Here is a 45,088-nt window from a genome sequence, read left to right on the forward strand (position 1 = left end):
TATCTGATTGCCGTAGCAGAACAAAAAGAAATTGCTTTCCAGCGTCAGGCGGTTAGCCGCTCGACCGGCACGGATACCGACGCTTTTGCCTACGCGACTGAAGGCATTGCTTCCGCGCTGATTTCGCTCCCGCTGAAGTACATGCACACGACCGTCGAAACCGTTCATATGGACGACGTACAGAACGTAATCAAGCTGATGTACGAAACGTTGTTGTCTTTAAAAGGTGACGAAGATTTCCGGTATATTAAATAGACAGAGTAGCCCAGCACCATTTGCTGTTACTACCCATTCATAAGCCCGTTCCAGAACGGGCTTATTTTTTTGTCCAATCAATTCAATACACCGTTTACTCAATTGAGACAATATAAAGTATACGCCCATCCTGGTTTATCTAATTTTGAGTCTCATCAGAATCCGACCTGATAGTCAGTTCGATTCGCATATACGTATCAAATTCTCCACTCATTCAATCTCCTGCTTTTATGAAGATGTCCTTTATGAAATCGTTGCTGGCGGTCATGCTGTCGGCGTTGGCCTGGGCCTGCACAGATCACCAAATTCCATCGGCCCCTACGTTAGCCGAATCCTGGATTAACGGCTGGGATTCGCAGAAAGTCCTGGCTATTCCAAAAGGTCAACGGCCTGATCCGTCAGTGTATCTGCAAGCGCCTTACATTACGTATCAACTGTCGCTGTTTAAAAATGGGGCGTCGTATCTGGTTACGAAAAAGTCGCTGGACGATTACGGCCGGGATTTGCTGGGTTATCCAGATAACACCCAATTTGTGATGGCAAAGCAGGAAATGGACGCCATGCTGCAAAAAACCGCGAAGAACGTATCGGCCATTGAGGTCGAATTAGGGATTCCGGCGGGTAGCTGGCAAGGAAAACCGTTAGCCCGAATCGATATTCCCAATCCCGTAGAATTACATGTTCGCTTACCTTCGGGCAATGAAATGGGGGCCAATTCGCTTTGGTTGCCCGGAGGTAAACTGCCAACGGGCTATTCAGAAGCCGTAGTCGACCGTATACCGAAAGGTAAATACGTTGAATCGGATTTGTAAGCAATGGATTTTATGAAAGAATTAGCCAAAGAAAGCTGGAATTATACATTAGCGGAAAACGAGTCAGGCGATCTGGTTTTTACGGTAGTCGCTGGCTCGGTCGGTTTGTACGAGATAAAAATTTACCTGACGCAAACCGAGATTGATCAGTATCAAAAAGAAGGAAAAGCGTATCTGGCCAATCTGGCGAATGCGATACGTACCAATGAGCAGCAATTCAACTCCCGAAAGATTTCTGACTGAATACGTTCCTGTTTCAAGCTTGATGGATAAAGTCACTACGTTCTCATTCGACGAAGCCCGGTGAGAACGTAGTGACGTTGTCGTTGATACGTTATGAGGTTTTCGGTATTGGTGCGTATTCGAGAACGGACGCTTTCAGTACGTCGATTAGCCGGGTTTTGACTTGCTCACGATTAACGGCCAGACAAACTTCACGAGTTGGTTCGGGATACTGGAAGCTACGTACGTATTTCCGGCGATCTTCCGGAAGTTCGAGCACCGCCAGTTCGGGCAAAATAGTGATACCACCATTACGATCAACCATCCGCATGAGTGTCTCGATACTTCCAGAACGGTAGTTAAAGCTATAACCAAATGTACTGTTTCGACTTAATTCACAGAGTTGCTGAATCTGGGTTCGGAAGCAGTGTCCCTCTTCCAGAAGCCAGAGTTCGTTGGGTTCGATATCGCCGGGCAGAATGTACTGTTTGTTATAAAGACCGGTTTTCTCTGAGACGTACGCAAAAAACCGCTCTTTATAAAGCGGAATCTCCTGCAAGGTCGGATCATCAGACAGCGACGCAACAATGCCTACGTCCAGATTACCTGTCTTTAGCTCCGTAACGATACGTTCGGTTATCATCTCCGAAATGTGCAGCCGAATATCGGGGTATTGCCCAATAAAAGCCTGCACAAAATGAGGCAGCAAATACGGCGCAATGGTTGGAATCACCCCTATTTTCAGCTCACCCGATAAGTCGCCGTTATATTGCCGGGCCATTTCACTGAGCCGCCCGGCTTCGCGCAAGATCACTCTCCCCTGATCAATGATCTGACGACCGATGGCCGTCGGTATAATCGGTTGTTTGGTACGGTCGAAAATCTTTACCCCCAATTCATCTTCCAGCTTTCGGATCATCATGGACAGCGTGGGCTGCGTTACGTTGCAATGATCAGCGGCCTGTAAAAAATGACGAAAATTATCGACGGCGGCAATGTATTCTAACTGTTGAATATTCATCAAACGATTCGTTAATCTGCTGCAAAGTATATCAGCAAATGGGTAGTACGGTCTGTCTTAAGATTATACTTACGCAGCTACTTTAACTGATTTAGCGATTGTGCGTTTCAAAAAGCTGTTGAATCCGACCAATCCAATCTCTTCAGCCTATAGTTTTCTTGCGGGTGCCGAAATAAAGCGCGTTTTCAATCACTTTTTTCTCTTCCCATACTAGTTTTACCAATCCGCGTTCCAGTTCACTTCGGCATAAAAAATCAGGAATAGCTGAGAACCCTTCCCCACCACTCAGCCAGCGTATAATGGAACAGATATTGGGTACAATATAATTCGGTTTAAAATCGGGTGCCGATTGAAATTCAGATACTCCATACCGGCGGCCGCACTGTACCAGATTTGCTGTTTCAACCGGGCTTCTACCGTACCGATGCACTCACGGGCATTTTCTCTGGAAAGTAACTCTTTCACGACGTAGAAAAAAACGCAGATATCGACCGCAACAAGCTTCTTTATCTGACTCATTTGAAAAAGTACTGCTGAATCATCCAGAGCAAGTAGCAATCGCTCATTAGTAGCGGATCGAACACGCAGGTGATTGGAATAGTACCAGAACAGAAAAAGCGATCCCGGCGCAGGCCGGGATCGCTTTTTCTATCAGTTCAATCGGAACGATTACGCTACTCATTCTGACGGAAGCCATTACGTCCCTGGCCTCTGTTACCGCCATTGTTCTGTTGGAACGATCGGTCAAATGAGTTTCTTGGCGCTGTAGCCCCTACCCCGAACCGACGCAGGTTATACACGAAACTGATCATGAAATAACGGTTCAATACCCGGCTCTGTACTTCTTCGGTGTACGTATCCGTTACGTTCCGTACAATGCTCTGATTCTGATTCAGCAGATCAAACGCCTGGAACCGGATTTCGGCCTGATTCTGCTTAAACAACTGCCGGGACAACGTAGCATTCCAGAGCGTATACGACTGATTATAGCTAGCCGAACTACCCCCATAATGGTTGTAATACACATTGGTCGCGAACGTGAACCGGAGCGGAAGCTGGTAGAATACATCCAACGTAACAGTCTGATTCAGAAAGCTTGTGTTCTGCTTCGGCTGTAGCGAGTAACGGGCAGACTGCCAGTTGATATTTCCCGACAGATTCAGGTCTAACTTTTCCGTAAAATTTGAACTCAGGCTGATGCCTTGCCCAATCAGAAAGTTTTTCGCCAGATTAGACTGCTCGTTAATGAAGCTCGTTCCCCGGTTGTACGTTACGTTCGTCGATAGATTCAGATTCGTTTTCTGTGCTCCCAGTTTGAGAGGCTGGCCCCACACAAACGATCCGTTAAGGCTGTAATACCCATCTGTGTTGATCGGTCGGGTAGTTTGTGCGCCCGCTTCCGAAAACACGGTTGAGTTAACAATTTTGTTGTCAGTTCGGCTCGCGTTCAGAAAGACAAACATATTGCGGAACGTAGCCGAATTGAACTTGTTATAATTCAGCGATACGGTATGGCCGTATTCGGGCTGTAGATCAAGATTACCTAACTGAATGTTCAGTGGGTTTGTGTTGTTAGCCACCGGCTGTAACTGGTTCACAGAAGGGGCATTAATGCGCGTGCGGTAATTGATACGTAGCCGTTGCCCCTTACCGAAATTGTACGTAAACAGAGCATTGGGGAGCAGGTTCCTGAAGGTTCGGTTGAGATTTGTATCGCGGCTCAGGTTATCGGAATTCAAACTCGCCTGCTGCGCATCCACCCCAAAGGCGTAGCTGTATTTCAGCCGTCTTGTTTGCCAGGTCAGCCCCGCCCGATTCGTCATATAATCATTTATAAAGCGGTTTGTCAGGGCCTGGTTCAGCAAATCGTACTGGCTCGTTGCTTCGTTGAAGTCATTTACAAACCGATTGGACGTATTGTGATTGTTCGAAAGATTGTAGTGAAACTCAAGCGTTTGGCGAAGCGAGAGCGGTTCGGTATAACTCACATTCACGCTGTTAGTCATTGAGCGCGTCTGCTGATTGTTACGTTGGTTGATTGTCTGCGTAACCAATCCTGTGGAATCTCTGATGATGGTTCCGGTCGCTAACGTAGTCGACAACCCATTGAACGTATTAATCGACTTATTGACCCCTTCATTATCCTGGTCATTCATCGCTACGTTCCAGTTCACCGAAAAGGTACGCCCCTTTTTCTGAAACTTACGTAACAATAAAATCGAATTGTTGCCCGTGAAGCCAGAGCCTGCCGAGTTGTAGTTCGTTTGGCTGGTGTTGGTCAATACGCCTTCTGCGTTGGTTGTCTGCGACTGGCTAAAATTGTTATAGTTTGAGTTCAGCCACGACAAATTCGGAATGACCCGAATGGTGGTCAACGTATCGAGTCGGTAATCAAGGCGCAGATTGATTCGGTGATTCGTGTTCGTATTGTCAGAGCCATTGGCCTGGTTTCGAACAAAAGCAGAGGCTGAATCAGACGGGTTTGTTCCGCCCGACGTAACGCCCGTCGGTATTACGTTGGTCCGAACGCTACGTTGATCGGTCAGCGTGTTGGTATTGCTGACGTTGTAACTGCTGACAACGTCAATCTTTTTACCCCAACCGTCGCGGTAATTAATCCCACCCGCCCACGATTGTGTAATGGCGTTGCTACCAACCTGGCCACCTCCGTTTCCTCCCCCACCGTTTTGTCCACCTCGTATTACGTTCCCTCCGCCACCGGCGCTTCCGCCCTGTCCTTGGCCAGCCCCTCCGAAGTTGCTGCCAAGGCCGAGGTCCTGCGCCGTAAAGCCCTGCTGATTAATGTTATTGGCCATCCCCAGCACCGAAATCTGTCGACCGTCATTAAAGTGGCTCAGACTGACCCGGCCCGAATAACGTGCATTATCATCAGGTTTGGGTCCGGCGGCAATCGACTGCTGGCCAAACGTACCTTTCCGTTTATCCTTCTTGGTAGTAATGTTGATGGTTTTTTCGCGGTCGCCATCATCTACGCCCGAAAAAGTCGACTGCTCCGATGACTGGTCAAACAGCTGTACCTTATCAATGATATCGGCTGGAAGGTTCCGGGTAGCCATTTTCGGATCGTTGCCGAAAAAAGGCTTCCCATCGACAAGCACTTTCGTAACGGACTGTCCCTGAGCCTTTACCGTGCCATCCCGATCGACTTCGACGCCTGGAAGTTTCTTGAGTAAGTCTTCGACCTGTGCATTCGGACGGGTTTTGAACGAACCGGCATTGAATTCCAGCGTATCCCCTTTGACGGCAATCGGCGCTTTTTCGCCCTGCACCGACACTTCCATCAGCGTCTGCGACTGAGCCACTATGTCAATTGTGCCGACATCGGCGACCGGATCGTTTTTTGTCACAGAAACTCGCTGAACCCGGCTACGATAGCCAACATACGTAACTAAAACCCGGTATTGGCCTTCCGCAATTTTCGGAAACACAAACTTTCCGTCTCCATCCGTAATCCCAAACGAAACAAGCGACGAATCGCGGGCCAGCATCAGCGATACAGACGCTTCCAGCAGGGGTTTACGTGTCAGCGAATCGACGACGGTGCCCTGTATGGTCGATTGCGCAAACGCGGCATTTATGAAAAAGGAAGAATGAAGAATAAAGAATACTCCGTACAGGAATCGTTTCAACTTACTTTGATACTTGCTCATTTCATATCAGGCATTATATACGCTTCATTTCTCCGCGCTAGTTCCGTGGCATTGGCATATTCTGCATCATTTTCTGCCGAAAATCGGCCATGCCTCTCCGACGTATTTGTTCCATTTCTTCAGTAGAGACGACTTTGGCTTCTTTCGGTGGCTGTACCGTGGCCTCAGCAACGGCTTCTACCAATACGTTCGTTGCTTTGTACGACTCGTTATCCGATTCAATCTGCATAACAACGCCTTTGGGTGGAGTCAGATCCGCAACGGGCGAGTACGTAAAAGGTAGATCCGTTGTGTACCAAACCGTATAGGTGGCTTTACGATGCGTAGCCGTGGCTTTGTGGCACAGGTAACCTGCAATTTTTTTGGTTTTGTCGGTCTCTTTCCAATCCGTTGCGGCTGGCATTGGTCGCTCGGTACGGTACGTCTGGCTGGTCGCCGAGTCTTTTTTTACGGTCAATACGTCGATGCGTTGCCGATTCGCCAGATCCAGAAAGGTTGTCTGTTCAAAGGGAGGAGTCATACGCTGTCCATTACCACCCCGCCAGGGACGATTTCCGTCACCCGAACTGCCGGGTCCATTCTGCCCTGGGCCACCGTCGCTCCTATTTCGACGCATCATCATACCTTGCGGACGGTCGCGTTCTTCTTTCGCCATTGTACCCGCAAAAACGAGCTTCTGCGTGAAGTTTACTACCTCAGGTGCCCCTTCCGAAGGTTCGGTTGCGTTGGCTTCTCCGCCCGGACCAAATCTGCGCATCTGCGAAAAATCGATCTGGCGTAGCCCTTCATACGTAATCTTACCAGATGCCGGAGCTGCTGTCTGCGCATACATCAGGGGAGCAAACAAAGCCGTAATAAGAATGGTGAATAAGGATCGTTTCATGGCCGAATGAGTTATTCTGAAAGTAAACGTTGCACATTTTTTCCGACTTTTAGACAGAATCTTTTTGAAAGCGTTTAAACGAATGCTGAGTCGGTTTTTTTAGTCGGCGAATGCCTGGTGCCTCTAGCTCTTCTGGTATGATGAATTCACTACGTATCATTTCTGTCGTTCCCTCACAAACCGAATTACTAATTGACCTGGGCCTGGATGACGAACTCGTAGGCATCACAAAGTTTTGTGTTCATCCGGCCGATAAAGTCAAAGGCAAGGCTATCGTCGGCGGCACGAAAACGTTGGATATTGAAAAGATTCACCACTTAAAACCAACGCTTATTCTGGCGAATGAGGAAGAGAATACACGTGATCAAATTGAAGAACTCCAGCAACGATATGCTGTTCATGTAACTGATGTAAACACGTTTCCCGATGCCCTCAGCATGATTCGGGAGGTAGGTACCCTGGTTGGCAAAAAGCCGGAAGCCGAAGCTCTGGCTTGTCAGATTGAATCATCTTTTCAGCCAGTCCTGACGGCTTATCGTCCAACCGTTGCTTACCTGATCTGGCGAAAACCCTACATGGTTGCGGCCAATGATACGTTTATTCATACGATGCTGGAAATAGCGGGTTTTCGTAACGCATTTGCCCACCTGACTCGCTATCCAGACGTAACGTCTGCAGCTCTTCAGGCCGCTCACCCCGAGTTAATTTTCCTATCGTCAGAGCCTTACCCATTTACTCACAAACACGTCACGGAGTTTCAGGCCATCTATCCGTCGGCGAAAATCCAACTGGTAGATGGCGAGATGTTTTCGTGGTATGGTAGCCGATTATTGCGGGCCTCAAACTATTTTAAGAACTTGCGTATCGAAACTTCTCCTCAATGATTCGAGACCAGGCAGGCGATACGCTCTCCATTGCTTCTATTAACCTGATTTTGTTCGCGGCCCGGCAGCAGGGTGTAGATACGGATACACTGGCGCGCAGGGTAGGCATTACTCCCGAACAGCTACGCGATCCGGATGGCCGGGTTCTGATCCGGCAGGTACAGGCGCTCTGGCGGGAAATTGTAATGACTACCGGCGACTCTACCATTGCGCTCAAATTGGGCGAAATTGTGAATCCTGTGGCGATTGGTGTGCTGGCTTATGTCATGATGCACAGCCCTACCCTGGGCCGCGCGTTCGATAAACTCTGTCAGTACCAGGATATTGTTTGCGAGGGTGTTGTTACAAGCGGCCAATTAACGCCATCGGGCAATCAGTTTGTTCTATCGTTACGTATCGTCAGCCACGATATCATTTATCCAGAACATACACTTAACTCCGAGCTGTCAATTTATTTGTCGGCCATGCGAGCGTTGAGCGGACTTCAGATTACAGCCGATGAAATCCGCTTCGCTTATCCACGCCCAGCCGACATTCGAGAGCACGAGCGTGTATTTGCTCCCGCTAAACTGACGTTCGATGCCGACGTAACCGCTATGGTATTTGACGCAGCGCTGCTCGATTTACCCGTACTGAACGCCAGCCCTGCCTTATCCATACTGTTTGAAAAACACGCAACCGAAATTCTTGCCAGGCTTAAAGCGCCGTCGTTGAGTAGCCGGGTCAGGTCGGAGATCGTTGCGATTATGAAAGGCGAAGAACCCACATTAGCTATCGTTGCCGATCGAATGGCCATGGGCATACGCACACTTCAATTGCATTTGAAAGAAGCCGGTACGTCGTATCAGCAATTGCTTGACGAAACCCGTAAAGAACTGGCACTCAGCCATCTTCGCGAACCCAACCTCAGTACAACCGATATTGCTTATTTGCTCGGCTTTGCCGAGCCGAGCGTATTCTTCCGATCGTTCAAGAAATGGACAGGTCAAACGCCGGGCGCCTTTCGGCTTGCACATGCGCAGGCATAAAAGATGAAATCGCACTATTTTTTATAGGAACCAAACACAACCTGATTGATGAAAAAACACTTTATTACCATTACGCTCACCGCTCTATTTCCTCTTATAGTATTCGCTCAGCAACATTCCGAACAGAAACACGATAAATACGTCTGGCCAAAAGATGAACAGGTTAAAAAGAAGCTTCAGAATTGGCAGGACATAAAATTTGGCTTGCTGATGCACTGGGGTACCTATAGCGAATGGGGCGTTGTTGAATCCTGGTCGCTCTGTCCGGAAGACGAAGGCTGGTGCGAACGGAAAGGTCCGCACGCCGGAAATTGGTACGAGTACAAAAAAGCGTATGAAAACCTCCAGACGACGTTTAATCCTGTCAAATTCAATCCGGAACGATGGGCTGACGCGGCTCAGAAAGCAGGAATGAAATACATGATTTTCACGACCAAGCACCACGACGGATTCTGCATGTTTGATACCAAACAGACCGATTATAAAATCACGGATAAAAAAACACCGTTCTCCTCGAACCCGCGTAGCAACGTAACAAAAGAAATTCTCGAAGCTTTTCGCAAACAGAATTTCATGGTCGGCACGTACTTTTCCAAACCGGATTGGCATACCGAACACTATTGGTGGCCTTACTTTCCGCCTAAGGATCGTAACGTCAGCTACGATCCTAAAAAGTATCCAGAACTTTGGAAGAAATTCTCTGACTTTACCTACAATCAGATTCAGGAGCTGATGACCGACTATGGGAAAGTGGATATCCTTTGGCTCGACGGGGGCTGGGTACGTCCGTTCAGCACCATCGATTCGACCATTAGCTGGCAACGTACTATTCCATATAATCAGGATATCGACATGGCCCGTATTGCTGGAATGGCCCGTCAGAACCAGCCCGGCCTACTGGTCGTGGATCGGACCGTATCAGGTGAGTTTGAAAACTACGTAACGCCTGAGCAATCGATTCCGGACCATTATATGCCCATCCCTTGGGAAAGTTGTATGACTATGGGCAATAGCTGGTCGTACATTCCGAAAGAGACGTATAAATCAGCCCGAAAATGGGTGCAAACGCTGGTCGATATTGTGGCCAAAAACGGAAATCTTCTGCTCAACGTTGCTCCCGGACCAGATGGTGAGTGGCATGAGGAAGCCTATCAGCGATTGCAGGAAATAGGCAAATGGATGGCTGTTAACGGCGAGTCAATCTACAATACGAAACCGGTAGCGCCGTATCGACAGGGGCAGTGGGCTTTCACGTCGAATGGAAAATCTGTATATGCTTCGTACTTACCTACCGATTCGGAAACGCAGATTCCGGCCAGTTTATCGCTGCCATCCATCACTACGTCCTCAACGGCTAAAGTAACAATTCTGGGTACAAGCCAGTCGCTTAAGGCAACGAAAACAGCAGCGGGCTGGAACGTAGCAATTCCCGAGAAAGTCCGTAAGCAGGTCGCCGGACAACCTGTATGGGTATTAAAGATCGGATAGACTTTTCAGCTCAATACCCCCTACATTCGATTCCAGCCTTGTAGGGGGTATTAAGCTATCCTTACTGTCTGGCGCCATCAGCCGGATTTCAGTTATATGCTGAGGGTAAAGGTTATTTGCTTATGCCCACCATCGATCGATCGATCCTGAACGACGAAACCTGATTCTTCATTAAAGAGTCGGTCACCAATATGAGGCAGTAAACCGAACGTATTGTAGAACTGCTGGATACTATTAAAGCAAATTTCCATCTTGGCTATCCAGGTGTCGGTTACAATTGGATCTTCGTACCAATCGTCGGCTCTCGACAGCAGTCTCACCTGGTGAAGCAACCTATCCGAAAGCAGGAATTTGATTTTCCAACCCCGAATTATCCAGTCGGAGTGATCAATAACATCGACGATTACTTTCATACTGACGGTGTAGGTATAGGGTTCACAGTGAATTCTATACCTACAGCGCCAATAAGTTGTTTAGTCCCAGTAAGGAAATGGGCCGTAATGACTATAGAAGCAAAAGATATGGCAGCTCTTTACTACGTAGATCAGGCTGCATTCAGCAGCATTCCAGCAGACTTAGCCTTTCCAATGCCTGTTTCTGGCCAGCCTGAGCCAGAGTTCTGTAGTGACCATACTGGGCCAATAGCGAGCTATAGCGGTTTATTAAATTTGTTCGCAACCGCTCATTAAACATATAATCCTCGGTGTGCTGATACAATACTTCCAACTGATTGATGGTCTTTGTCAGCTGATCCAATCTATCTTCATAGAGCTTTACCCGCTGCCGTGTTAGCTCAACGTACCACGTATCGTTCTCCTCGGTCGTTCTTGTTGATTCACTTAAAACGGTTTGCCATTGCTTTTCCAGCTGTTTAATCGAATCGGAAAACTGCTGCCCATCAAAAGCCTCAACCGGAAGTTCAAGACGGCTTTTTTCATCAATAATGCAGGCATTCAGTAAGGTATCGCCCTGAGACGCAATGGCGCTCAAAATGTCCAGAGCATTTTCCAGTTCCTCCTGCTGATAGAAAAAATTCCGCAGTTGTGCGCTTGCATCAATAGCGGTAAATGAAAGGATCATAGAGATATCATTTGATCAGACTTACACTCTTTATTTCTTTTGTAGACAACCCCTGTAAGCCTGCTTTTCAACATTTGCAGGAATCAACTACGCAATATCTGTAAAGTTTTTAATTTCCTGGAAAGATTTACTTAGTGGGTGATTAAGCACAAAAAAGCCAGACATAAGCGCTTATGTCTGGCTTTAATCATCATATGACTACCAAAGCAAAACGTATCTATTACGTCATTTGCTCTTCGGCCACCGACTTTGCTTTGTTGTAGGCATCCTTAATCGAATTGCCAGTGGAGGCCAGCGCCTTTTTAGCCGATGTACCTGCTTTATGCGCTTTATATCGGTATTTCATTTTGTCGTAAGGGCTTGCCTGACGATACGTAAAATAAAGTCCGGCAATGACACCCGCTACGACGCCTACACCTATGGCTAACTGAGTCAGTTGCTCTTTCTGTTTGGTATCAGCTTCATTTTTCGGCATCATGTCACTCCTTGTGTTAGCCGCTATCAAGGGATCAGGCAATACATGGGCTGCGGCCACGCGCACTTTGTTCATCCAGCCCGCTACGACGTGGTCTTTGCCTTGCATCAAAGCGTCATAACCTTCTTTGGCAACGTCGGCTGGATTAGCCGTTTTGGCCGGATCAGCTCCTTTGACATGAGACGCCCCTGCTGCATTGAAAAAGTTGGTATTCGTAGCGCCGGGCATCAGTACCGTAACTGTTACGTTGGTTCCCTGCAATTCATTACGTATGGCCTCCGAAAAGGATTTGATAAACGCTTTCGTCGCGCCGTACACTGCCATCATTGGGTTCGGGACCACCGACACTTCGGATCCCAGCATCAGTATTTTACCCGAATTACGGCTCACCATATCCTTGACATAAAGCTTAGTGAGGTGCATTAAGGCAACGGCATTCACCTGCACTACGTCCAGTTCTTTTTGCAGATCGGTTTCAGTAGCAAACTGACCATATTCGCCAAAGCCCGCGTCATTGACCAGTACGTCAACATGAATGCCTTTACCGTGGGTTTCGGCATAAATTTCTTCAGGGGCTTTAGTATCGGCCAGATCTTTCTGAATGATTGTTGTTTCGGTACCGTACTGATTCCGGTGGGTTGCGGCTAACTGTTCCAGCATCTCAGCGTTACGTCCTACAACCACCAGTTTATAGCCGTCCTTGGCAAAGAGTCGGGCCAGTTCCCGTCCAATTCCACTGCTGGCACCGGTAATAAGAACAGTTTTCCCCGTTTGATTTTCCATAGTTGAGTTTGTTAAAATATCAATTTTCAGGTTCTCCTTTAAACACGTTAATAATCAAGGTTTCAGCACAACTTTTGTACAATCGTCCTGCTTGTTCTTAAACATATCGTAGGCGCGTGAAACCTCCGACAGCGGCAAAATATGCGAGATAACATCGTCGAGTACAACTTTACCCTGCACCACAAGGTCGAGTAAGTAGTCGATATTTTTGTGTACGAACGACTGGCCGCTACGTATGGTAATACCCTTATCGAATACGCGTCCCATCGGGAAGTTGTCGGATGGGCTACCATACACGCCAACGACTGAAACAATGCCGCCCCGCCGTACGGCCTGAAAGCACAGTTCCAGCACTTTCGTTGTTCCTTTCTCCAGATTTACGACGGCTTTGGCCTTTTCCAGAAACGACCGGTTCGCTTCCATACCCACTGCATCGACACAGAGATCGGCACCCCGCCCTTCGGTCATTTGCCGGATCGCATCGACAGGATCTACCTGGTCGGGGTTGATGGTTTCGACTTTGTTCACACGCCTTGCCCGTTCCAGTCGGTATTCAAGCGGGTCAATAGCTATCACACGCCCTGCCCCCTGAATCCAGGCCGCTTTCTGTGCCATAAGCCCCACCGGTCCCGAACCAAAAATGGCTACGGTTTCGCCACCTTTCAACTCGCCCCATTCGATGGAGCTCCAGCCCGTAGGAAAAATATCGGTCAGGAAAAGCACCTGCTCATCCTTGAGCGATTCGGGTACGTGGCGCAGCCCATAATCGGCGTAGGGTACACGCACATATTCAGCCTGCCCACCGTTATAACCACCGTAAAGGTCGGTATAGCCAAATAGCCCCCCTCCTTTTTGTGACAGCAGCCCACCATCAGGCCCGTAATGCTCAGGGTTTGAGTTTTCACACTGCATTTGCAGATTATGCTGACAGAAAAAGCATTGCCCACAGGCAACGGTAAAAGGGACCACAACACGATCACCTTTTTTCAGATTTGTTACGCCCGAGCCTACCTCTTCAACGATGCCCATAAACTCATGGCCGAGTACTTCGTTCTGAAGCTGGGGAATAAAGCCATCGTAGATATGCAGATCGGAGCCGCAAATGGCCGTTGACGTAACGCGGATGAGTGCATCCCTGGATTCTTCAATACGTGGGTCATCGGTATTCTCCAGGCGGATGTCACCGACTTTGTGAAAAACTGCTGCCTTCATAAGAGCTGTTCAAAAAACGTTGAGATTCTGTTTTCTCTAACTAACTCTTATGGACATGGTTTCGACAAATCTAGTTAGTGGACTGATTAACAAGGAAAAAGGAGACAAAACGATTGATAGTCAGCGATTCGATTATCAATTTTACTACGTATCAGTCATTGCCGAAAAGGCAAAAGCCCGCTATCGGTTTCGATGAGCGGGCTTTTCTCTGTCAGAGAAAGTGATATTAATATTTATTGATAATAGAATCAGGCAAAACCTTCACGTCAATACCGGTGGCTTTAAACAAATTATTTCGATTATTCTGACCGTCAACGTAAGCCGGATTCACGACCATCGATCGATTGTAGTAGTAGGAAGCCAGTTCCAGTTTCTGACGGTTATTCTGCATAATTCCTTCGTTCTGGTAAATCACACCCAAATTGTTGTAGGCAGGTGCATAGGCATTTGCCGCCCGCATGGTCTGCTTATAGTAATACTTGGCAGAATCCACGTTTGGGGTAATTTTCTGGAACACATACGCCATTGAGAAGTATGCTTCGCCGAAGCTCGGGTAGATTCGGGTTGATTCCTGCAGATGATCGAGCGCCCAGCGCCCATGCGTATTGGCCCGGGCAATGTTGCTATCAATTAAAGTTTGAGCCTTTTTGATTTGTTCGGGCGACGGCTTCGGTTTCAAGGCATTGGTGGCATTAGCAATAGAATCGGCCTTTGCGCGGTCCTTCAATCCTTTTTCAATCCACTCGTTTGCTACGTGCCGCTGCACCTGGCAACTGTTGGGCGCATAGGGCAAAGCCGAGTTGAAAAGCACGAAGTTATTCTCCCAGTCGGGGTTCCGTTCGATGGTTTTAAATGAATATAATCCGGCCACTACAGCGACGATGGCTATCATCGGTACGTAGCGCGCCAGGGCAGGCTGAGTCGTTATCTCAGGCTCGGTCGGTTGTGCGGATTCATTACGTATCAGAAACTTCTGCAAGGTCCAGACCAATACAAAAGCGAAGCCCATTACAGCCGCATATGTAAAGCGTTCGGCAAAAATCCCGCCCCGGAACCAGATAAAACCCAATCCGGGCGCCATGGTAACGAAGAACCAGAAGATACCAAATCCCCAGAGTGTTCGCTTAATGAATCCCTTCCAGGCTAACCAGATTAACCCAATGAACGTAACGAATCCCGCCCAGGTCAGCATATCTCCTTTACCACCCGACGGAATTACGTTATAGGAATAATCGTACACCAGAGGATGCGGGAAAATAATCAGCCGGATGTAGTACATCAGAAACTTGAACATGGTCGACTTCTGCGTCTTTTCAATGGCATACGGATAATTGGCCCAATCGACGGGTGGTGTACCGCTCAACGTACCGATCATCTGCTTTTTCTGGTAGAAAAAGATAGCCGTTACGATCAGAAAAGGCCATAAACTTACCAGCGACTGCGCAATGGTGCGACGGGCAAACCAGTATTGCATGGCAGGAATCAGTGCCAGACTTACAATGGAAGACTCTTTCGATAGGAAAGCCAGATAAAGCGATATGCAAGCGCCAGAAATCCAGCCCATTTCCTTTGTTTCCAGATAGCGCCAGTAGGAAAGCAGCATCAGCGAAATGAACAGGAAGCTCAGAATTTCGTCGCGGCCTTTGATGTTGGCAACAATTTCCGTGTGAATGGGATGGGCAATGAACAGCAAACCAATTAAAAATGCCGTAATAGTTTGAGCCGACAGCCATTTCTGAAGCAGCACGCCGATCACCACCCCTGTTAATCCATACAAACCAGCATTAATCATGTGGCTGATATGAGGATTGTCTTTAAAATATTCCTGTTCCAGCGCAAACGTAATGAGCGACAACGGGCGGTAATACCCAAGCGAAATATTGCTGAAATGCCAGAATTCGGTACGTAGCAAATCCGGAATACCGGCGATACCTTTCTTAACGAACAGATTCTGACCAATGGCAGCAATATCGTCGAGCGCATACTGATGGCCGAATGTATTGACGTAGAGCAGAAATCCAATGACTCCCAGAACAATGGATGGCCACCAAACCACAGGACGCGATTCAATAGGCAGGTCAGGAGCCGTCGATGCAGACTCGGTCGATTTCGTTATTGGTCGTAGAGGAGTGCGAGCCGTAGTGTCGCCGGAACGCCCTGTAGCTGGTCGTACAGGATTCGTTATCGGCGTTAGAGCGGGTTTGGGCGTTGCCGCTCTTTCATTAGCCGGACGTGTATTACCAGCGCTCGGCGTTTGCTTTTTTTTGGCCATAATAGCAATTAACTTGTCTATTTCAGGGTAATTTAGTGCTTTATAAAGTGTAGCAGAAAATTAGTAGGTATATAGAAATGTAAAGTTCGTAAGAATGTCAGCAAAATCAATTCAGATAACGTATCAACTGAAAACAATCCTTCTGGCCGTTACGCTGGGGCTACTGCTGAACGGATGTCGAACGGTACGTCCAGCGCTACCCGTCAAGGGGCTTCTTAATCGCACCGACAACCTGGCATTAGGCAATCCAAGTGGCGCGTCAGCGAACGATCCGGAAAATTATCTGATCACTCGTCCACAATACATGCTTTCTTACAGCCGCAGTCGAGGTATTGCCAATTGGGTAAGCTGGCGTCTAAGCACCTCCTGGAAAGGGGACAGTAAGCGTACGAATGACTTTCGACCAGATCCGCTAATTCCAAAGGGCTGGTATGCTGTTCGTACGTCCGATTATACAAACACGGGCTTCGACCGGGGCCACCTCTGTCCGTCCGACGACCGTGATGCTACGCCTGAAGACAATGCCGCTACGTTCTTTCTGACCAACATTGTTCCTCAGGCGCCACGCCACAACCGGGAAGTCTGGAAGAGTCTGGAAGATTACGAACGACAGTTGATGAACAACGGGAATGACGTGTATATTATGGCCGGAACAAGCGGTACAGGAGGCACCGGTCAAAATGGTTCTGCTACGTCATTAGCCGGTGGAAAACTTACCGTTCCTGCCACATTATGGAAGATTCTGATTGTAGTTCCGACCGGCACTGACGATACGTTTCAGCTTACGCCCAGCACGCGCGTCATTGCCGTCAATATTCCGAATACGCAGTCGGCGGCTGATAAACCCTGGCAAGCTTATTTAACGAGCATTGATGCGCTGGAAATTCTGACGGGATACGATTTTCTATCCAACATCGATGTGGATACGCAACGGCATATCGAAATGCGCGTTGATGGCGGAATCAACTAAATGTCAGGGCCACTGACAGCGCCGTAAACACAGCTATCGGTGGCCCCGGGTAATCGATTTAGGCAGCAATAGCAGTAGCCACTTCGGGCTGCGCCAAAACAGTCGATTGAAGCGGAATTCTCTTTGTCCGACGACGTAGCAGAGCAATAGCTTCTTCATCGCTGGCAAATGCACCATTTACATTAACCATGTTCTTGGCCAGCAAATCGTATCGCTTTCGCATCAGCAGGGAAAAAATTTGCAGGAAGTCCAGCCCATCAAAAATAATCGCTTGGTTCTGTGCGTATTTATCAATTGTTTTCTGAAAAAACGTCGGGTGCTCCGTCCAATGCATAGCGGGCCGAACGTGGTGACTGATGTGGTAGCCATCGTTCCAGCACTTTTTATTGTATTTCACATTAATGCACGTAATGCTGTTTTTATAAGCATTGCCTGGGTCGTCGAAATCGACAAATGAGTGCTGCGTCCAGTTTCCCACCATTGCAATCATGCGGTAGATGACAAGGGGAACTAAGAAAACTAATAACGTAGCTGGCCAATTTATGAAACAGAGCACTACGCAGCCTATAGCAAATATAATTTCACCTGTTAGTGCACGCGTTGCCAGCTTTGAACGATTTTTCCGGCGCAGATAATTCAGCAAATTCCGGACACCCACAACAAAAAATCGGCCAAAATAAGCCAGGAAACTTCGAAAGCTATCACGCTGGAACGTCATTGTACTGCTGTCGTCATCTTCGAGATTATTTTCGGGATGATGCATGCCGATGTGGTGGCTATAGTAGGTTTCAGGCGTATGACCAAAAAACGGTGCCAATACCCACGGCAGATAATTGTTCATCCAGCCATGCTCTGATTTAAAAAATTGCCGATGACTCGTGCAGTGTAACATCAGCCCGAAAGGGCCCTTAAACACAAAATTGCTTACGTAAAAATGGGCTGCAGCTACCGTCCACCACAACCAGCCCGTCACAAATGGCATGAATAGCAGAACACTCAGGGGAATCAGGATAAACGTAATACGAAGGGTCAGATAAATAAAGGGCAGATCGCGTTCGTCTTTGATGAGTTGGACAAAAAAGCGGTCGAGCCGGGTATAATCTTTTTTGGTGAACGTAGGGTCCTGAATCGTGCTAAGTAACTTCATGAATGTTTACGGCGATTAGCAAAGGTTATAAAAAAGGTTCGGGCGGTTTCGATAGCGTGATGACAATCGAAACTGTCCGAACCTTACTACAATGCTAACGAAAAAAAGGGAATAAGATTGACCAAAATTCCGCTATAACGGAATTTTATTTTTTCTCGACGGCATGCCCGCCGAATTCATTTCGCAAGGCAGCCACTACTTTACCCGTAAACGTATCGTCTTGGAGCGATCGATAGCGCATTATCAGCGAGAGCGCAATCACCGGCGTAGGTACTCCCAGATCGAGCGCTGTTTCGAGTGTCCACTTGCCTTCGCCTGATGAGAACATCCGACCTCGTATTGCATCCAGCTTTGGATCTTTACTGAACGCATTTTCGGTCAGTTCCATCAACCAGCTGCGAATAACAGAACCGTGATTCCACATTTTGGCAACAGCCTCAAAGTCGAGGTTAAACTGACTTTTCTGTAATACTTCAAACCCTTCGGCTATGGATTGCATCATGCCATATTCAATGCCATTGTGCACCATTTTGGTAAAATGTCCACTTCCTGAGGGGCCAGTATACAAATAGCCATCTTCAACGGAGATGTCCCTGAAAACGCCATGCAGTGGTTCTATTACGTCAGGGTCACCGCCAACCATTGTACAAGCGCCGTTCAACGCTCCACTGATGCCTCCACTGGTGCCGCAGTCCAGAAAACCAATACCTTTTTCTTTCAGGTAATCATGCCGCCGAATCGAGTCTTTATAGTGCGAGTTTCCACCGTCAATTACAACGTCGCCGGGTTGCATAAACGCCAGTAACTGCTCAATTACATTATCGATCAATGGCCCTGCTGGAATCATCAGCCACAAAACACGCTTTTCGGGCAAGGCTTTGTAAAGATCCTGCAGCGAATTAACACCCTGTGCACCTTCGGTTTTGATTTCTTCAACTAAGGCCTCGTTAATATCATAGCCAACAACCTGGTGGCCATGTCTTATCAAATTGCCGACGAGGTTGAACCCCATTTTTCCTAAGCCAATAAATCCAATGTTCATAACGATCCATGATTTAAGAGGGTCAAATTGGCATTTTTTTCCCAGACGCCCTCTCGCGAAGTCAATAGAATTGTATTAAAAATTACGATTCGGAAATAAGCGATGCCAGGCCAGCGCCAGTCCCGCTCCTACTACCGTTCCGATACAGTCGGCAAATAAGTCAATCCAGTCAGCACTACGGTTAATGGGTAGTACGTACTGAAGAAATTCAATCAATGCTCCAAATAGAAACCCGGCAATCAGCACAGTGTTTACTCGAAAACCTGCTATTATCCACAACAGAGAGAACGGAGCGAAGATGACAACGTGCATTAGTTTGTCATTTATATCTACGATCGGGCCAGGTATTTCAGCGTGAGGAGTCAGGCAACCCAGCAACATAATGACTGTCCAGATAATGGCCAACCAGCGCATTATAGTTGTAAAATTCATTCGTGGAAGTAGTTCTTAGTTCGTAGCTTTTAGCCTTTGAACCGTAAGGAAGAGAAAAAAGATCAGTAAACTAAGCAGATAGATAACGCTGCGCGAGTCAATAACGCCCCGGCCAAGCGATCGATACTGCTCATCGAGCGCCAACGATGATACGTAATACGCTACGTTACCCAGGATCGATAGCCCGGCCAGGGCACTCAATCCTACGTATAACAAAAAGCAGAAGAACACACCCAATACGAAAGCAACAACCTGATTATCATTGAGTGACGATGCCCACAAGCCGATGGCCACAAATACGCCTGCTAATAAAAACAAGCCGATATATGAGCCAGAAACACCCGCCGAATCGATATTGCCAACGGGAGAGCCAAGCTGATAGAGCGTAACGTAATACAGTAACGTAGGCAGCAGCGTAAGAACAACCAGCAACCAGCTCGCCAGAAATTTGCCGCCGACAACCCCCCACTGACTAACCGGTTTCGTCAATAACCATTCGAGCGTACCAGCACGGACTTCGTCGGCTATGGAACGCATGGTAACAGCAGGTACCAGAAAGAGCATGACGTAGGGCGCCAGGTTGAAGAACGTGCCCATATCGGCGTAGCCGTTTTCAAGCAGACTTGTATCCGGAAATACCCAAAGCATCAAACCAATGGCTGTGAGAAATACCCCCATGATGATATAGGCAATGGGCGACGAGAAGAACTGATTAATTTCTTTACGAAAAATGGCCAGCACGGGAATAAGGTGTTAAGTCATCTGCCACTGACGACCAGCAACTACAAACTACTTTTACTCAAACGGATTTGTTTTGTTTCGACGTATAAATGCCGCCACAATTAACGAAAGAAGAAAGCCCATGATCAAGGTCCCGAAAACGCCCGCAATGAACGTAAAACCTGGTGACTGAAACTTTTGCGAGATTTCCATAGCCTGATCAATCTGCTCATCCGACAGGTTGCCCTGTGCTTCCATTCGTTCACGGGCCAGATCCAACGCCCGCTGTTGGACAGTTGGGTCGATGAGCACCGTATAGAACGTATTGAATAATGACGAAACCAATCCGGCAACTGCCGACAAAAGCGCTCCAACGCTCAGCCCTTCTCCGTACGTACTGTAACCGCCATTCTGGGTCCTGAAGTCACGCATTCCGGTCACCAGGCAGGCCACTACGCCCAAAGCCGTCAGGGCACTAAACCAGGGATTGGACGATTGGTCCGTCAGATAAGCAATCAGCGTGATTATGGACAGCGAAATACCTAGAATAAGCCCCCATTTTAGGGCGATACGGGCAACTGAGGGTTTTTCATTCATGACTATGAGCAGGCTGTTCTATTGCAAAACGCTATAATCCTGTTTGCGGAAGATAAGAGAAATGATCAGTACAGGCAGAACGGCCAGCGCCGTCTTTTTACTTAGTTCGTCGGGTAACAATACAGAAGGCTGCATGTTGACAACTTTGTTCCATTGCTCCGCAAACGTTTCCGGCCCGAACTGATCTGTAATCTGCTTTTTCCCGTCCAAGAGCAGTTTTTTTGAATTGATTACGTATTCAGTGAAGACCCCCGGATCTATCTGGGTCACAAACAGATAAACAAGCCAGCCCGTAATTAAGGCAGCTATAGTATTCAGTACGTAACCGATGGTTAAGCCTTCCCACAAATGAAGTCGGCCATGGCCGATGTATTTGCGGTAATACCAGACGGTAGCAATCATTACAATAATATGAATGCCATAATCAAGCACCCGGATATTTCCCAGCGCCGGTATACCGAGAAAATACAATCCCAGAAAATACAGAAAACACAACACCCCGGTTATCAGCCCCGCCAGAAGCGGAATCTTCAACAAAGGGCTTGAAAAATAATTGAGAATCGATTTCATAAGCCTGGATTGAATTGACCGTGATATACGGTTCCTATAACGCGGCCGGTAAGTGTTTTACCCAAAAACGGTGAGTTTTTGGATTTAGAATACGTCCGATCGTATGTCCACGTACCAGCCGGATCAAAAAGCGTTAGCGTAGCCATTTCGCCTTCGGCGATACGTATAGCTGGAAGCCGAAGAATTTGTCGGGGTCGGGTCGAAATCTTCTCCACGAGTTTCGGTAGTGGAAGTGCTCGATTGTACGTAACGGCAGCAGCAAATACAGTTTCCAGACCGAGTACGCCAAATTCAGCCTGATCGAACTCCAGATTTTTACTCTCGGCATCCTGCGGCAAATGGTCGGATACGATGGCGTCGATCGTATCATCGGCTAATCCGGCCCAAAGAGCCGCTACGTCGTTCGGCAACCGAAACGGCGGATTTACCTTTAGATTGGTGTCAAAACCGGCCAAAGCCGAATCATCGAAAACCAGTTGATGAGCCGCTACGTCGCAACTCACAGGCAACCCCTTCGCCTTAGCCTGACGAATCAACTCAACTGAACGGGCCGAAGAAATGGTAGAGAAGTGAAGGGCAGAGGGTGCTACCTCTTTCCCACTCTCCTGCCCCAACCCTTCTGCCGTCTTCCAACTGCTCTCTGCCCCAAGCACATAGTCCAGCAGCCGTAAATCACGCTCAATGATCAACTCTTCGGCTAAGGCAGGCATTCCTTTCAGCCCCAGCAACGTACTCTGAACTCCTTCATGCATTTGCCCAAAACGCGTCAGCAGCGTTTCTTCCGGACGGTTCATCAGCAGCCCATTGATTGGCTGTAGATATTGTAGAGTCTTCAGGAGCAGATCCGGATTTTGCAACGGGTGCGTTCCATCCGAAAATGCAATAGCGCCGGCATGGTGCAAATCGAGCATCTCGGTAAAATCTTCCCCGGCCGCTTCTTTGGTTACAGCCGCAATAACGTGAACCTGAACGGGTTGTCCTTCAGCCATGCGCCGAACGTAGCCCAGGGTACCTTTAGCATCAACAACGGGCTGCGTATTGGGCAACACGGCAATGTCGGTAAAGCCACCAGCGGCTGCCGCCCGGCATACGCTGGTCAGGTCTTCTTTGTGTTCGTAACCAGGGTCCTGAGCGGACACACGCAGATCAATCCAGCCTGGTGATGCGTGTATGCTATCGACTTCTATTACGCGAGTTCGGGAATTAGCTTCCAGATTTGTACCGATTTGGCTAATCAGACCATTGTCGATCAGAATATCAACGATTTGTCCATCAAACGGCGAAGCACTATCAATAATATGAGCAGAACGGATTAGAGTCTTCATAAATAAGACCTCACTCTTTTTAGGGAGCGAAGCTGGAAACAGGGCAGTTGCGCTTGAGCAGTATTTCTAAAAAAAAGGCTCCTTGCGGAGCCTTACACTAAAAAAATAATTTATCAGGCACCGACTAACTCCCGATAGGCGTCAGCGGTTAACAAAGCTTCTTTTTGAGCTACGTCAACTGGCTGTAGCCGGATGATCCAGCCTTCGCCATAAGGATCGCTGTTGAGCAGTTCAGGACTTTTTTCAATGGCCGGGTTTAGTTCAAGTATTTCACCTTCAATTGGCAAAAATAGATCAGACACCGTTTTAACGGCTTCAACGGCCCCAAACACGTCACCTTTTGCCAGCGACTGGCCAACCGTAGTTACATCAATGTAGATAATATCGCCCAATTCATGCTGAGCAAATTCCGTGATGCCTATTACAGCTGTACCATCATCGTCCAGACGAATCCACTCGTGATCCTCAGTATAGCTCAATTCTGCAGGAAAATTCATTCTTGAGATCGTTATTTTGATAAGTACAAAATACGGCAGACGAGGCCGAATTTGCAAACACTAATGCGGCCGGACTACTGTTGCGTTAAGCCAGCCGCATCTTAATCTATTTTGTTACAGTCGACTGATTCGGATTAAAATTGTAGGCTCCTAACCGATCACCACTCTGGCGCTCAATCATCCATTGGGGATAAGGCTTTGACGTAGCACTTATTTCGTCGAGCTTTTTAAGCTGTTCCGGCGTCAGGGTAATGTCGGCGGCCTGAATATTATCCAGTAACTGATCCGTGTTTTTTGCACCGATAATCACGCTTGTTACGCCCGGCTTAGCCAATACCCACGCTAAAGCAATTCGGGCGACTGAAACACCATGCTCCTCAGCAATCGTTTGCATAACCTCAATAATATCGTACGCTTTTTCCTGATCGACGGGCGGAAAATCAAAGTTTAGCCGACGCGACCCATCTGCCGGTTTGTTGTCGCGCGTGTACTTTCCGGACAGAAAACCGCCCGCCAATGGACTCCACGGCAAAATGGCCATCTGCTGATCCTGTACCATCGGAACGATTTCGTTTTCAAGATCACGACCGGCAATGGAATAATAATTCTGAGTAGACACAAACGTTGTCCAGCCGTTTTTTTCAGCGATGCCATTCGCTTTCATCACCTGCCAGGCCGCCAGATTCGAGCAACCGATGTAACGCACCTTGCCGCTACGTACCACGTCCTCCAGTCCACGCATGGTTTCTTCCAGTGGAGTTATCGGATCGAATCCATGAATCTGGTACAGGTCAACGTGATCCATTTGCAGCCGTTTCAAACTGCCTTCAATTTGCTGCATAATCTGCAGGCGACCCAGCCCAACCTGATTTTTTCCGTCGCCCATACGACCACGTACTTTCGTAGCAATCACAAGTTCATCCCGCGATAACCCAAGCGACTTAATTGACTCGCCCAGTAGCTTTTCTGACTCGCCAAACGAATAGACGTTGGCTGTATCAATAAAATTAATACCGTTATCAATGGCTGTCTTAACAATGCCATTTACTTCATCCTGAGGCAACTCGCCGATGGCTTTCCAGTAACCAGCACCGCCGAAAGTCATGGTACCGAGGCAAATTTCGGAGACTAATACGCCTGTGTTTCCGAGAGAATGATACTTCATACGTCGTCTAATTGAGTTTATCAGGTCAACAACGTAATGGAATGGTTTGTTGATTTAACGAGGGTTCTTAATCGTTTTTTCACCTAGTAATACACGACCCAGCGATGAGATCTTCTCAAAAAAGATCTCATCGCTGGGTCATTCGCGAAGGCAACGTAGTATTTTATTCCGCCAGATTGAACTTCACCTGCACGCCACCCGACGTAGTGGCCCGGCGGAAGGAATTCGACACCAGCGGATCATTGAACGTCCGGTCGAAATAGAAGTTCAGATTAAGTCGGCGGCTGACGATGTAGCTCACCTGCGGACGTAGCTGGAAGTTTACATTACCGGCCGTGATGATCTGCACGTCATCCAGCTTCCGCTGAATAGCTCGCGTGTCCCGGAATGTCAGTGCCAGCGAGAATGTCAGATCGTTTTTGAGCCGTTTGTTTCCACCACCAATGCCGAATGGAACGCGCATATTTTGCTTCGTGAAGCCCATCGAAGCGGTCAGATCTTTATTCGACAATTCAGCAACCTGCGAGTTCGACAGGCTTAGTGCTACGTCCCGGCTCTGGTTATACTCCAGTCGGCCCGTAACCCTGCTTTTGGTCTGAAACTGAACACCCAGCATCGGCGCAAATTTCTCCGACATCGTAATAGTACTCATGGCAAATACGGGCACAAACTGACCCAACTGGTTAACAGCGGATGCCATTTGATAACCCTGTACAGCTAGGTTTACATAAGCCGCACCATAATCCAGATTCGAAATGAAGTTTCCGACGCTGTACGTTGATGAGTAGCTGTGATTGATCGTAAACGCGCTGAATCGTTTCTGAATAAAGGGCAATCCTGAGATGCCATTATACGTAATCTGCCAGTTCGGGAGCGGAAAACTAAAAAAGGGCGACAGGGGTGCCTTATCCAGCTTTTCTACCTTAATCCCGCTATACGCAGCAAAGAAGGCCGGAATCAGTACGTCCTGCGACGTAGCGGTGTAATTACCTGTTTTTTCAGGATTGGCCGCTGTCAGCTTATCAATAAAGAACTGACGATAGCTTTCAAATCGATCAAAAATAGGTGACGTATTATCATCACGTAATCCACTGAAGGCTGTGCGGAACGACCAGAACGACATGCTGAATTGTCCGTTACGTACCGCTGAAAACGTCTCAAACGGTCCACCCTGCGATCCCGGACGGTAATACTCCTGGTACGCATCGGTGCGATCCAGACGCCAGTTAATCTGCATCCGGAAATCTTTGAAAGGCTCCAGCGTCGTATTCGCCGTAAACTTCTTTGTCAGATTTTGCTGAAAAGCCGTATTCAGCACCGTACTGGGTGATAACCAACCCTTTGCGGCCGCTCTGTACGCTATATCGTTCGCCTGACTGCCCAGCACAAAACCAAGGCCGGGCGCGTTCATGTTGGAACCATCCACGCCAAAGAATGTAGGCGTAGGCAGAAAGCCCGGCAGAATGGTCGACTCCTGAACGGTGTACGAGAAGTTAATGCCCCGTACTGTTAGCAGCGTCCGCGTAAAGTTTTTAAGAACACCGCTTTCACTACGTTCAATTTCCTCAATATCCCCTGGGTTCCGAGCGAAATTTTTCCGAACCGGCGACGGCGTGTTAGCAAAGCGCAAGTAACGAATCTTGTTATATAACCGTATCAAATCGACACGACCCGTAATTCCCCGTTCGCGGTTGTTACGTATAATATTCCCGAAAGGAACACCGAGCGTATCGGCAACACCAAAGGAATTGGCCTGAAACTGGTAACCTACTCCGTACACGGCATCAGCCGCAATCCAGTCGACCAGCGGAATCTTGTCTAACGGTAAGCGGTACGTAGCGCGGATGTCCTGTACGAAATTTTTCATCCGGCCGAGTTTCTTAATACTGCTCCAGATTGAATCCCGTTTGACCTGTGTATTGATCTCGCCCGCGGGTTCGTCAATGAGTGCATTGGCCTGTGCTTTATAGGTCACTACCAAACTGCGGGTCAGGTTCCAAGTCAGATCGTAGTACCGATTGAAAAGGAAATATTTTTCAAACTGTGGTAAAATGCCATTCGTCGTCAAATCCGACGAGCGGAGCTGTGTTTTAATGAAACTCCGGTCCATATCGGCACGTATCGAAACCAGAGACGGCAGCAGCGTCAGGTTAAAATCTTTCAGCCAACGCAGATAAGGCGCTTCAAACGACTGTACGTTGCGGAAGGGTTCAAACGGTTTTGGCTGCTCACTAAACGTATAGGCAATTCCTCCTCTGTACTGGTCCTGTAAATACTCCTGCGTCAGTATATTGGTACGTTTCGTATCATTAAAGGCATACGTAAACGCGAAATTTTCAATATCCCAGAAGTGCGCTTTCGAATTTGGATTGGTCTTTATTTTCCGAACATTCGAGAAATTATACCCCCGACGTGTGGTATTGTCTTCCACCATCCGACGGTAGTTGTCGCGGTCCGATTCGGCTCTTGTTGTAAGCGACGTCTCCAGCGGTACGTCAGGGTCGAGCGGGTCAAAGTGCGGGCTTACGTTCCGGTGGTCGTAATTGATATAGAACGGAATTCGAAGCCCCCACGTAGCAGGCAGAAACTTGTCGAGCGCCAGAGCCGACGATATACCAAACTCCGAAGTTGTTTCAAGCGCCCGTTCACCAATGCGGGTTTGCACACCGCCGAAGCCAAACGTAGTGACTTTACCGGAAGCCGTCAACGTACCAAGGTCCGCAAGTTTCATATTCACCGCACCTACGGCCGCTACCCCCGCGTGCTGATCGTAGCCGTTTGCCCGCAACTCATCGACCCATATAGTAAACGATTTGGGCCGTTCGCCATCACCCTGAATTTTAGGGTTACGTAGCCCAATCATCACCGACTGCACCGAACTTAAATCGGGGTTGCCGACAACGGTTAATCGATACCGTCCATTGGCTGAAAGCTCCGTATAAGGCAGCGAATACTGACGAGTGAATTGCCGATTTCGATTCGTTTTCATGGCAATCAGTTCATCAAACGCAATGTCCAGATCGTTAGCCGAAGGCCAGACCACTTCCGACGGCTGATTGCCTGGGGGCGTAGCCACAAGATTTGGAATTTCAATCTCGTAATAGTTATCGGTGTAGTCCGTTCCCAGGCGCACAAAAGCAGATACCTGCCCATTTTCGTTGGTCTCATTGTGCATGTGGATAAACATCTTCAACCGCTCCCGGAACAGCAGATTGAAATTCGTATTCCGGAATGCACCCCGCGAGTCGCCATCGCGCAGATTCGTTACGCTCATCCGCATCGATTGCTCGTTCAATTCAACCGTGCTAACCTGCGTGTAATCGCGGTCGCGAACATAGCCGGGTGGTACTGAATAAATGTATTTGTCGCCCCCCTGAGCCGATACCTGCGCCCCGCTGTTCTCTTCAATATTTACCGTCGAAACGGTGAAATTCGCATCGTAAGGCTCCGGAACTTCCTGCAAGCCACGCTGCGTCAGATCGCCCGTATACTTACGGTACTGGTTGGCTTCCATTTGTAGTTGCGCAAACCGCAACACCACGGGTTCAGCAAAATCGGTCATGTACATCCGCATAAAACGAATGGACTTAAATCCGTTGATGCTACCTACCTTACGTAACGGTTCCCGCACCGGAATCCGGAATTGATACCACGTAACAGATCCTCCGGGTGCTCCTTCCGACGGAACGGTTACTTTATCAACAATATATTTGGAAGCGCCAACCTCTAATTTTCCCGGTCGCAGGTCTACTTCGTATTCATAATACGCTTCGTTATCGTTGATGGTGTTATCAATGTTAAGGTCTTCGATATCAGGCAACGTAGTGGATGCAGGCGTCAGAAATTGATTGGTGCTGGTATTTTCGGGCGAGTTATTTTCCATACCCATATACCGCTTGTAGCGCGCTACGATATACCGCTGCTGATCGGCTTCTTCACCAAGGTAGAACTTAAAGTCGTCGCCGGAAGGGTCACTCTGGATATCAGACAATACCGCTGGATTCGTTACCCGGCTCTGAATCGTGTTCAGGTAATTTCTATAAAATTCCTGCTCCGACGTTACGCCCGTTGGGATATTTGGCTGACTGCTTAACCCGTCCAGACCAATGTCCTGTCGCTCGCGGGCACCACTTTGGAAAGCGTTGGTTACGAATTGCTGCGTTGGCGCATTTCCCCAGCTTGTTGTTTCGACCCCACCAACCCGGTTATTGGCGTTGTTCTCACTAATCGGGAAACCGTTTTCAAACTCGTACCGGCTGTCTTTAATTACGTCTTCCGATATATCACCCAGGTTGAAAATCAGTTTCCCTCCCGTCGTATTGTTGGTATGCTGACTAGGATCGGCACCCGCGCGAATTTTACCAGCTTCTCCCTGCACGAACGGGTCCATTAGCCAGAACGTAATGTTCTCGATGTTGGCGTTATCAAAATCGTTATCGGATGAAATGGCCCGTGACAGAGACCCGAAATTACCTCTTGGATTAGGCAACAGCCCCGCAGCCGTCAGATTGGGGTTATAGTTGTACATACCCCGCTCGCTCGGGAAATACGACACATCCAGAATGCTTTCGGGCAATTGAACCGGGCGCACTGATCGACCAGGGAACAGATCGGTTGGTAAAAAATATCGTTCGTATACGTGTCGCTTGGCATCGTCGGGATCAACATTTGACACTACGCCAACTCCACCCGTCGAATACAAGCTAGGATCAACAGAGTAAACGGAGACGAGTGCCCGGTTGTATCCGTATGGTAGTGGATCAGAAAACGATCCTTGTGGAAACTGCTGTGGGGTAGCGCCCAATCGCCAGCGTGTTGACTGACGGGTCAGGTCGAAGATCGTACGAGCCGCTTCAAAATCGTCCAGGTAGCTTTCATTATTAGCACGCGGGTTCGTTCCGGGAAATAATTGAGCCACTTCGCCATTAAATTGAACGGTCGACATTTCCTTTGTCTGTACCAAAGGCAGCGCATCCAGCATACGGGTCAAGCCGGGCGCATCTTTACGGATTGTCGCGTTCAGGCCCAGAATGGTGTTGTTGACTGGCTCATTACCAAGTGCCACACGAGTCAGAAAACCAGCAGGCGTCTCCCGCATGTGCATTGCCGTCAAACCGATGCTTACATCGCGGTTGATCGCATAATCCAGGCGCGTACCGATGAGGGTCCGTATCTGATTCTGAAACAGATCGGGTTGTTCGTAGCTGATACGTATCTCGCGCCCCGAATTCGTTACGCTCTCGTTGACAATACGTAGTCGGCCAACCTGTGCATCAAGTACGTAATCCTGCCCCGAAACTAATGGTACACCACCGGCCGTTACCGTAACCGACTGCTCACTAACGCCATAAGGCAGTTGCACTTCGGCACCGTTACCCGACTGGAATGACCCTTTCAGGAAAAATTTGTTTTTGTCGGCAATCTGCGAGGCATCGGTCTGCGTGCTGCGATACAGTTCATTAAAAACGTATTTCGCTTTGTAATTGTCCTCGTCCGGGTCAAACTGCCTTTCCAGGTACGAACCAAATGGCTCCAGTGTCGGGAAGATGATTTTGCCGTACCGACTATCAACGGTAATATTCTCAACAAAGTCGAAATTACCATCGGGCTGAGCATCCAGCTGCTGATTCAGTCGGTCCATTCCAAACAGTTGCACCAGCGGACGATTCTGTGTCCGGCGACCTTCCTGAAGGTTCGGATTATCGATTCCTGTTACGTCATCTCTATAAATGATACGCAGCTGAAAACCTTGCCGGGTAATCTGCGAGGTACCAAGAGAATAGATGTTTTTCATCATCAGATTCCACATTGGTAACTGCAGGTTGTTACGTATTGTAGCCGACTTTAAGAGTTTTAAAACCAGTACTTCATCGTCTTTACGAGCCTGATAATCCTCCGTCAGTTCGCCTACTTTATAGCGACGGCCCTGATACGTATATTCGTAAGCGACAGCCAGAATTTCGTCGTTACGTAACGGTGTTACCAGCGAAATATACCCAAGGTCGGCCTCCAGTTTGTACTCCCGGTCGGTCAGACGTTTAGCGCCCCGTAACAAATTGTAATCGGTGCCGTTCGCCAGATTATACGTACCCGTCAGCACTTCATTGGTCTGGTTTACCTCCCGGAAGGGATTGGTAGAGCTGGACGTTAGCTTACTATAAAGTCCATTGGCTGCATTATCCGTTGGCGTCCGGTTGTTACGGGAAAAAGGCGGCAAAATCGGGTTCGTTTGTGCATACGGATTGCCTTCCCCTAAATCCTGAAACCCGGCAATATTTCGCAGCGATTCGGTTGTATTGGTCCGGTTCGTAACGTATACTTCAATCCGCGTTACATTCACACCAGAGGTTACCTGGGGCAAGGTTTTCAGTGAAGCTTCGTAATTGGCCCGGAAAAACTGAGAAAGGAAAAAATGTCGGTTTTCGTCGTACTGATCAGCTCGTATTTCAAACGGTCGATTCGACGTACCCCCGCGCAGCACAATTTCACTCTTACGAGATCGCTGTTGCGAGGCCACCAACGTAGCGTTGAGCTTACCGAAGCGTAACTGCGTTTTAAGCCCAAACAGGTTTTGTACGCCCGGAATTAATTGGCTATTGACAGTCCAGTTAATATTACCAACTTCGAGTCCCTGAATTATATTTTCGTTCTGGGGTGTAAATCCAGGCAAGTTTGCGCCATTTGGATTCGGTACGCCCGGAAGATTCGGCGTACCTGGCAAATTGGGTAAGTTTGGTAATCCCTGCCCCGAACCCAGAGCGGGTAAGTTACCGCCTGGATTGTAGTTGAGTTTCAGCGCATTCTCAAAATTGAAGCTGGCCTTGGTATCGAAATTAGCCAGAACGCCCAGCTTTTCGCCAACCTTACCGTTGAAGTTAATGCTGATTTGCTCATTAAACAGAAAGTTTCCGTTCCGACGTTGTCGAACCGGAAGTACCGGATTGTCAATGAATTGATAGAGATACCCAAAGTCAAGCGTAACAAAACCGTTCGGTTTAAAATCGATCTGACTACCGCCGAATAACCGATCAATAATGGGCGGCAACTCAAGTTTAGGAATTAATCCCCGACCACTTAACGCACTTTGCCCGTCCCGCTTTGCGCTGTACTCCCGCCATAGGCTTCGTTCAACCCGCTGATTTTGAATCTGATTATATGTTGAAAACGGAATCGTTTCGGCGGGTCGATACGGTAACCCATACTGCGATGGTGGAATAGCCAATCCAGACGCAGATTGGCCGGGAGTAACCGTACCAGACGTTGCTGGTGTTGCGCCAGCCGCACTGCCGGGGCCGGCAGCTCCTACCCGCTCTGTGATAGCGATACGTCCATCCGGAGCCAGTCTAAAATCCGTAGTAACTCCTCTGGGATCACGCAGAATAAACGGCGATTTAGGTGGCGTTTCTGAGAAACGAGTAGCCCGGCGGTCTGGCCAGTTAACGCTTGGCCGACGATTGGCACTACGTAGCGCCCGGATGCTATCATTCCGATTTTGCAGCGCTTGCTTGGCCGAATCAGCTCGCATTACCGCCCGACGACGAGCGTTTGCCCGGGCAGAATCGGCAGCAGCCTGCTGTTGACGCCTTGTAGCAGTACCCCGTCGGGCGGGCGCAGGCTGATCTTGTCCGAAGCCTATACCCAACCCCAGAAGCAGCCAGAAACCCAGGGTTTGCCAACCATTTGGCATAATCAGGAATCGGCTGGCGGTAGCAAGGAGGTGGCTATTAACTACAGTATTGTGAACAAAGTAAGGGTTCACCATTGAGGGCACTTTCAGGTTCAGTATTTGGTAGTATACGGTGTGTTCTTCTATCAAACGGCCAACATAAGCCCGTTCGTCTAAGACAAGGATAGATTTTTTGAACGGTAGCTATCTATCTATCCAGCCTTTTCTACTTGAAACAACCCGTAAAAATACGAATTAGTGTATGTTATACCAATACTATTAACTCTGTTACCCAAATCGAATAATTTTTACAATTAAGTTTACATATTAAATATCTATAATTTATTCATTTAATTTTCACCTATCAGGCGTTTACCACTTCTGAACGGCCTTTCCTGTGAGCGAGTGAATAAATAAACACCATACCAAAGCCAACCATAAGCATAATGTGCAGGAAAAACATCCGGAAATCCTGAATGTAAACGGCCAATACTAATCCCCCTAGAAAATAAACGGATAAAAATCCTTCCAATACGGTTAGCCAGTTAATCCGACGATTCACGTATTTGTTAGAATCCCATTTGTCAGTTGCCGCTTTGACGTTAAATTTTGGGGTTCGTATAAATGGTGTTTTGCGGCCTATATATCCTTCTATTACGGCAATGGTGTTGTGAAGTGAGAGGCCCATCATCAGCGAAGAGTACATTGGAAAATACCAGACTAATTTGATTTTAGAGGTTGGCTTCAGCAGCCACAGGGGAATTCCATAGAACGTAATGAGAATCAATAAGTTGAACTGGAACAGGTTGATAATAAAAAACACCCACTCCCATTCTGGATGCTGGCTGCGGATGTAAATTAAAGGTACACTCATTACGCCCAGAATGAGAACTAAAATGAACGTAGCGCTACTGAAGAGGTGAAAAAAAGCGTGGAGCTTCTTCGAAAAAGAGATCCCCGGTGTTCGGAGGACGTTCCCGAAAAGTTTCCGGGCGCACTCGGCTGCCCCTTTCATCCAGCGGTACTGCTGCGATTTCAGCGCATTCATGGCTACGGGCAGCTCAGCAGGTGAGCCAATGTCTTCACGATAAACGAACTTCCAGCCCCGTAGTTGTGCCCGATAACTCAGGTCTAAATCTTCCGTTAACGTATCACTTTGCCAGCCGCCCGCATCAGCAATAGCGACCTTACGCCAGACACCACCTGTTCCGTTAAAATTAGCCAGAAATCCGGCAGCATGCCGACCACTCTGCTCGATGGTAAAGTGCGCGTTAAGCCCAAAGGCCTGCAATTGCGTCATCAGCGAAAATTCTTCGTTAAGGTGCTCCCAACGGGTTTGAACGATAGCCACTTTGGGATCGGCAAAATGCGGGACCGTTTTAAGAAGGAATTCTGGATCAGGCACAAAATCAGCATCGAAAATGGCAATGAATTCACCTTTGGCAAACGTGAGGCCATACGCTAACGCCCCAGCTTTAAAGCCTTTTCGGTCGGGTCGGCGAATGTGCTCAATATCGAATCCCTGCTGTTTGTAGCTATTCACTTTCTGGGCAATCAACTCAACGGTTTCGTCGCTAGAATCATCAAGCAACTGAATATCAAGCTTATCTTTCGGGTAACGTAGCTGCACAACCGCATCGATTAGTCGCTCCACTACGTATAGCTCGTTATAAACGGGAAGTTGTACTGTAACACGAGGCAATTCGTCGGGCGAGAGATTATTGATTGACTGAGCCGCTTTCCGGCGCTTTTGTTCCGAACGAATGTAAATGATAATAAGGCTTAGCTGACCACAATTGTAAAGAAACAGCAGCAGCAGGGCCAGTCCATATAAGAGCAGGACCAGAATTTCCATAAGTGATGAAAAGTAAAATTTTCTAACGTTGCATATAGCCAGGTAAGGCTTCAGGCGATGTAACGTATTGACGAAGCAAATAGTTAGGTATAATGACCTAATGGAACGATTCTAAAGCTATTTTAACCGCTGAAATGGATGCGCTTAGAATAATAAACTAAACGTACTGCCCGCACCGGGGGTCGACTCAGCCGTGAGCTGGCCGTTATGAAGCTGCATAATCTGGCGTGATAAGCTCAACCCGATGCCAGAGCCTGTTTTCTTAGTTGTGTAGAAGGGAATAAAAATCTGCTCCAGCGCTTCAGGCTCGATACCTGGCCCGTTATCCGTTACGCGAATAATTATGCGTGGTCCCAGAGCTTCGGCGTCGAGATGAATAACGGGAACCTGCGTTTTTTCTAAACTCTCAACGGCATTTTTAATCAGGTTGATCAGCACCATTTCGATCTGCGCCGTATCGGCCCGAATCGCTAAGTTGGGCGAGGAAACTTTACAGCTGATATCCGCTTTCGGGGCGTTGGCCTGCGCCAGTTGAACCACACTACGTAGCAACTGCTCAACCGATACATCGGCAAAAATGGGCTGCGGGATCGTTGTAAAATGACGATACGCATCCACAAACTGCATAACGCCCGCGCCACGTTGTTCAATAGTTATCAGAGCATCACGCAAATCGCTGATCGACTCACCGACATACGACGGCAAGCTTGGTGACGAAGCCTGACTTTGTTCAGTAACGGGTTCGGCCAGGGGCACCAGATCAGTTTCAACAATATCGCGCATCGTACCGGCCAGCGATACAATGGGCGTAATTGAATTCATAATTTCATGACGTAGCACTTTCGTCAGATTCTGCCAGGCATCGAGTTCGCGTTGCTGTAACTCCGTCCGAATGTTCTGCATTGATACGACCGTTACCAATCGCCCTCGAAGCCGTACAGCCGTACAACGCACCGACAATTCGCCGTCTGTGCCAGTCTGGTATGATACAGGGGTTGGCGAACTGGCCGCAGTACGTAGTTGATCGGCCAGATCGGGATGAGTGCTGTTGAGGTCGTTGAGCGTACGTAGCCGATAAATACCCAGCAGACGTAACGCCGTTTGATTGACCAACTCCACCTGTCCGGCCGAATCGAAGGTTAGCAGCCCAACGCTTACGTGCTGAACAATGGTATTAACGTAGTGAAGATTCGCTTCTTTCTCGGCCCTCGCCTGCCGAAAGGCATCCAGCACTTCGTTGAACTGCTCATTTAGCTCATGAAAGGTTGGTCCCAGATTACTGTCGGCCCGAAAGGCAACAGCAAAGTCTGAATAACGTACCGACTCCAGAAATCGGGTTAATTTACGGTTGAGGCTGGTAACGAACCGGTATAGGTTTACGATTAAGAACAGATCTGCACATAACAACGGAAACATCAGGAAGCCGTTGCTTTCCTGCAGATGGAAGTACGTAATCGCACTGGTCAGGCCGATTATACCGACAATACGCCAGCCAATACCAAGTGCGAAACGGTCCATACTACGCGGCAATCCAGCTAAATGGATATTCAAGCGCCGGAATTTTGGTGCGCTCCGCTACCCGACGTAACCGGGCGGGCAAGGCCATCAGGTAGTCGCGGGCACGCTGACCAGCGTCGTTGAGACCAGTTACGGAACCAATTTCCCAGTCAATTAATAAGGACTCGGCGATGTCAATATAGTCCTGTGTTGTATAGACGCCCAAACGCTGAGCCGCATCGGAGAAATGGCTAAATGTTTCACCAAGTTTAACCCCGCTTTCGCGCAGGAAATGAGCTGGCATCACAATCTTTTTGCGCATCATATCCTCGAAAGCCAGCATCATTTCTGACGCATCGACTTCAAAGATCTGGCTCACAAAGGCTTTGTAGGCTTTGGCATGGCGCATTTCGTCAGAGGCAATAACGCCACATATTTTCGACAGTTGATTGCAGCCTGCCTGCTTGGCCAGCGTAGCCGTTCGCCGGTGCGATACGTTGGTAGCCAACTCCTGAAACGACGTATAAACAAAATTCCGATACGGGTCACGCCCAGTACCGATATCGAACCCATCCGCAATCAGATACTGGGTTGATACCTCCATTGCGTGCATATTGACCCGCCCAGACAGGTAAAGAAATTTATTAAGCAGATCGCCGTGCCGGTTTTCTTCGGCAGTCCAGCTACGTATCCAGCGCGTCCAGCTGTGCGGATTGGCCTGGTCAATGCCTTCCATATCCATCAGCCACGATTCATAAGTGGGTAAGGCTTCTTCTGTAATGGTGTCACCAACGAGCACGGCAATGTAATCGTACGAAAGCTCCCGGCAGCTTTCACGCAGGTATTTTACTTCATCGAGAAATGACTCATTTGTCGTATCAGGCAAGAAATCAGAGGGTTGCCAGTATTTTTCAACTGGTTTCAAAAATTGATCAATGGATTCGTCAATCCGTTCACCGACAAATCGCATAACTTCCAAACGTGAACCTGATAAACTCATGAGGCAATTAACCCAGTAAAATGGACAAAAAATCAACTACTTTGTAAAGTTCGGCAATATAAACGATTGAATTCGTCCAGTTCCTGTTTTTCTTCCTGATAAAAATCAGTGGATCACTAATTTTGGGGTGTCAAATCGCGACGGCCGTTTTATATGAAAAAACTTGTGGATTATAGTTTAAGCATCGTTTATCTGCTTTATTTCGGTTTAGTATTAGTAATTTTTCACGTAGCACAGGTCGTCTCTTTTCATGTATTCGGTAAACAGGCGCATAAAAAAACAGTCGACTGGATGAACGCGGCCATTTCCTATGGCTGGTACCTAACGGGCAGTAGCATCCAGTTTAATAACCAAGCCAATTTACCCACTGATCGCCCCATTATTTTCGTGCCCAACCATCAGAGCATGTTCGATATTTCGCCGATCATCTGGTTTCTTCGCCGACACACGCCCATTTTTGTCTCGAAAGTAGAACTCGCTCATGGTATACCAGGCGTTTCGTATAACCTGCGAAAAAGCGGGGCGGCACTTATTGATCGCAAAGATCCTAAACAGGCTATCGTTGAAATTGCCCGATTGGGGAAACTCATTCAGGAAACAAAACGCTCTGCTGTAATTTTTCCGGAGGGAACCCGGACCCGCTCTCCACAGGGCGAAATGAAGCCATTTGTTACGGGTGGTGTTGCTACGTTGCTAAAGCGGGCTCCGAGTGCGCTTGTTGTCCCTATTGCCATTCGGGGAACAGGACATTTCAACCCAAAAGGCCTGTTTCCATTAACATCTTTCTCGCGCATGTCGTGGACCGTGTTGCCTGGTATTGAACCAACCGGCCGCACACCCGACGAAGTGGTACGCCTGGCCCAAGAGTCTATTGCCAAAGAGCTAGGACATACCATTCAGGCTGGAGTTTGATAAAGTTTCGAATGTTTGACTTGTAACTGACAACTACGAATGCATATATTTACAAAAATCTCCTGCTTGAATGACTCCCGATAAGCGACTAGATCAGATTGAACCTATATTAGCTGATGTAGCTCAGAAAACAGATCGTCTCATTGAGTCGAACGGTCAAATTCTTGAGATTGCGACTCGTGCCGACTTGAACGCTAAAATTGCGGCTAAAGGCGTCGCTGACTTGACGGTTGAGATGCGACAACGATTTGATCGGGTTGATCAACGTTTCGAACAACAACAATCTCAAATGGACCAGCGATTTGACCGCGTTGATCAGCGGCTTGATCATCAGCAGCTTCAAATAGATCAGCGGTTTGAGCAACAGCAAGCTCAGATCGATAATTTGCGACAGGAAATGCAAAAAGGATTTCAGGAAGTGAATCTGAAATTCACTCAGTTTGACCAAACACAACAACAGATTCTCACAATTCTGCTGGATCGGCTGAAATAAATTAAGTAATTGTCTTAAAGGCCAAATTTTTCCAGACGCCGATACAATGCCTGCCTTGACAGGCCCAGTTCCCGTGCTACGTCGGTGATGCTCCCCCGGTGTTTCTGCATGGCCTGGTGAATCAGTTGCCGCTCCATGTCTTCCAGTTGCAGGGTTTCATTCACGGGCGAAGCGGAGGCTGTGCCATTCTTGAACACAAAATTATTCGGTTCCAGCAACGTGCCTGGCGTTAGTTCCGGACGAGCCAGAATCACAGCACGCTCCACAGCATGTTGCAGCTCCCGAACGTTGCCCGGCCAGCGATACTGCTTCATCTCGGCCAGTAAGGCAGGGCTCAAACCCGATACCGAGCGATTGTATTGCTTTGCGTATTTTTTAAGGAAAAACTCAGCTAGTGGCCCAATGTCGCCCGGACGTTCGCGCAAGGGGGGCAAATGAAGTTCGATGGTATTGATCCGGTACAGCAAATCCTGACGAAACTGCCGTTCGGCTACGCGCTCATTCAGGTCCGCATTGGTTGCACAAATAAGTCGTACATCAATCAGACGTGCTTTGTTAGAGCCAACGCGCGTTACCTGGCGCTGCTGCAAAACAGTTAGCAACCGGGCTTGCTGAGCAGGGGATAAATTACCAATTTCATCCAGGAAAATTGTACCGCCGTTAGCCTCTTCAAACCGCCCGGCGCGATCCTCACGAGCATCGGTAAAAGCGCCTTTTACGTGTCCGAATAATTCACTTTCGAACAAACTCTCGGTCAGCGCGCCGACGTCAACGCTTACAAACGGCTTATCCTTGCGGTTGGAGTGTTCGTGAATAGCTCGAGCAATCAGATCCTTACCCGTACCGTTTTCACCCAGAATCAATACGTTGGCATCGGTTGGAGCCACTTGTTCGACCGTATCGAGAACAGGACGCATAGCCGAACCAATAATATTCGTCTGTTTCGTCGATTTTTTATCCGACGGCTCCCTGCCGTTTTTCTCCTTTTTCGGGTCCTCTTTCTCATCCATTCGCCCTTCTACCGCTCCCCGAATCGTATCCAGAAATTTGTCGTTCTGCCAGGGTTTCAGTACAAAGTCAACGGCACCCGCTTTAATGGCCCGTACTGCCATTTCAACGTCGCCATAAGCCGTAAATAACACGACCCGAGCTTTTGGGTCAATGTCCAGGATGCGATCAAGCCAGGCAAATCCTTCGCGCCCACTGCTCACGTCACGCTGAAAATTCATATCGAGCACAATGGCATCGTAGCGGTTATTATTGAGCAGGAAAGGCAATTTTTCAGGATTCTTTTCGATGTCTACTGAGCTAACATGCCGCTTCAGTAACAATCGAGCGGCCAACAATACGTCGGGATCATCGTCGACGAGTAGGAGTTTAGCATCTTGCATACTTTAAAGATAAGAGCTGGAACGAATTGTTGCACGATCGGTCTGATTCGACGACGAATTACGCTTTTCTTACGTACTTTGTCTTTTAAAAGTCGTTAAGCGGTCATTTATTGTCGTTAGGTGGTCATTATTACTATTCGGTGGTTGATGAGCATTTTTCGTCATTGGTTGCGGCTTCTGGAGAGCAACGAATGACACCTTGATGACAGTTATTGCTTACTAAATGACTGACACGTACCCCGCTTTCGAGAACCGCTGGTTCTATATACTTGTAGGAGTTGGCATCTTTCTAAACGCGACGGGCTTGTTTCCACCCGTCATGGAACTCGACGGGGCGTTGTATGCCACCATCGCTAAAACGATGGCTCAGTCAGGCGATTTCGTCAATCTCTACGCCGTTGGTACGGACTGGCTCGACAAACCTCATTTCCCATTCTGGATAGCTGCTGTAAGTTACCGGATTTTTGGCGTTAATACGTTCGCTTATAAGTTTCCTGCCTTATTATTTTTTCTGGGTAGTGTGGTTTATACGTATCAGTTTGCCCGGCTCACCTATTCAAAGTTAGTCGCCCAGATTGCTACGTTAGTGCTTCTAACCGCTTTTCACGGCGTACTTTCCAACAGCGACGTACGTGCCGAGCCTTACCTGATGCCGCTTATTGTTGGCGCTACGTATCATTTTTATCGGGTGTTTCTGAATGATCGTCGGTACGTACTGCATCTTATTTTGGGGTCATTTCTGACAGGATGCGCCTTGATGACTAAAGGTTGCTTCGTGCTTATTCCGATTGGAGCTGGCTTAATCCTCCACTGGCTTCTGACCGGACATTGGAACGAACTACTGAAACTGCGCTGGTACGTAGCCATAGCCCTCTCGTTTGCCTTTACGCTACCCGAAATTTACTGCTTGTATCAGCAATTTGATCTGCATCCCGAAAAGATAATTTTCGGAAAAACGGGCGTATCGGGGGTCCGCTTTTTCTTCTGGGATAGTCAGTTCGGACGCTTCTTTAACACGGGGCCAATTAAAGGCGAGGGCGACAAGTTCTTCTTTGTTCATACGTTGCTTTGGGCGTTTTTGCCCTGGTCATTACCGCTGTATGTAGGTATAGGAAAAGCATTGACCGGCCTGTTTAAACGGCGAAATCCATTACCCATCCAGGCCGGACCCGAATACGTATCACTTGGATCAGGGCTTGCTACGTTCCTGCTGTTTTCGCTATCTGGCTTTCAACTGCCTCATTACCTGAATATTGTCTTCCCATTTTATGCCGTACTGACTGCTCAATTTCTGGTATCGCTGACGCCGGTTGCACTACGTCGATGGACTATTGGACAGACAGTGATTGGCCTCTTGATCAGCATACTGGCTATTGGCCTTTTGCTATTGGTTCAGCCGAACCAAGTGGTTACTGCAGTCAGTTGGGTGGTGGTCGTTACGGTTGCTACGTTTATCGTTTTTCGATCTGCCAATCTGCTATCGCTAACGGGCCGAATGGTCGGGGCCATGCTTGTTCTGGCTTGCTCACTGAACCTGTTTCTCTACCCTACTTTTTTGACTTATCAGGCCGGCATGACAGCCGCCTTTTATGCAAACGAGCAAACCAATCTGGCGAAACGGCCTACTGTTTTATACGAACCCGGATCAGGTGTAGGCGGAGGCAGTTTCTGGTCGTACGAATTTTACGCAAACGCACCCACCTACTACGCCCGAACTGATTCGACGCTACGTTTGCAGATTCAGCAAGGGCGAAAACAGGTATTTACGACGGGCGAACAGGCCGACGCTCTTGCCAAACGAGGATTTACGGTGCATACGCTAGCGGTGTTTCCGTATTTTCATGTTACGCAGCTAACCTATGACTTTTTGAATCCGGCTACCCGTTCCCGAACCTTACTACCTTACGTACTTACAGAAATTACGGAGTAAATGGTCTATGTCACCAACTGCCCGGCGCGTTTATAGTAACTACTGCCAAAAGCGGACAAACTACGTCCGAAAGCGGACAGCTGCGAAGTCATTTCACGCATTAACCCACTGATAATCAAGAACCCAAACCAACTGGCATGACTATTGGCACGGCATATTGTAGCGAATGTGTTCAGAGTGGTCAATAAACACGAACATCTTTTTATTCACTCATCCACTCAATCACTCATTCGCACATTAAACCAATGGACCGCGTCTTACCTAAACGATTTTGGACTACTCAACGCATCGCTATTTTTGGTGGTGGTGCACTGATTCTTGGCTTACTTGCCTACACATTCGTCTTTGCCGACCGACGGTCGAAGCTCAATGTCGAAAAAGACAAAATAACTGTCTCGGACGTAACAACGGGACCTTTTGAAGATTTCATCGCCGTAACGGGCGTTGTACAACCGCTGAAAACGATTCGGCTCGATGCTATCGAAGGAGGCTATGTTACCCAGAAACTGGTGGAAGGCGGTAACATGGTGAAGAAAGGCGACGTACTGCTTAAACTCGAAAACCAAAGCCTGAAGCTGAGCTTCTTACAGTCAGAAACCGAAGCTAACCGCCTGGTCAATGACCTGCAGAATACGCGCCAGCGGATACAAATTGAACGCTTTACGCTACGTAAAACACTGACTGATGTAGATGCCCAGATTTCGCAGGCGAAGGATACCTATGAGCGTCAGGAAAAGCTGTATAAGGACAAAGTCGTGTCGGAAGAAGATTACCTGAAAGCGAAACGCGCTTACGAACGGCTGACCAGCCAGCGCGCTATCGAAACAGAAACACAGAAGTACCAGGAAGAAAATGCCAAGATGCAAATCAAACAACTTGAAGAGACCTTGCAACGCACGCAGAGAAACGTCGCTCTTTGGCAACAAACACTCGACAACTTAGTGGTTAAGGCACCGGTATCGGGTCAGTTGTCAAGTATCGATGTAGAAGTTGGCTCAAACATCAACCGGGGCCAGAACATTGGCCAGATTGATGACCTGAATGGCTTCAAAATGCGTGTCGGTATCGATGAACACTACATCAGCCGGGTATTCTCAGGTTTGAAAGGCTCGTTCGAATTCAATGGAAAAATGCACGATCTGGAAATTAGCCGAGTGTATCCGGAAGTAAAAAGCGGTCGTTTTGAAGTTGACATGGTCTTCCCGAAGGGTGCTCCTGAAGGAATCAAGCGGGGGCAATCGTCTCCCATTCAGCTGGAGTTAGGAAAAGCGGCTAAAGCAACGCTACTGCCTGTTGGCGGCTTCTTCTCCGATACGGGTGGCAACTGGGTATACGTAGTGGACAAGTCGGGCAAGCGAGCTGTAAAACGGCCTATTACGTTAGGTCGCAAAAATCCGGAATTCTATGAAGTGCTGAGCGGATTAGAACCTGGTGAGCAAGTGATTACAAGTTCTTACGAAAACTTTGGGGACAACGAAGTATTGGAATTTTAATCAGGCGTTTTGACTGCGCTTTGCAATATTGATTACCTAACGCAACTCCTTATTAGCGGCCCGTAATCAGTTTAGACAATTGATCAGATTCAATGCTTTTGCCAAACTAGCAAATTTTCAAACAGTTTAACTTTAGCCATAAAACCAGGAGTAAGCGAATTTGACCGGAGTTAATTCATCAGCTTTTGCATTTCGCTACTCCCTTTTTTCCCGCCCAAAACAATGATCCAAACAATTAACCTTCAGAAGCTCTTCGCAACCGAGGAAGTCGAAACTACCGCCCTCAACGGCATCAACATGGAAGTGAAAGACGGCGAGTTTGTAGCCATCATGGGTCCTTCCGGTTGTGGAAAATCCACGCTGCTAAACATTCTTGGGTTGTTGGATAACCCCAGCGAAGGCGAATACAACTTCTATGGAACCGCTGTTGCCCGAATGACTGAGCGGCAACGGGCACAATTGCGGAAAGGCTCTATTGGTTTTGTGTTTCAGAGCTTCAACCTGATCGATGAATTAACGGTTTACGAAAACGTCGAACTGCCGCTATTATATCTGAAAACACCGCCCGACGAGCGCAAAAAACGCGTGGAAGAAGCGCTGGAGCGAATGAGCATCATGCACCGTCGGAATCACTTCCCGCAACAACTGTCGGGTGGTCAACAGCAACGTACGGCTATTGCCCGGGCTGTAGTGGCGAAGCCGAAACTAATACTGGCCGATGAGCCGACGGGTAACCTCGACTCGAAAAACGGAGAGGACGTAATGAAGCTACTGGGAGAACTGAACGACGAAGGGACAACCATCATTATGGTAACCCACTCTCCGTACGACGCCGGTTTTGCCCACCGCATTGTGAACCTGTTCGACGGTAAAGTCGTGACCGAGAATTTCCACGTATAATCAGATCGGACCCCCGACGGCCTATGCTCCGCAATTATTTCAAAATAGCCATTCGGAGTTTGTTGAAGCACAAGCTCTATTCGTCTATCAATGTGTTTGGGCTAGCGCTGGGCATGGCCTGTAGTTTATTGATTGGCCTTTGGGTCAGAGACGAACTGAGTTACGACCGCTTTCTGCCCGATGCGGAGTCAATTCACTACGTACGGGTCAATTTCCCGTACAACGGCGAAACCGTTACCAACACCGTGACGCCAGGGCCCCTGCAGGAAGCCATCGCGAAAGACGTCCCCGAAGTGGCGGCCGTTACTAAAATCAATTACGGCCCCGAGTACCTGATTAAAGTTGGAGAAAAAACCGCCAAAGAAAAAGGTCACTACGCTACTGACGATTTCTTTGGCGTTTTCGATTTGCCCGCCATTGCCGGAAATCCAAAGGCAGCATTGGCCCAAACGAACCAGATTGTCATTACCCGGAAAATCGCGGAGAAATTCTTTCCGAGTGGACAAGCGCTGGGTAAAACACTTCAACTCGACAATAAGAAATTCTATGTTGTCGGTGCTGTGCTTGAAAACCTGCCTCCTAACTCGACGCTGCAATTCGACTGGCTTGTGAACTGGAAAGAACAGGAACAAGACTGGATGAAGACCTGGGGCAATAATTCGTTTAGTACGTATGTCCGCCTGAAGCCCAACACCACTGCGGCTCAAACGGAAGTCGCGATGGCCGATATTTATCCACGTTTTGCCGGAAAGAATTTCGAAACAGGTCGCCCCGTTCTACAACCTATTACCGATCTTCATCTGTATTCTGAATACAAGAACGGGATGAGTATTGGTGGACGTATTGAATACGTACGTGTCTTTTCCATTGTCGCCTTATTTATCCTGTTAATTGCCTGCGTCAATTTTATGAACCTGGCAACGGCGCGTTCAGCCAGTCGGGCCAAAGAAGTAGGGGTTCGAAAAGTAGTTGGCGCGTTACGTTCCTCGTTGATTGGGCAGTTTCTGAGTGAGTCCGTGCTAACAAGTTTGCTGGCTGCCGTTCTGGCGATAACGTTGGTTTGGTTCGTGTTACCGACCTTCAATACGCTGTTTAGCAAACAGTTATCGCTCAACCTAGCTGATCCGACACTCTGGCTTATCATTTTTGTCTTGGTGGCGATTACTGGTTTTGCGTCAGGCAGCTACCCAGCGTTATTTTTATCGTCGCTTCAACCCATAAAAATCCTCAAAGGACGATTGCAGTTTGGCGCTGGTCCGGCTTTGTTCCGGCGCATTCTGGTCATCTTTCAGTTTTCGCTTTCGGTTTTCCTGATTGTTGGCATGCTGGCCGTGAGTAAGCAAATGGATTACCTACGTACCAAAAACCTTGGTCTCGAACGTGAAAATGTCGTTTATCTG

The 45,088-nt window shown here is 48.1% G+C and carries 36 protein-coding genes and 1 pseudogene; 14 read left to right on the top strand and 23 right to left on the bottom strand.

Translation table 11 applies throughout. The annotated features are described in order from the left end of the window. The 3 genes and pseudogenes from ACOJS8_RS23855 to ACOJS8_RS23865 all read left to right on the top strand — a co-directional run. Positions 1 to 255, top strand: a pseudogene (locus ACOJS8_RS23855) (M42 family peptidase); the annotation flags it as partial. A gap of 230 nt (positions 256 to 485) precedes the next feature. Beyond that, positions 486 to 1,067 (top strand): hypothetical protein, encoded by a 582-nt coding sequence (locus ACOJS8_RS23860; protein WP_420151067.1) that lies wholly within the window; start codon positions 486 to 488, stop codon positions 1,065 to 1,067. Between the two features lie 12 nt (positions 1,068 to 1,079). Continuing rightward, the gene (locus ACOJS8_RS23865; protein WP_420151068.1) at positions 1,080 to 1,310 is read left to right on the top strand and encodes a hypothetical protein; all 231 of its coding nucleotides are present in this window, start codon (positions 1,080 to 1,082) and stop codon (positions 1,308 to 1,310) included. A gap of 91 nt (positions 1,311 to 1,401) precedes the next feature. Here the strand turns inward: ACOJS8_RS23865 and ACOJS8_RS23870 are convergent, their stop codons facing one another. From ACOJS8_RS23870 to ACOJS8_RS23885, 4 genes are all read right to left on the bottom strand, one after another. Beyond that, complete coding sequence (locus ACOJS8_RS23870; RefSeq protein WP_420151069.1) at positions 1,402 to 2,310, bottom strand: LysR substrate-binding domain-containing protein; 909 nt, start codon at positions 2,308 to 2,310, stop codon at positions 1,402 to 1,404. A gap of 285 nt (positions 2,311 to 2,595) precedes the next feature. After that, positions 2,596 to 2,829, bottom strand: coding sequence for a hypothetical protein (locus ACOJS8_RS23875; RefSeq protein WP_420151070.1), 234 nt, complete (start codon positions 2,827 to 2,829; stop codon positions 2,596 to 2,598). A gap of 155 nt (positions 2,830 to 2,984) precedes the next feature. After that, positions 2,985 to 5,981 (bottom strand): outer membrane beta-barrel protein, encoded by a 2,997-nt coding sequence (locus ACOJS8_RS23880; RefSeq protein ID WP_420151071.1) that lies wholly within the window; start codon positions 5,979 to 5,981, stop codon positions 2,985 to 2,987. Between the two features lie 37 nt (positions 5,982 to 6,018). Continuing rightward, positions 6,019 to 6,864, bottom strand: a complete 846-nt coding sequence (locus ACOJS8_RS23885; RefSeq protein WP_420151072.1) for a GLPGLI family protein — start codon at positions 6,862 to 6,864, stop codon at positions 6,019 to 6,021. 140 nt (positions 6,865 to 7,004) lie between these two features. Here ACOJS8_RS23885 and ACOJS8_RS23890 point away from each other — a divergent pair, with 140 nt between their 5' ends. From ACOJS8_RS23890 to ACOJS8_RS23900, 3 genes are read left to right on the top strand one after another with little or no spacing between them, the layout of a single operon-like run. Beyond that, positions 7,005 to 7,748: a helical backbone metal receptor gene (locus ACOJS8_RS23890; protein ID WP_420151102.1), complete on the top strand. Its 744-nt coding sequence runs from the start codon at positions 7,005 to 7,007 to the stop codon at positions 7,746 to 7,748. Then, positions 7,745 to 8,776, top strand: coding sequence for an AraC family transcriptional regulator (locus tag ACOJS8_RS23895; protein WP_420151073.1), 1,032 nt, complete (start codon positions 7,745 to 7,747; stop codon positions 8,774 to 8,776). Before ACOJS8_RS23890 ends, ACOJS8_RS23895 begins: the two co-directional genes overlap by 4 nt. A gap of 48 nt (positions 8,777 to 8,824) precedes the next feature. Continuing rightward, positions 8,825 to 10,264 (top strand): alpha-L-fucosidase, encoded by a 1,440-nt coding sequence (locus tag ACOJS8_RS23900; RefSeq protein WP_420151074.1) that lies wholly within the window; start codon positions 8,825 to 8,827, stop codon positions 10,262 to 10,264. Between the two features lie 92 nt (positions 10,265 to 10,356). Here the strand turns inward: ACOJS8_RS23900 and ACOJS8_RS23905 are convergent, their stop codons facing one another. The 4 genes from ACOJS8_RS23905 to ACOJS8_RS23920 all read right to left on the bottom strand — a co-directional run bounded on the left by ACOJS8_RS23905 (position 10,357) and on the right by ACOJS8_RS23920 (position 13,814). Further along, positions 10,357 to 10,677 (bottom strand): hypothetical protein, encoded by a 321-nt coding sequence (locus ACOJS8_RS23905; RefSeq protein WP_420151075.1) that lies wholly within the window; start codon positions 10,675 to 10,677, stop codon positions 10,357 to 10,359. A gap of 142 nt (positions 10,678 to 10,819) precedes the next feature. Continuing rightward, entirely contained in the window at positions 10,820 to 11,344 is a 525-nt protein-coding gene (locus ACOJS8_RS23910) for a hypothetical protein (RefSeq protein ID WP_420151076.1), read from the bottom strand. Positions 11,345 to 11,564: 220 nt separating this feature from the next. After that, positions 11,565 to 12,602 carry an SDR family NAD(P)-dependent oxidoreductase gene (locus ACOJS8_RS23915; RefSeq protein ID WP_420151077.1) on the bottom strand — a complete coding sequence of 346 codons (1,038 nt, stop codon included), beginning with the start codon at positions 12,600 to 12,602 and terminating at the stop codon, positions 11,565 to 11,567. 54 nt (positions 12,603 to 12,656) lie between these two features. Then, positions 12,657 to 13,814 carry a zinc-dependent alcohol dehydrogenase gene (locus ACOJS8_RS23920; RefSeq protein ID WP_420151078.1) on the bottom strand — a complete coding sequence of 386 codons (1,158 nt, stop codon included), beginning with the start codon at positions 13,812 to 13,814 and terminating at the stop codon, positions 12,657 to 12,659. 55 nt (positions 13,815 to 13,869) lie between these two features. Here ACOJS8_RS23920 and ACOJS8_RS23925 point away from each other — a divergent pair, with 55 nt between their 5' ends. Continuing rightward, positions 13,870 to 14,010 (top strand): hypothetical protein, encoded by a 141-nt coding sequence (locus ACOJS8_RS23925; protein ID WP_420151079.1) that lies wholly within the window; start codon positions 13,870 to 13,872, stop codon positions 14,008 to 14,010. 30 nt (positions 14,011 to 14,040) lie between these two features. Here the strand turns inward: ACOJS8_RS23925 and ACOJS8_RS23930 are convergent, their stop codons facing one another. Continuing rightward, positions 14,041 to 16,086, bottom strand: coding sequence for a tetratricopeptide repeat protein (locus ACOJS8_RS23930; protein WP_420151080.1), 2,046 nt, complete (start codon positions 16,084 to 16,086; stop codon positions 14,041 to 14,043). Between the two features lie 94 nt (positions 16,087 to 16,180). Here ACOJS8_RS23930 and ACOJS8_RS23935 point away from each other — a divergent pair, with 94 nt between their 5' ends. Then, positions 16,181 to 17,056, top strand: a complete 876-nt coding sequence (locus tag ACOJS8_RS23935; RefSeq protein ID WP_420151081.1) for a DNA/RNA non-specific endonuclease — start codon at positions 16,181 to 16,183, stop codon at positions 17,054 to 17,056. 58 nt (positions 17,057 to 17,114) lie between these two features. Here ACOJS8_RS23935 and ACOJS8_RS23940 read toward each other — a convergent pair whose 3' ends face one another. The 13 genes from ACOJS8_RS23940 to ACOJS8_RS24000 all read right to left on the bottom strand — a co-directional run bounded on the left by ACOJS8_RS23940 (position 17,115) and on the right by ACOJS8_RS24000 (position 36,569). Next, positions 17,115 to 18,203, bottom strand: coding sequence for a fatty acid desaturase family protein (locus ACOJS8_RS23940; protein WP_420151082.1), 1,089 nt, complete (start codon positions 18,201 to 18,203; stop codon positions 17,115 to 17,117). Positions 18,204 to 18,348: 145 nt separating this feature from the next. Then, positions 18,349 to 19,245, bottom strand: a complete 897-nt coding sequence (gnd, locus tag ACOJS8_RS23945) for a phosphogluconate dehydrogenase (NAD(+)-dependent, decarboxylating) (RefSeq protein WP_420151083.1) — start codon at positions 19,243 to 19,245, stop codon at positions 18,349 to 18,351. A 75-nt stretch (positions 19,246 to 19,320) separates the two neighbouring features. Continuing rightward, positions 19,321 to 19,677: a VanZ family protein gene (locus ACOJS8_RS23950; protein ID WP_420151084.1), complete on the bottom strand. Its 357-nt coding sequence runs from the start codon at positions 19,675 to 19,677 to the stop codon at positions 19,321 to 19,323. 15 nt (positions 19,678 to 19,692) lie between these two features. Beyond that, positions 19,693 to 20,418, bottom strand: coding sequence for a gliding motility-associated ABC transporter permease subunit GldF (gene gldF, locus ACOJS8_RS23955; RefSeq protein WP_420151085.1), 726 nt, complete (start codon positions 20,416 to 20,418; stop codon positions 19,693 to 19,695). A 54-nt stretch (positions 20,419 to 20,472) separates the two neighbouring features. Beyond that, positions 20,473 to 20,994, bottom strand: a complete 522-nt coding sequence (locus ACOJS8_RS23960) for a DUF4199 domain-containing protein (protein WP_420151086.1) — start codon at positions 20,992 to 20,994, stop codon at positions 20,473 to 20,475. A gap of 18 nt (positions 20,995 to 21,012) precedes the next feature. Further along, complete coding sequence (locus ACOJS8_RS23965; protein ID WP_420151087.1) at positions 21,013 to 21,564, bottom strand: DUF4199 domain-containing protein; 552 nt, start codon at positions 21,562 to 21,564, stop codon at positions 21,013 to 21,015. Further along, positions 21,561 to 22,889, bottom strand: coding sequence for a dihydroorotase (locus tag ACOJS8_RS23970; protein WP_420151088.1), 1,329 nt, complete (start codon positions 22,887 to 22,889; stop codon positions 21,561 to 21,563). Before ACOJS8_RS23970 ends, ACOJS8_RS23965 begins: the two co-directional genes overlap by 4 nt. A 113-nt stretch (positions 22,890 to 23,002) precedes the next feature. Further along, positions 23,003 to 23,386, bottom strand: coding sequence for a glycine cleavage system protein GcvH (gene gcvH / locus ACOJS8_RS23975; RefSeq protein ID WP_420151089.1), 384 nt, complete (start codon positions 23,384 to 23,386; stop codon positions 23,003 to 23,005). Positions 23,387 to 23,492: 106 nt separating this feature from the next. Further along, entirely contained in the window at positions 23,493 to 24,551 is a 1,059-nt protein-coding gene (locus ACOJS8_RS23980) for an aldo/keto reductase (protein WP_420151090.1), read from the bottom strand. Positions 24,552 to 24,714: 163 nt separating this feature from the next. Next, on the bottom strand, positions 24,715 to 32,313 hold the full coding sequence (gene sprA / locus ACOJS8_RS23985; protein WP_420151091.1) for a cell surface protein SprA: 7,599 nt from the start codon (positions 32,311 to 32,313) through the stop codon (positions 24,715 to 24,717). 268 nt (positions 32,314 to 32,581) lie between these two features. Then, positions 32,582 to 34,072 (bottom strand): cellulose synthase family protein, encoded by a 1,491-nt coding sequence (locus tag ACOJS8_RS23990; protein WP_420151092.1) that lies wholly within the window; start codon positions 34,070 to 34,072, stop codon positions 32,582 to 32,584. Between the two features lie 144 nt (positions 34,073 to 34,216). Beyond that, positions 34,217 to 35,590 (bottom strand): sensor histidine kinase, encoded by a 1,374-nt coding sequence (locus ACOJS8_RS23995; RefSeq protein WP_420151093.1) that lies wholly within the window; start codon positions 35,588 to 35,590, stop codon positions 34,217 to 34,219. A 1-nt stretch (position 35,591) separates the two neighbouring features. Continuing rightward, complete coding sequence (locus ACOJS8_RS24000; protein ID WP_420151094.1) at positions 35,592 to 36,569, bottom strand: acyl-ACP desaturase; 978 nt, start codon at positions 36,567 to 36,569, stop codon at positions 35,592 to 35,594. A 153-nt stretch (positions 36,570 to 36,722) separates the two neighbouring features. On the opposite strand from ACOJS8_RS24000, the gene ACOJS8_RS24005 reads away from it, so the two are divergent. Next, positions 36,723 to 37,481: a lysophospholipid acyltransferase family protein gene (locus ACOJS8_RS24005; protein ID WP_420151095.1), complete on the top strand. Its 759-nt coding sequence runs from the start codon at positions 36,723 to 36,725 to the stop codon at positions 37,479 to 37,481. Positions 37,482 to 37,551: 70 nt separating this feature from the next. Then, complete coding sequence (locus tag ACOJS8_RS24010; protein WP_420151096.1) at positions 37,552 to 37,974, top strand: hypothetical protein; 423 nt, start codon at positions 37,552 to 37,554, stop codon at positions 37,972 to 37,974. 14 nt (positions 37,975 to 37,988) lie between these two features. On the opposite strand, the gene ACOJS8_RS24015 is transcribed toward ACOJS8_RS24010, so the two are convergent. Next, positions 37,989 to 39,365: a sigma-54-dependent transcriptional regulator gene (locus ACOJS8_RS24015; protein ID WP_420151097.1), complete on the bottom strand. Its 1,377-nt coding sequence runs from the start codon at positions 39,363 to 39,365 to the stop codon at positions 37,989 to 37,991. A gap of 223 nt (positions 39,366 to 39,588) precedes the next feature. Here ACOJS8_RS24015 and ACOJS8_RS24020 point away from each other — a divergent pair, with 223 nt between their 5' ends. The 4 genes from ACOJS8_RS24020 to ACOJS8_RS24035 all read left to right on the top strand — a co-directional run. Further along, on the top strand, positions 39,589 to 41,295 hold the full coding sequence (locus ACOJS8_RS24020) for an ArnT family glycosyltransferase (protein WP_420151098.1): 1,707 nt from the start codon (positions 39,589 to 39,591) through the stop codon (positions 41,293 to 41,295). 245 nt (positions 41,296 to 41,540) lie between these two features. Next, positions 41,541 to 42,788 (top strand): efflux RND transporter periplasmic adaptor subunit, encoded by a 1,248-nt coding sequence (locus tag ACOJS8_RS24025; protein ID WP_420151099.1) that lies wholly within the window; start codon positions 41,541 to 41,543, stop codon positions 42,786 to 42,788. Positions 42,789 to 43,010: 222 nt separating this feature from the next. Next, positions 43,011 to 43,688 (top strand): ABC transporter ATP-binding protein, encoded by a 678-nt coding sequence (locus tag ACOJS8_RS24030; protein ID WP_420151100.1) that lies wholly within the window; start codon positions 43,011 to 43,013, stop codon positions 43,686 to 43,688. A 23-nt stretch (positions 43,689 to 43,711) separates the two neighbouring features. Further along, a partial coding sequence (locus ACOJS8_RS24035; RefSeq protein WP_420151101.1) for an ABC transporter permease occupies positions 43,712 to 45,088 on the top strand: 1,377 nt, incomplete at its 3' end.

Source organism: Spirosoma sp., from assembly GCF_048594605.1.
GTDB lineage: Bacteria > Bacteroidota > Bacteroidia > Cytophagales > Spirosomataceae > Spirosoma.

Excerpts from the sequence above, each read along its gene's own strand:
- ACOJS8_RS23965 (WP_420151087.1), bottom strand. The coding sequence starts at position 21,564 with ATGAAATCGATTCTCAATTATTTTTCAAGCCCTTTGTTGAAGATTCCG.
- ACOJS8_RS23950 (WP_420151084.1), bottom strand. The coding sequence starts at position 19,677 with ATGAATTTTACAACTATAATGCGCTGGTTGGCCATTATCTGGACAGTC.
- gnd (WP_420151083.1), bottom strand. The coding sequence starts at position 19,245 with ATGAACATTGGATTTATTGGCTTAGGAAAAATGGGGTTCAACCTCGTC.
- ACOJS8_RS23900 (WP_420151074.1), top strand. The coding sequence starts at position 8,825 with ATGAAAAAACACTTTATTACCATTACGCTCACCGCTCTATTTCCTCTT.
- ACOJS8_RS23960 (WP_420151086.1), bottom strand. The coding sequence starts at position 20,994 with ATGAATGAAAAACCCTCAGTTGCCCGTATCGCCCTAAAATGGGGGCTT.
- ACOJS8_RS23885 (WP_420151072.1), bottom strand. The coding sequence starts at position 6,864 with ATGAAACGATCCTTATTCACCATTCTTATTACGGCTTTGTTTGCTCCC.
- ACOJS8_RS23970 (WP_420151088.1), bottom strand. The coding sequence starts at position 22,889 with ATGAAGACTCTAATCCGTTCTGCTCATATTATTGATAGTGCTTCGCCG.
- ACOJS8_RS23925 (WP_420151079.1), top strand. The coding sequence starts at position 13,870 with ATGGTTTCGACAAATCTAGTTAGTGGACTGATTAACAAGGAAAAAGGA.
- ACOJS8_RS24025 (WP_420151099.1), top strand. The coding sequence starts at position 41,541 with ATGGACCGCGTCTTACCTAAACGATTTTGGACTACTCAACGCATCGCT.
- ACOJS8_RS23890 (WP_420151102.1), top strand. The coding sequence starts at position 7,005 with ATGAATTCACTACGTATCATTTCTGTCGTTCCCTCACAAACCGAATTA.
- ACOJS8_RS23990 (WP_420151092.1), bottom strand. The coding sequence starts at position 34,072 with ATGGAAATTCTGGTCCTGCTCTTATATGGACTGGCCCTGCTGCTGCTG.
- ACOJS8_RS24030 (WP_420151100.1), top strand. The coding sequence starts at position 43,011 with ATGATCCAAACAATTAACCTTCAGAAGCTCTTCGCAACCGAGGAAGTC.
- ACOJS8_RS23905 (WP_420151075.1), bottom strand. The coding sequence starts at position 10,677 with ATGAAAGTAATCGTCGATGTTATTGATCACTCCGACTGGATAATTCGG.
- ACOJS8_RS24015 (WP_420151097.1), bottom strand. The coding sequence starts at position 39,365 with ATGCAAGATGCTAAACTCCTACTCGTCGACGATGATCCCGACGTATTG.
- ACOJS8_RS24020 (WP_420151098.1), top strand. The coding sequence starts at position 39,589 with ATGACTGACACGTACCCCGCTTTCGAGAACCGCTGGTTCTATATACTT.
- ACOJS8_RS23980 (WP_420151090.1), bottom strand. The coding sequence starts at position 24,551 with ATGAAGTATCATTCTCTCGGAAACACAGGCGTATTAGTCTCCGAAATT.
- ACOJS8_RS23880 (WP_420151071.1), bottom strand. The coding sequence starts at position 5,981 with ATGAGCAAGTATCAAAGTAAGTTGAAACGATTCCTGTACGGAGTATTC.
- sprA (WP_420151091.1), bottom strand. The coding sequence starts at position 32,313 with ATGGTGAACCCTTACTTTGTTCACAATACTGTAGTTAATAGCCACCTC.
- ACOJS8_RS23930 (WP_420151080.1), bottom strand. The coding sequence starts at position 16,086 with ATGGCCAAAAAAAAGCAAACGCCGAGCGCTGGTAATACACGTCCGGCT.
- ACOJS8_RS23870 (WP_420151069.1), bottom strand. The coding sequence starts at position 2,310 with ATGAATATTCAACAGTTAGAATACATTGCCGCCGTCGATAATTTTCGT.
- ACOJS8_RS24010 (WP_420151096.1), top strand. The coding sequence starts at position 37,552 with ATGACTCCCGATAAGCGACTAGATCAGATTGAACCTATATTAGCTGAT.
- ACOJS8_RS23995 (WP_420151093.1), bottom strand. The coding sequence starts at position 35,590 with ATGGACCGTTTCGCACTTGGTATTGGCTGGCGTATTGTCGGTATAATC.
- ACOJS8_RS23860 (WP_420151067.1), top strand. The coding sequence starts at position 486 with ATGAAGATGTCCTTTATGAAATCGTTGCTGGCGGTCATGCTGTCGGCG.
- ACOJS8_RS23920 (WP_420151078.1), bottom strand. The coding sequence starts at position 13,814 with ATGAAGGCAGCAGTTTTTCACAAAGTCGGTGACATCCGCCTGGAGAAT.
- ACOJS8_RS24005 (WP_420151095.1), top strand. The coding sequence starts at position 36,723 with ATGAAAAAACTTGTGGATTATAGTTTAAGCATCGTTTATCTGCTTTAT.
- ACOJS8_RS23895 (WP_420151073.1), top strand. The coding sequence starts at position 7,745 with ATGATTCGAGACCAGGCAGGCGATACGCTCTCCATTGCTTCTATTAAC.
- ACOJS8_RS24000 (WP_420151094.1), bottom strand. The coding sequence starts at position 36,569 with ATGAGTTTATCAGGTTCACGTTTGGAAGTTATGCGATTTGTCGGTGAA.
- ACOJS8_RS23940 (WP_420151082.1), bottom strand. The coding sequence starts at position 18,203 with ATGAAGTTACTTAGCACGATTCAGGACCCTACGTTCACCAAAAAAGAT.
- ACOJS8_RS23875 (WP_420151070.1), bottom strand. The coding sequence starts at position 2,829 with ATGAGTCAGATAAAGAAGCTTGTTGCGGTCGATATCTGCGTTTTTTTC.
- ACOJS8_RS23915 (WP_420151077.1), bottom strand. The coding sequence starts at position 12,602 with ATGGAAAATCAAACGGGGAAAACTGTTCTTATTACCGGTGCCAGCAGT.
- ACOJS8_RS23910 (WP_420151076.1), bottom strand. The coding sequence starts at position 11,344 with ATGATCCTTTCATTTACCGCTATTGATGCAAGCGCACAACTGCGGAAT.
- ACOJS8_RS23935 (WP_420151081.1), top strand. The coding sequence starts at position 16,181 with ATGTCAGCAAAATCAATTCAGATAACGTATCAACTGAAAACAATCCTT.
- ACOJS8_RS23865 (WP_420151068.1), top strand. The coding sequence starts at position 1,080 with ATGAAAGAATTAGCCAAAGAAAGCTGGAATTATACATTAGCGGAAAAC.
- gcvH (WP_420151089.1), bottom strand. The coding sequence starts at position 23,386 with ATGAATTTTCCTGCAGAATTGAGCTATACTGAGGATCACGAGTGGATT.